The sequence below is a fragment of the Pseudomonas sp. JC1203 genome (genome assembly GCF_056175065.1).
In genome coordinates, this window is the sequence record NZ_JBWCAM010000018.1 from 1 (window position 1) to 55,509 (window position 55,509).

Genomic DNA, 55,509 nt, shown 5'->3' on the forward strand with positions numbered 1-55,509 from the left:
CCTGTGGCCGCTGCTACATTGCTCCCTGCGGGAGCGGCGAAAGGACCACCGCGTAGTATCTGATACGACGCGGAGCCCTTTTTCGCGCGGCCTGTAGCAGCGGCCGCAGGCCGCGTCCGCGATCACAGCCGTGCTTCCAGCTGCGCACGCACTTGCGCCCACTCCTCATCAATCACACTGAACCGCACCGAATTACGCTTGCGCCCGTCGGGCATGATCCGTTCGTTGCGCACAATGCCTTCCTGTTTGGCCCCCAGGCGCAGAATCGCCGTCCGCGACCTGGCGTTGATTTCGTCGGTGGTGAACTGCACCCGCACGCAATTCAGCGTCTCGAAGGCAAAGCGCAGCATCAGGTATTTGGCCTCGGTGTTGACGAAGCTGCGCTGCCAGCGCGCGGCGATCCAGGTGCTGCCGATCTCCAGCTTGCGGTTCAGCCGGTCGACCTTCCAGAAGCGCGTGCTGCCGATCACCTCGCCGGTGTCCTTGAGCACCGTCACGTAGGGCAGCACGGTGCCGGCGTCGCGGCCCTTTAGCGCGTTGTCGATATAGCCCTGCACCGTGGCGGCCGAGGGCACCACGGTGAAGGGCAGGTTCCACAGTTCGCCATCGCTGGCGGCGGCCACCAGGGCGGTGGCGTCTTCGGGTTGCAGCGGCCGCAACAGAATGCGGGGGCCTTCGAGTGCTTGCATGCAGGTCCTGCCCATGCGCGTATGGATGACCTGTGAAGTCTACGGCTTTTTGTCCTGCACAATTGCGAAGCCCTGCTTGTTTTCGCTGACGATGCGCACGTTTTCCGCCTGCCCGGCGCCGGCCTGCACCAGGATCTCGCGGTTCAGGCTGCCCTTGCCGCACAGGGTGTCGTCGGCGGTGTCGGTGGCAATGCCGACGATGCGGTCGCCGGCCGGCACCGTGAAGGTCGCCACCTCACCAATGCCGATGCGCGCCACCACGGTGCGGTCGACTTTCACCGCCACGTAGCAGCCGCCACCGAGCATGCCGATGTCACGCCGCACCACCAGGGTGCTGGCGTTGTCCAGCGGCGCCTGCAGGCCCAGCAGGCGTTCCTTGGGCACGGGGTCGGGATGGTCGCTGCGGTAGGACGAACAGCCACTGATCAGCAAAACACTCATTGCGGTACAGATCAGGCGCATGGTCACTCCTCACTTGTCCCAGGGCATGGGCAGGCCGGCGCGCACCTTGGCGCTCAGCGCCTTCAGGTACTCCAGCGGCTCACCTTCGGAATGGGCGTGGCTCTGCTCGTCCACCCAGGTCATCACCTTCTGCCGGTCGAGGCTGGGGCGGGCATGCAACATCTCCTTGATCACCCGTTCGCAGTGCTGCGAGTAGGCAATGACACTGGAAAACATCTGATGGGCCATGATCGCTCCTTGAGGCGGTTTTGCGAGGATCACCTCAAGGTAGCACTCAATGGTGACAGGGGCGGGACAATCGTCGCGTAAGGTGATGGGTAGCGCGTGCAGCAGCTGCCGCAGGCTGCGTCCGGGGCGCGCGGTGGCTGGGGACGCAGCCTGCGGCAGCTGCTACGGGGGCGGGGGTTACTTTTTGTAGGTTTTGGACAGGCGCTGGGCCATCTTGCCGTGGCGTTGCACGTCTTTTAGCTGCGCCAGGGCGAAGGCTTTCAGCTCGGGCGCGTCGTTGCTGTTGACCTCGGCCTCGTACAGGCTGGCCAGGTCCTGGGTGACCTTGACCTGGTACAGCGCGAAGCTGGCTTCGGCGGTCTTGCCGGCCACGGCAGGGGCGGGGGCTACCTTGGTGGGGGCGGGCGGCAGGTCAATGTCGAGCTTTTTCGCAACGTCGGCGAGCTGTTCGTTGATGATGGTGTTGTCTTTCACCATTACCCCAGTGTAGGTCTGCATGTCGGGCTGCTGGAACTTGCCGGCGCCCTGCTGGGCCAGCTGGATCTGCGTGGCGGCGCCGGTCATGGCCTTGGTGACGAAGGCGTTGGGTGCAGCGAAGGCGGTGCCGGTGCTGGCAACCAGCAGGGCCAGGGCCAGTTGCAGGGTTGTGCGATGGTTCATGGGTAGGGTCTCGGGCGGAGCAAATGGGCTATGAGAATCGCTTTGCCGACTTTCGACAAATGAAGCTTTGCTCAGTTGCACTGTAGCCGCTGCCTGCGCCAGCGGCTACGCGGGGCCCGCGGGAAATTTATTGCAGGTTCACGTACAGCCCGCCATCCACCAGCAATGACGCCCCCGTGACGTACCGCGCCATGTCCGAGGCCAGGAACACCACCGGGCCGGCGATATCGTCCGGTTCACCCAGGCGCCCCAAAGGCGTGCGGCCGGTCATGTAGGCCAGTTTTTCCGGGTCGGCCAGGTCATCCTTGTTGATGTCGGTGGCAATGGTGCCCGGCAATACCGAGTTGCAGCGTATGCCGTACGGCCCCAGGGCGATGGCGCACGATTGCATCAGCGAGTGCAGGCCGGCCTTGGTGGGCGTGTAGTGGGTCTGCATGCCACCGCCCACCAGTGCGCTGATGGAACTGATGGCGATGATTGCGCCGCCCCGGCCCTGGTCCTTCATGCGGTTCGCGGCGGCCTGTACGGCAAAGTAGGCGCCGTTGAGGTTGGTGTTGACGGTTTTCAGGTAGGTCTCGCGGGGCATGTCCAGGAACGAGTGGAAGGGGCAGATGCCCGCGTTGTTGACGAACACGTCGACGCTGCCGAAGGCTTCCACGGCGCCCGCGACCAGCTTGTCGCCGGTGTCGGGGTCGGCTACATCGCCGGGCACATCGATGGCCTGGCCGCCGAAGGCGCGAATTTCCTCGATGAGCGAGGCGGCCGCCTGGTTGCCCTGGGCGCTGCCGCTGTGGCCGATGACCACGCGGCCACCCTGGCGGGCGCATTCGCGGGCCACGGCGCGGCCGATGCCGCGCGAGGCGCCGGTGATGATCACGGTCTTGTCTTTGAGCAGCATGTGCATCTCCTTAACTGAGGTAATTACCGTAGCCAACCAGGGTGATGGCCGCCAGGATCACCAGGATCCCGGCCAGCAGCACACCCTTGGTGGCCGCGCTGGTGCCTTGCCACTCCTTGAAGTACAGGCCCCAGACGTTGGACACGATGATGATGAAGGACATGTGCAGCACCCAGCTGCTGGCATCGTTGTGCAGGCGGCTTTCGCCCATGCCGTAGAAAAAGAACTGCAGGAACCACAGGGTGCCGGCGCAGGCCACCAGCAGGTAGTTGGCCAGCAGCGGGGCAGTGCGGTCGCGGTAATTGTGGAAGGTCTTGTTGCGCCAGTTCAGCCACAGGCACCACAGGCCGTTGGTGGTCAGGCCGCCCCACATGATCACCATGAAGGTCACGTTGTTCTGGAACAGGCTGTTGGCCCCGTGCTCCACCGCAGCTGCAGCCAATGGCCGGCCGGCGGTGATGCCGTAGCTGAAGCTGGCGCTGAGCACGCCGCTGATCACTGCCACCAGCAAGCCCTTGCCCAACGCGAATTCGGTGACGCTCTGGAACTTGGTGCTGTCGGGCACTTCGCGTTCCTTGATGAAACCGGCGCGGCCGCACAGGGCAATGCCGATCAGCGACACTGCCACGCCGATCAGCACGCACTGGCCGCCGAGGTTGGTGCACATGGCGCTCAGGGTGCCAGTGCTGTCGTTGGTGAACAGGTCGCGATACAGCGGCGGCATCAGGGCGCCCAGGGCCGAAGTCAGCCCCATGATCAGCGACATGCCCAGGGACAGCCCCAGGTAGCGCATGGTTAGCCCGAAGGTCAGGCCGCCGATGCCCCACAGTACGCCGAACAGGTAGGTCCAGGTCAGGGTCGATGAATCGGCCTGGCGCAGGATATCGACCCAGCCGGGCACCGTCAGCTGCGCGGCAATCAGCGGCACGATCAGCCAGGAGACCAGCCCACCGGTGATCCAGTAGCTTTCCCAGGCCCAGCCGCGAACTTTCTTGTAGGGTATGTAGAAACTGCCGGAGGCAAAGCCGCCGATGAAGTGCAGCAACACCCCGAGGATGATGATTTCCAAATGCGCAATTCCTTTGTTGTTATTGTGCGAAACCCTGTAGCAGCGGCCGCAGGCCGCGTCCTCCCGGGTACACCGCGTTAGCCGGGACGCCGCCTTCGGCAGCGGCTACGTGGTCAGTTCGAACATTGGTATCAGGTCCAGGCTTACCGGCGAGCCGTCGGGGTGGGTGGGCATGATGTCCTTCATGTGCTGCCACCAGCGTTGCATCACCGGCAGGGCGGGCAGCTGGTCGAGCAGGTGCTGTTCCTCATGCTGCATCACCGCGAACAGCGCATGGCTGTGGGGGTCGAGGAAAATCCGGTAGTCGACGATGCCGGCCTGCTTCAGCGCCTGCACCAGCTCCGGCCATATCTGCTCGTGGCGCAGGCGGTACTCCTCGGCCTGGCCGGGGTTGAGGTTCATGCGAAAGGCGAGCGTCTTCATGGGGTGGCTCCTGCCAGGCCATAGATACGGGGTGCGTTATGCAGGAAGAACTTTTCCTGGGTGTGTGCAGGTTGTGTCGCCAGGCATGCCTTCACCAGCCCCAGCGTGGTGTCGAGGTCAGCGATGTGGTCGCTGTTGGGCCAGTCGCTGCCGAAGAAGCAGCGGTCCTCGCCGAACAGTTCGAACAGCCGGCCCAGCACGTCGCGGTAGAACCCCGGGTCGCGAATCAGGCCCTGGCTGCCCAGCTGCGGAATTTCCGCCAGCTTGGCCATTACCTGCGGGCGGCTGGCCAGCTCCTGCAGCTCGGCAGTAAAGGCCAGCTCGGCTGCGTTGGGCAGGTGATCGACGACTATCTGCAGGGCTGGCAGGCGGTCGCTGAGCGCCAGCAGCCCCTTGACCAGGCGGGCGTCGGGGTTGGCGCTGTCCAGCACCAGGCCACGCTCGGCTAGCTGGGCCAGGCCGTCGATGAAACCGGGTTGCTGCTGGTCGGCCAGCAGGTCGCGGCCCCACAGGTTGCCGTAGCGGATACCGCGCAAACGCGGGTCGGCCGCCAGCCGGCAGAGGTCTTCCTGGAAGGTGGCGGCCAGCGGGTCGAGGTTGCCGATGTAGCCCACCAGCCGCTGGTCCTGGTCGAGGGTGCGCAGTACCCAGTCGTTGTCCTCGCGACGGGGGCTGGCTTCCACCACCATGGCGCCGATGACCCCGGCAGGCGCCGCCAGGGCCCAATAGTCGGCAGGCAGGCGCGGGCCATAGATCGCGTCCCCGGGCTGCGGCCAGGGGATGCCTGCGGTGCGGCCGGGGTCGTAGAGGTGCAGGTGGCTGTCGAACAGCGGGCCGGTGTAGATCAAGATCAGCGTCCTTTCATGTCGTTAATCAGGCCTGCAAGTAGACCACATGGGTATGGGTGTACTCATACAGGCCATGCTTGCCATCGGCACCGCCCACCCCGGACTTGCGCACGCCAGCATGAAAGCCCTGCATGGCCTCGAAATTCTCGCGGTTGATGTAGGTCTCGCCAAAATCGATTTCGCGCATGGCCTGCATGGCCTTGTTCAAGTCGCGGGTGTACAGCGACGAGGTCAGCCCGTACTCGCAGTCGTTGGCCAGGGCGATGGCTTCGTCCAGATCGTCGACGATCTGGATCGGCAGCACCGGCCCGAAGATCTCCTTGCGCATGATCTCCATGTCGGCCCGGCACCCGGCCAGCACGGTGGGCTGGTAGTGGAAGCCTTGCGGCCTATCGGCCACGGCGCCGCCGGTGATCAACTGGGCACCGTCGGCCAGCGCGCGACGCACCTTGGCGTCGACGCTGTCCAGGCCCTGGCGGTTGATCAGCGGGCCCATTTCCACCGTGTGGTCGGCCAGTGGGTCGCCATAGCGGGTGGCCGCCATGGCCGCGCCGATGCGTTCGATGAATTGGTCGGCCACCTTGCGTTCCACGTACACCCGCTCGGCGCAGTTGCACACCTGGCCGGTGTTGATGATGCGTGAGTCGCGAATGGCCTTTACCGCCAGCTCCAGGTCGGCGTCGGCCAGCACGATGGCCGGGGCCTTGCCGCCCAGTTCAAGGTTGAGCTTGGTGAGGTTCGGCGCGGCGGCGGCCATGATCCGCGCGCCGGTGTCGACGCTACCGGTGAAGCTGATCATGTCGACCTTGGCGTGGGCACTCAGGGCTGCGCCCACGCGGCCGTCGCCGCACACCACGTTGAACACGCCGGCCGGCAGGTCGGTCTCGGCCACCAGGCGGGCGAATTCGAAGCAGTTGTTCGGGGTTTCCTCGCTGGGCTTGATGACGATGGTGTTGCCGGTCAGCAGCGCCGGGGCCATCTTGCGGGCAATGAGGAAGAACGGAAAATTCCACGGCAGGATCCCGGCCACCACGCCGAGGGGCTTGCGGAACAGGAAAATATTCTCGCCAGGGCGGTCACTGCTGATGATCTCGCCTTCGATGCGCCGGGCCCACTCGGCCATGTAGTCGAGGTAGTCGGCGGTAAAGTTCACCTCCACCTCGGCCAGGGCGCTGACCTTGCCCTGTTCCAGGGTAATAGTGCGGGCCAGGGCAGGCGCGTGTTCGCGCAGTTTGGCGGCGATGCGGCGCAGGTAGCCGGCGCGCTCGATGGCCGGCTTGCGCGCCCAGTCTTTCTGCGCGGTGCGGGCGGCGGCCAGGGCGCGGTCGACTTCCTCGCCGCTGGCGGCGGGCACGCGTGACAGCAGGGCGCCGGTGGCCGGGTTGAACACCTCCAGGTGCTCGGCGCTGTCGGTGAACTGGCCGTTGATGTAGTTCTGGTAGACCGGTACGGATGGCATGGCAGGCTCCGGGAATCAGTAAGTGCGCGACGGCGCGGGGGCAGGGGAGGTGTCGCGGTAGCGCGCCAGGTTGTCCAGGGCGGCCTGGCGCAACAGGCTGATGTCGATGCCCACGGCGACGAATTGGCAGCCCCACGCTAGGTAGCGGCGCGCGTCTTCCTCGTTGGGGGCCAGGATGCCGCAGACCTTGCCGGCGGCCAGGGTGGCGTCAATGGCGCGGCGGATCTTCTGCTGCACCTCGGGGTGCGTCGGGTTGCCGGCATGGCCCAGCCCGGTGGACAGGTCGGCCGGGCCAATGAACACCGCGTCCACGCCTTCCACCGCGGCGATGGCTTCGACGTTGTCGACGCCCAGGCGCGACTCCACTTGCACGATCAGGCACAGCTGTTCATGGGCGGTGTGCAGGTAGTCGGGCACGCCGTCCCAGCGCGTGGCGCGGGTCAAGCCGCCACCCACGCCGCGTATGCCCAGGGGCGGGTAGCGCATGGCGCGCACCAGCCCCTGGGCCTGTTCGGCGGTGTCGACCATGGGCACCATCAGGGTCTGGGCGCCGATGTCCAGCAACTGCTTGATCAGGTTCGCGTCGCCGGTCACCGGGCGTACCACCGGCGCGCAGCCGTACGGCGCCACGGCCTGCAACTGCGCCTGAATGCTGGGCACGGTATTGGGCGCATGCTCGCCGTCGATCAGCATCCAGTCGTAGCCGAACGTGGCCACCAGTTCGGCAGCGTTGCCGGTGGCAAAGCCGGCCCAGATGCCGTACTGCGGTTCACGCTTGGCCAGTTGCGCCTTGAACGGGTTGATGGGCAGTTTCATCAGCGGCCCCCTTCACGGTTGTACGGACGGTGCAGCTGGCATTCCGGGTTCAGGGTCACGCCAAAGCCCGGCTGGTCCAGGCGCGAAATGCGCATGCGGCCGTTCTCCGGCACCGGCTCGCCCAGCAGTTGCGGGTGGAACATGGGCACCACTTCATCGGCCTTGGGCGCCATCATCAAGAACTCGGCAAACGGGCTGTTGTGGCGCGTGGCGACGAAGTGGTAGCTGTACACCGACGAGCCGTGGGGCACGACCAGGGCGTTGTGGGCGTCGGCCAGTGCCGAGATTTTCACCAGCTCGGTCATGCCGCCGCACCAGCCCACGTCTGGCTGGATAATGTCGCAGCAGCCCATTTCCAGCAGCATGCGGAAGCCCCAGCGGGTGGCTTCGTGCTCGCCGGTGGTCACCAGCATGCCGTTGGGCACGGCCTTGCGCAGGGCGGCGTAGCCCCAGTAGTCGTCGGGCGGCAGCGCTTCCTCGATCCACTTCAGGCCGAATTCGGCGGCGCCCTTGGCCAGGCGGCTGGCGTAGTTCAGGTCAAGGCTCATCCAGCAGTCCAGCATCAGCCAGAAATCCTTGCCTACCCGCTCGCGCATGGTGGCCAGTTCTTCGAGGTTTTTGCGCAGGCCTTCCTCGCCCTCGGCGGGGCCGTGGTGCAGGGCCATCTTGCCGCCGATGAAGCCCATTTTCTGTGCCAGGTCCGGCCGCGCACCCGTGGCGTAGAACTGCAGCTCGTCACGCACCGCACCGCCAAGCAATTGATGCACCGGCTCCTGGCGGACCTTGCCCAGCAGGTCCCACAGCGCCAGGTCGACGCCGGAGATGGTGTTGATCACCAGGCCCTTGCGGCCGTAGTACAGGGTGGATTGGTACATCTGGTCCCACATCAATTCAAGGTCGGTGACCTTGGCGCCTTCGAGGAAGCGCGCCAGGTGTTTTTCAACAATGTAGGCGGCCGGTTCGCCGCCGGTGGTCACGGCAAAACCGACGGTGCCGTCGCTGGCCTCGATCTCCACCACCAGCGTGCCCAGCACGTTGATGCCGAAGCTGCGGCGGCTCTGGCGGTACTGCGGGTACTTGGCCATGGGCGTGGAAATATGGTCGTCGATCCAGTGGCCGTCGCCCTGGTCGTGGTAGTCGGCACCGCCGCCACGCAGGGTAAAGGCGCGGACGTGCTTGATGGTTGGGACGCTCATGGACAGCTCCTTGCAGTGGGTCGATTCAGTGTTGGTAGCCGGGGCGCGGTTGCGGCCTGGTTCGGGGTTTGATGGCGATGCCCAGCACCAGCGCTGCAGCAATCACGGTGGTGGCGGCCAGCCCGTAGAGACCGGCCGCAGGCGAAGCGAAATGAATTTCGGCCCAATTCTTCAACACCGGGGCGATGAAGCCGCCCAGCGCGCCGAACGCATTGACCAAGGCAATGGCGCCGGCTGCGGCGCTGCCGGTGAGCGTGCGCGAGGGGAAGGTCCAGAACACCGGCTGCACGGCGATGAACCCGGCCGCAGCGAAGCACAGGGCGATCACGCCCCACAGCGGGCTGGCCACGCTGACCGAGGTGGCGATGCCCACGGCGGCCACCAACAGCGTCAGGCAGGCCACGCGACGATGGTCGCCGCGCTTGTCGGCCTGGGCCGGTACCCACCAGGCCGCCAGCAACGCGCACAGCCAGGGCAGGGCGGACACCAGCCCCACCAGCAGGCCGACCTTGCTGCCCAGCAGCCCCGCCACCTGGCTGGGCAGGTAGAACACCACGCCGTAGACGCTGGCCTGAATCAGCAGGTAGATCAGGCACAGGTACAGCACTGCGGGCTGGCACAGGGTCTTTAACAGGCTGCCGTGGCCTTGCTTGTGGGCGTCTTCGCGGTCGATCACGTCTTGCAGCAGTTGGCGTTCGGCAAGGCTCAGCCAGGCGGCGTCGGCAGGGCGGTTGTCCAGGTAGAAGTACGCCCACACGCCCACCGCGGTGGCCATCAGCCCTTCCACCACGAACAGCCACTGCCAGCCGTGGGCGCCGGCCACGCCGTCCAGCTCCAGCAGCAGGCCCGACAACGGGCTGCCGACGATGAATGCCAGGGGCGCGCCGAAGTAGAAGAAGCCCATGGCCTTGCCGCGCGCCGCGCCGGGAAACCAGTAGGTGAGGTAGAGGATCACGCCGGGGAAAAAGCCGGCCTCGGCCACGCCCAGCAGAAAGCGCAGCAGGTAAAAGCTGGTTTCGTTGTGGGCGAACACCATGGCGGCGCTGATCAGGCCCCAGCTGACCATGATGCGGCACATCCACAGGCGCGCGCCGACCTTGTGCAGCATCAGGTTGCTGGGCACTTCCAGCAGCGCGTAGCCGGCAAAGAATACCCCGGCGCCGAACGCGAACGCCGTGTCGCCGATACCGGTGTCGGCCTGAAAGGCCTGGCGGGCAAAGCCGACGTTGGCGCGGTCGAGGAAAGCCATGACGTACATCAGCAGCAGAAAGGGCAGCAGGCGCCAGGACACCTTCGCCAGCAGGGACGCGGGTAGAGTCTTCACGGCAGTATCCTTTTGGAATTATTTGACTGCGTGGTGTATGGCGGGACTGTACGGCGGTGGTGCTATGCGCTACAAATCGAATTTTGCTCACAATCGATACCTTGAGGGTATCAGTCGCCTGGAGCCGTCCCATGCAGCCTGCCACCGCCTCCCGTAGCCTGTTCAACCGCCTGCGCTACAAGCACCTGCACATGCTGGTGGCCCTGGGCAGTAGCGAAAACCTGCACCGTGCCTCCCAGAACCTGGCCATGTCGCAGCCCGCCGCCACGCGCATGCTGCATGAGATCGAGGACATGTTCGGCTGCGAGTTGTTCGAGCGCCTGCCCCGCGGGATGCGCCCCACGGCCCTGGGCCTGGAACTGATCCGTTTTGCCGAAAACGCCTTGAGCGGTCTCGACCGCTGCGCTGAAGACCTGGCAGCGCGCCAGCAAGGGGGCTTTGGCTACCTGGCCATCGGCACCCTGATGGGCGCCGCGCCCGGGTTGGTGATGGATTCCATCGCCGAGATCAAGCGTCGCCACCCGCAGCTGCGCATCCGCATCATGGGCGACACCAGCGATCAGGTGATCCAGCTGCTGGCCCAGGGGCGCATTGACCTGGCCATCGCCCGCCGCAACGCCAGCATCGACAGCCAGCACTACGATTTCGAGCCCTTGGGTAACGAGCGCCTGCTGCTGGTGGTGCACAGCCAGCACCCGCTCTTGCTGCGCGGCGAGCTGAAGCTGGCGGAGCTGGTCAATGATTGGCCGTGGATTCTGCAACCCGACAGCAGCCCGGCGCGCATCGCCCTGGAGCAGGCGCTGCAGCGCGAGGGGCTGGTGGCACCGGCGGATATCATCGAGTGCAGTTCGGTGTATTCGATGCAGCAATTGATCCAGCTCACTGACGCGATCATGGTGCTGTCGGAAACCGCGTTGCGCGATTACCTGCGCATGGGGCTGGTCACGGCCTTGCCCATCGAGCTGGAGGAGCGCATGGCGCCCTTCGGCATCCTGCTGCGCAAGGGCGATCCGGTGAGCCGCGAGTTGGCCACCTTCATCGACCTGCTGCGCGCCCACGCCGCTGAGTAACGTTCACCCCACCTGTAGCAGCGGCCGCAGGCCGCGTCCGCAAACACCCCGGTGCAGCGGACGCGGCCTGTGGCCGCTGCTACGGAACTCACGCTGCAGGGTGGACAAAAAGCAAGGCAAGGGGCAGGCTTTCCGTGACCCCACGCCATTACAGGAGCCACTCATTGACCATCAAAGGCGTTATTTTCGACAGCGACGGCACCCTGGTCGACAGTGAACGCATGGCGGCCGGGCTGTTGCGCGACCTGCTGGCCGAGCGCGACATTCACCTGCCCCATGACGAAGTGCTGCGGCGCTTCCGCGGCGTGCAGTTCGCCATCTTCGTTGGCGAGCTGTGCGAGGAACACGCCCACCTGGACGCCGAACCCTTCATGCGCGACTTCCGTAGCCGCAGCCTGGACCTGTTCGCCGCCGGCCTTGAAGCCATGCCCGGCGCCCTGGATTTCATCCGCGAGCTGAAACTGCCCAAGTGCGTGGCCTCCAATGGCCCGCGCGCCAAGATCGAGACCTGCCTGAAAACCGCGGGCCTGTGGGATGCCTTCGACGGCAACATCGTCAGCGCCTATGACGTCAACGCCTGGAAACCGTCGCCGCAGCTGATCGTGGCGGCCGCCGAGGTCATGCAGCTGGCCCCCGAACAGTGCCTGCTGGTGGATGACAGCATCCCTGGCGTGCAGGCAGGCCTGGCTGCCGGCACCCTGGTGGCCGGCTACGGCGACACCGACTTCGCCCAGTTCGAAGGCCAACCCGGCTTTCACCATGTGCCGGACTACGCCGCGCTGAAAACCCTGCTGGCCAGCCTTTAACCCGCCTTGCGGTGGCGGCGCTCATAGTGTGCCAGCAGCGGCTGGGTGCTGACGCCGTGCAGCAGAATGCTCAGCGCCACCACCGACAGCGTCAGGCTGATGGCGCTGTGCTGGATGGACGCCGGCAGGCCGTGGGCAATGGCGAAGCACAGGTAGTACAGCGAGCCGATGCCACGAATGCCGAACCAGCCCAGCAGCGCGCGCTGGTGGCCGTCCAGGTATTTGCCGCGCACCAGCAGCCACACGCTCAGTGGCCGGATCACGCAGAACAGCCCCAGGCCGAGCCCGACAGCGCGCCAGTCCCAGTACAGTGACAGGGCGGCGCCCAACAGGGTGATCAGCAGCACCTCCATGGAACGCTCCACCAGGTCGCCGAAGGTGAGGATGTCGGCCATCATCGTGCCCGCAGCCAGTTGGCTGTCGTCCTGCTCTTCCTGGGGGGTGGGGCGGGTGTGCGGGTCCAGCGGCTTGGCCAGGTGCTCGGCGGGGATCTCGGTGTGTGAAGCGCGGGCCTCGGCCTGGCGCAGGCCGACACCGGCGGCGAACACGGCGAGGAAACCGAACGCGTCCACGCCATAGGCCACCACGTAGCTGATGGCTATCAGCGCCAGGGCGACAAAGTCGTTGGGCGACTCGTCGCTGTCGGCGTGGCGCACCCGCAGGGCAATCATCAGCTGCCCCAGCAGGCGGCCCAGGGCGTAGCCGATGGCAAGCCCCGCCGGCACGCCCCACAGCAAATTCTTCAGCGCCCAGGCGCCAATGTCGGGCAGGCCCAGGTCGACGTGGTCGATCATCATCAGGCTGAAAATCACGAACGGGAAGGCCACGCCGTCATTGAGCCCGGCCTCGCCGGACAGGCCGTAGCGCACCTTGTCGAAGTCGTGGGCGCTGCTGACCTGGACCATGGCCGCCAGCACCGGGTCGGTGGGCGCAAGCATGGCCCCCAGCAGCGCCGACAGGCCCCAGGACAGTTGCAGACCGTAATGCGCCAGCAGCGCCACGCCGGCAATCGACAGCAGCATCACCGGCCCCGCCAGCAGGTAGGCGGCGCGCCACGCGGTGCGGCGCAGGCCCAGGCGCAGCTTGATGCCGGTGCCGAACAGCGAGAACAGCACGGCCATCTCGGTGAGCCGCTGCAGCCAGCTGGCGGCGCGGGCGAAGTCCATGTTCACCAGGCCCAGCCCCACCGGCCCCAACGCCATGCCAAAGGCCAGGCACACCGCCGAGGTGGTCATCGGCAGCCAGCGCAGGTAGGACGACGTCAGTGCCAGCAACAGCAGCAGGGCGCCCAGCACCGACATCCACAGAATAAAACTCATCGAACCCTCTAGGCATTAACGCATGGCAGTCAATAACTGTGACTTTGCCGCGACCGGTTAGTTGAATTGGCGCTACTATCGAGCGGTCAATTCATTCCCCAGGAGAGCGTGATGATCAAAGTCAGCGTGATGTACCCCTACCAGAAAGACGCGCGGTTCGACTTCGACTACTACCGCGACAAGCACATGCCGCTGCTCAAGGAGCTGATGGGCGCCGCCTGCCTGAAGTATTCGGTGGAGAAGGGCCTGGGCGGCGCCACGCCCGGCACGCCGCCGACCTACCTGGGCCTGTGCCATTTCTACTGCGAGTCGCTGGACACCTTCCAGCAGGCCTTCGGGCCCCACGCCGCGGTGCTCAATGGCGACATCCCCAACTACACCGACCTGGTGCCGGTCATCCAGATCAGCGAAGTGCTGGTGGAGGTCTGAGGGGAACAATCGCCGATGCCAGGGTTTCCAACGCACATGCACAGCCACCGGGAGACCCTCATGACCCCAGCAGAACAGCTGTATTTTCGTGACGACGGCCGCGTGCCCAACAACCCGTTGCCGGCCCTGGTGTACCACCAGGTGGCCGGCGACGCGGCGGCCTTCGAGCAGCTGTTTGCCCGGCACCAGTGGGTGCCGCTGTGGCGTGACGGTATCTTCGACTACCACCATTACCACTCCAACGCCCACGAGGTGCTGGGCGTGGCTGGCGGGCGGGCGCGGGTGATGCTGGGCGGCGAGCAGGGGCAGATCATCGACCTGGTGTTTGGTGACGTGCTGGTGCTGCCGGCCGGCACTGGCCATTGCGCGCTGTCCCACAGCGACGATTTCCTGGTGGTGGGGGCCTACCCCCAGGGCCAGGAAGACTATGACATTCAGCGGCCCAAGGCCGCCACCCACCATGCCTCGCGCACGCGCATCGCCAAGGTGGCGCTGCCGGCCCAGGACCCGGTGGTGGGTGGGGCAATCTGGGCTTGACCATTCAAGGGGGGACAACCATGGGCATGACACTCGACTACCGCGAAAACGCGCCCGACCACAGCGTCGTGGCGCAATGGCGCGGCCCCACGCTGCTTGAATTCGGGACCGGCTGGTGCGGCCACTGTGCGGTGTTGCAGCCACTGCTGGCGGAGGTCATCGCCGACTACCCGGAAGTGCGTCACCTGAAAATCGAAGACGGTACCGGGCGGCCGCTGGGCCGTGCGTTCCGGGTGAAACTGTGGCCGACCCTGGTGTTCCTGCGCGATGGCGAGGAAGTGGCCCGGTTGGTGCGCCCGAGTGAAGCGAGTGCCATCGCCGAAGCGTTCGCCAAGGCCCTGTAGAATGGTCGACATACCGCGGCGTTCCCGGACGCAGCCTGCGGCAGCTGCTACGCACTCTGTAGCAGCGGCCGAAGGCCGCGTCCCAGGCGCTGCGGAATGGCAGGCACACTGCGGCGTTCCCGGACGCAGCCTTGTGCGTCAGGCGGCAGGGTCGTCCTTGAGGGTGGTGGTGGACTCGGTCACTTCGATGGTCTCGTTGGTGCCCATCGATTTGTACTGCTTGCGGATGGTGGTCAGCTCCTTGGCGTCCAGGTCATCCAGGTCGAGCGCGGCGTTCTGCGCGTCCTTGGTGGCGCGCAGCAGCTCGTCGATCTTGATGTGCAGAATGTCGTTGTCGCGGTTCTGGGTGTTCTGAATCACGAATACCATCAGGAAAGTGATGATGGTGGTCGAGGTGTTGATGATCAGTTGCCAGGTGTCGTTGTAGTGAAAGAACGGCCCGGTCACCGCCCAGATCACAATCAGTGCCACGGCAATGACGAAGGTGCGCGGGCTGCCGGCTTGTTTGGACAAGGCGTTGGAAAATAATGCGAATTTCATGGCAGTCAGGTCCTGAAGGGGGTTAAGGGATAGACCCCGACGGCGCGTCGAAATTCTTTGTTACATCTGCGATTTCATCTAGCCCAGTTGAATCGCCAGGGCGAACACGCCCAGGCCAATCCAGAAGCCCGCGAACAGCCACGGCGCGCGAATCGAGAACATCAGCGATTTGCGGTAGCCCTTGTGGCTGGACTCCATTTCGCTGAACAGCGGCTCGTCGTCGTACGCCAGGCCCATGGCCGGGGTGTCGCGCAGCAGGCCGCTCTGCTTGAAGTGCCAGTGGTCGATGATGTCGTAGGCGGCGCGTATGCCCGGCCAGGCGTTCAGCGAGCACAGCACCCCCAGCAGTGCCAGCACCGGCGGCACCACCAGGGTGAACAGCTTGCCCCACTCGGGGTTGAGGTTGGCCATGGATGAGGCGTAGGCGATCACCAGGAACGACTGCGCCGACAAGTAGGCGTTGGTGCGGTTGGATAGGATCGCCGTCTCGTACTGGATCTCGCGGCGGTAGAAGTCCAGGCGGTCCTTGGGGGTGCCGAACATTTGCGCTTCGCGGGCTTCGTCGGTGTCTTGCGGCAAGCGTGAAGTGATGATTCGGCTCAAGCGTTCGGCCCCCTGGCTCAGTCGTTTGGTTCGGCGGTGTTGATGTATGGCGGCACTTTTGCCAACGGCAGTTGGCGGGCCTGTTCGGGCTGGATGCCGCGGCGCGCCGGCAGCGGATCCAGCTGTTGCGGCTGGCCGGTGGCCAGGGCCTGCTCGATGGCCGCCAGCACGCGCACGTCGCGCCAGGCTTCGTCGCCATCCGGCTCCGGTTGTTGCCCCTTGAGAATGCAGTCGGAGAAGTACTGGGTCTCGCCGCCGAACTGGTCCACCACCGGGTGCTGGTGCTCGTGTGGCTCACCGTCCTTGATCAGCCGGTAGCCGATGGCCACGCCTTCGCCGAAGCCGAAGCACGGCGAGGCCTCGATCTCGCCTTCGCTGCCAATCAGCTGGAAGCGCTGGCTGCCGGGCAGGCTGTAGCTGACGATGAACTGCGCCAGGCGTTCCTGGCTGAAGCGCAGGGTGACGGTGACCGTGTCGTGGCTGTCGAAGTGCCGGCCAGGGGTGTGGATGCCCACCGCCGAGACTTCCAGCGGCTCCTCGCCGAACAGGTTGCGCACCGCGTTGAGCGGGTAGGGGCCCATGTCGGCGACGGGGCCGGCCCAGTAACCGCTGTGCGCGCGGTGGTTGGACTCCTTGGTGTGCTGGGTGAACGTGGAGGTGAACAGACGTGGCTCGCCGATGGCGCCGGCGCGCACCTTGCCGATCATTTCCACCGTGGCCGGCTCGCAGTGCAGGCGGTAGGCAACCATCAACAGCGCGCTGCTGCGCTCGGCCGCGGCGTTTATGGCCAGGCAGTCGGCCTCGCTGGTGGCCATGGGTTTTTCCAGCAGCACGTGAATGCCGGCTTCCAGGGCCGGCACGGCGAATTCGCGGTGGCGGAAATTGGGCGTCGCGATATACACCGCGTCGATCTCGCCGCTGGCCAGCAGCGTGGCGAACTCGTCGTAGTGGTAGCTCTTGAGCTGGTACTCGGCCGCCAGGTCGCGGGCCTTGATGGGGTCGCCGGTGACCAGCGCGGTCATCACCGAGTTGTCGGTCTGGCCGACGCCGGGCATGAACGCCCCCTGGGAAATCCAGCCGCCGGCGACGACTGCGTAGCGTACCTTGCCGTGTGCATCGGGCATGTCATGACTCCTGCAAGACCGGCCGGTGAAATACCGGCGCCATGCAGGAGTGGGCAAGCCTGGGCCCTACAAGTTCCGCCCGATTGCCTTACAGCCGGTCGAGCGGGATCTTGATATACCGCACGCCATTGTCTTCGGCGGGCGGCAATTGCCCGGCGCGGATGTTCACCTGCACCGCCGGCATCAGCAGCACAGGCATGGGCAGGGTGGCGTCGCGCGCGGTGCGCATGGCCACGAACTGCGCCTCGTCGATGCCGTCGCGCACGTGGATGTTGCCCTGGCGCTGGGCCGCCACGGTGGTCTGCGATTGCGCCTCGCGCCCCTCGGGCGGGTAGTCGTGGCACAGGTGCAGGCTGGTATCGGCGGGGAAGGCCAGCAGCGTCTGGATGGATTGGTACAGCTGCTCGGCGTCGCCCCCGGGAAAGTCGCAGCGGGCGGTGCCGACGTCGGGCATGAACAGCGTGTCGCCGACGAACAGGTCGTGCGCGCCAATCAGGAACGCCATGTCCGCCGGGGTGTGCCCGGGTACGTGCAGGGCGCGCACCGGCAGGTTGCCGATGCTGAAGGTCTCGTCGGGCTGAAGCAGGTGGTCGAACTGCGAGCCGTCCAGGCGGAAGCCGGGCTCCAGGTTGAACACCGTCTTGAACACCTTCTGCACCTGGCGGATGCCCTCGCCGATGACGATGCGCCCGCCCAGTTGCGCGCGCAGGTACGGCGCCGCGGACAGGTGGTCGGCATGGGCGTGGGTTTCCAGCAGCCACTGCACCTGCAGGCCCTGGGTGCGGACGAAGGCGATGATGGCGTCGGCCTGCGCGGTGCCGGTGCGGCCGGCCTTGTGGTCGTAGTCCAGCACCGAGTCGATGACCGCGCAGGCGCTGCCCGGCGCCTCATACACCACATAGCTGAAGGTCGACGAGCCGTTGTCGAAGAAGGGCTGGATTCGTGGGGTCATGAATTGCTCCACACTCTATTGTTCCATAATCTATATTTAAACATAATGTAATCACAGAAAGTGATCGAGAGCGACCCCGCCATGGAAACCTGCCTGACCACCGACGACGTCGTGCGCCTGCGCGCCAGTGCCTCCAAGGCCTGTGCGCTGTTGAAAGCGCTGGCCAACGAAGACCGCTTGCTGATTCTGTGCCAACTCACCCAGGGCGAGCGCAACGTCGGCGAGCTGGAAGCCGGCACCGGCGTACGCCAGCCCACCCTGTCCCAGCAGTTGGGTGTGCTGCGCGACGAAGGCCTGGTGGCCACCCGCCGCGAAGGCAAATACATCTACTACGGGCTCGCCAGCCACGAGGTCATCCAGGTCATGAAAACCCTGTCGGGCCTGTACTGCGGCACAGTGCTGGCCAGCCTCGGTTCGTCCCTTCTTCCTCAATAAGTGTGGACCCCATGCACAATAATGCGCAGCAACAGGGTGCGACCGCCAGCAACGCGGACATCCTGATCATCGGCGGCGGCGCTGCCGGCATCGGCCTTGCCGCCAGCCTGCTGAAGCGCCAGCCGGGCCTTGCCATCACCCTGGTCGAGCCCAGCGCCACGCACTATTACCAGCCGGCCTGGACCTTGGTGGGCGGCGGCGCCTACGACGTCGGCAACACCGCGCGGCCCATGGCACAGGTGGTGCCCAAGGGCGTGCAGTGGCTGCAGGCGGCGGTGCAGGGCATCGACGCCGACGGCCAGCGGGTAACCCTGACGGATGGCCGCCAGCTTGCCTACACGCAGCTGATCGTCTGCCCCGGCCTGCGCCTGGCGTGGGAGCAGATCGAGGGCCTGGAACAGGCCCTGGGCCAGCACGGCGTTACCTCCAATTATCGCTACGACCTGGCGCCCTATACCTGGCAGCTGGTGCAGGGCCTGCACCAGGGCAAGGCGCTGTTCACCCAGCCGGGCATGCCGATCAAGTGCGCCGGGGCGCCGCAGAAGGCGCTGTACCTGGCGTGCGACCACTGGCGGCGCAACGGCGTGCTCAAGCACATCGACGTCGAATTCAACCTCGCAGGCGCAGCGCTGTTCGGCGTGGCCACCTACGTGCCGGCGCTGATGAAGTACATCGAGAAGTACCGGGCGCAGCTGGCGTTCGGCTCGCAGTTGGTCAAGGTCGATGGCCCGGGCAAGACCGCCTGGTTCGAAAGCCTGGACGCCAATGGCAACCGCGTCCGCCAGGCCAAGCCCTTCGACCTGTTGCATGTGGTGCCGCCGCAGGTAGCGCCCGACTGCGTGCGCACGAGCCAGTTGGCCAACGCGGGCGGCTGGTGCGAGGTAGACCCCGGCACCCTGCAGCACGTGCGTTACGCCAATGTGTTCGGGCTGGGCGACGTGTGTTCCACCAGCAACGCCAAGACCGCCGCCGCGGCGCGCAAGCAGATCGTGGTGGTGGCCGAGAACCTGTTGGCCCTGCGCGCCGGCCGGGCCTTGCCGTTGCGCTATGACGGCTACGGTTCCTGCCCGCTGACGGTGGAGAAGGGCCGGGTGGTGCTGGCCGAATTCGGCTACGGCGGCAAGCTGCTGCCCAGCTTCCCCTGGGACTCCACCGTGGCGCGGCGCTCGGCCTGGTGGTTGAAGGCCAGCTTCCTGCCGTGGTTCTACTGGAACGGGATGCTCAAGGGCCGTGAGTGGCTGGCCCGCTGTAAAGCCGCTGAATAGGAGGGCGGGGCATGCTCGCACTGTTATTGGGTGGTTTTATCGGCATGGTGCTGGGGCTCACGGGCGCGGGCGGCGGCATCCTTGCGGTGCCGGCGCTGGTACTCGGCCTGGGCTGGCCCATGACCCAGGCGGCGCCGGTGGCGCTGCTGGCCGTGGGCGCCGCGGCGGCGGTAGGTGCCATTGACGGCCTGCGCAAGGGCATCGTGCGCTGGCGCGCGGCATTGCTGATGGCGGCGCTGGGCACGCTGTTCACGCCGTTGGGGCTGCTGGTGGCGCACCACGTGCCGGATCATTGGCTGGTGGCGCTGTTTTGCGGCGTGCTGCTGATTGTGGCGTGGCGCATGTTCAGCCAGTCGCGGGAAGCCAAGTGTGCAGGTTCGGGCATCGACCATGGCTGGGAGCAGAAGAACTGCATGCTCAACGACCAGACCGGACGCCTGAAGTGGACCTTGCGGTGCAGCGTCACGCTGTCGCTGGTGGGGTCGTGCTGCGGCTTCCTCACCGGGCTGCTGGGCGTGGGCGGCGGTTTCCTGCTGGTGCCGGCGTTCCGGCAACTGACCGACATCCGCGTGCACGGCATCATCGCCACTTCGCTGATGGTGATTGCCCTGGTGTCGGGCATGGCGGTGGTCGGCGCGGTGCACGCCGGCGTGCGCATTCCACTGGAAGGCGGGCTGTTCATTGCCGCCAGCGTGGCCGGGATGGTGGCGGGCCGGCTACTGTCGCCGCGCATTCCCGCGCGGGTGTTGCAGGTGGGGTTTGCGGGCCTGTGCGTGGCTGTCGCCATCTACCTGGGCTATTCCCTGGCCTGACGCTTTGTGGGAGCTGGCTTGCCCACGACACCCCCCTCCAAGTCAGCGTCGCGGGGGCCCGCGCCCCCAACAGGCGAGGGTAGGATTGGGATGTTGGGTGGTATCCTGTCGGCAAATTGCAACAAAATGTTGCAGCTGTATTTGCCAACAATAAGGAGTACCCGGTGGACCCTACCAACCTCGCCTGGCTTGCCCACGACACCCGCCTCATCGTCTGCTGCGCGGTGGCCATCGCCACCATCATCGTGCTGATCAGCGCCACCAAGTTGCCGCCATTCCTGTCCATTCTCGTCGGTACCTTCATTGCCGGCGTGGGCGCAGGGCTGGGGCCTGAAGAAGTGGCCAAAGCCTTCAGCAAGGGCGCCGGCGGCATTCTCGGCGAAGCGGGCATCATCATCGCCCTGGGCTCGATGCTCGGCGCGCTGATGGCCGAGTCCGGCGCCGCCGACCGTATCGCCAGCACCCTGCTGGGGCTGGGCAAGGGCCGCAGCCTGCCGTGGGTGATGGCCCTGGTGGCGCTGGTGATCGGCCTGCCGCTGTTCTTCGAAGTGGGGCTGGTGATGATGGTGCCGATCATCTTCGTCATGGCCCGCCAATCCAACCAACCGCTGCTGAAAATCGCCATTCCGGCGCTGGCCGGCATGACCACCCTGCATGCGCTGATGCCCCCGCACCCGGGGCCGTTGATCGCGGTAGGCGCGTTGCATGCCGACCTCGGCCTGACCATGCTGCTGGGCTTCAGCATTGCCTTGCCGGCAGTGATCCTCGCCGGCCCGCTCTACGGCAACTGGCTGTCGCGGCGCATGGACGTGCAGGAGCCGGCCGAGTTGGGCGCGCTGTTCAGCGCCAAGCCGCAAAGCCAGCGCCAGCCCAGCTTCGGCATTTCGCTGTTGATCATTCTGCTGCCGGTGCTGTTGATGCTCGGCAGCACCCTGGCCAAGGTGGCCCTGGCCCCCGAGACCACCCTGGCGCTGACCCTGAAGTTCCTCGGCGAGCCGTTGATTGCCCTGGGCATCGCCGTGCTGGCCGCCGTGGTGTGCCTGGGCTGGGCCAACGGCCTGCCGCGCGAGCAGGTCGGCAACACCCTGCGCAAGGCGCTGGCGCCGATTGCCGTGCTGCTGTTGACCATCGGCGCTGGCGGCGGCCTGAAGCAGACCTTGCTGGACGCCGGCGTCAGCCAGACCATCAGCAAGGCCGCCGAGGGCGCGCACATGCCGTACCTGCTGCTGGCGTGGTTGATCGCCGTGGCGCTGCGCCAGGCCACCGGTTCGGCCACCGTCGCCACCACGACTACCGCAGGCATTCTGGCGCCGATGATGGCCGGGCTGGCCGCCACGCAAAGCTCGCTGGTGGCCCTGGCCATTGGTGCCGGCTCGGTGTTTTTCTGCCATGTGAACGATGCGGGCTTCTGGATGGTGCGCGAGTACTTTGGGCTGCAGCTGAAGCAGACCATCTGGGTGTGGTCGGTGTTGCAGACCATCGTCTCGGTGGTGGGGTTGGTGGGGACGTTGCTGTTGTGGCACTTCCTGGGTTGAGGGGGTAGGACGCAGCCTGCGGCAGCTGCTACGTGGCTGTCTGCGGGACTGTAACGTTTCAGTTTTCGTCCCATATATAGGGATGGTAATTCATATATTGAATCTGCATCTGTGCTGGTTTATGGTCTGCCTCATAGCACCTCCATAACGACAACAATAGAGAGACCCGTCATGACCCAGCCCACGCTGAACGACGGCTTGCACGCCAGCACCCTGGCCAAGCTCAATCTCAAGCTGATCCCGTTCCTGATGCTGCTGTACATGGTGGCGTACATCGACAAGTCGAACATCTCGGTGGCGGCGCTGCAGATGAACGCCGACCTGGGCCTGTCGGCGGCGATGTACGGGTTGGGCGTGGGGCTGTTTTTCCTCACCTATATCCTGCTGGAAGTGCCCAGCAGCCTGATCCTCACCAAGGTCGGCGCGCGGCGCTGGATCGCCCGCATCATGATCACCTGGGGCATCGTTGCTGCCGGCATGAGCCTGGTGCAGACCGCCAACCAGCTGTACGTGATGCGCCTGCTGCTGGGCGCCGCCGAGGCTGGCTTCACGCCGGGCATCATCTATTACCTGTCGCAGTGGTACCCGCGCAGCGACCGGGCCAAGGCCATGTCGTTCTTCTACATCGGCGCGGCGCTGGCCTCGGTGATCGGCCTGCCGCTGTCCGGTGCGTTCCTGCACCTGGACGGCATGGCGTCGGTGAGCGGCTGGCGCTGGCTGTTCCTGCTCGAAGGCATTCCCGCCGCCGTGCTGGGCGTGGTGGTGCTGCGCTACCTGCCAGACTCGCCGCAGACCACCCACTGGCTGGATGCGCGGCAGAAGGCCTGGCTGGCCAGCACCATCGCCGCCGAGCAGAGCAACACGCTGATCTCCCATAACGACGCCTGGCACAAGGCGTTCCGCAGCCCGGTGGTGTGGCTGCTGAGCCTGTTCTGGCTGCTGCAGGCGTTCGGCACCATTGGCATCACCCTGTTCCTGCCGCTGATCGTGCAGTCGGTGTCGGGGCAGGGCTCGTTCGTGGTCAGCCTGATGTCGGCGCTGCCGTTCCTGCTGGCCTGCGTGTTCATGTACGCCAACGGTCGCCACTCCGACAAGAACGGCGAGCGCGCCCTGCACCTGGGCGGCCCGCTGCTGGCGGCTGGCATTGTGCTGGGCGTGGCGGTGTTCTGCGGCAACCATGGCCTGGCCTACTGCCTGCTGGTGGTGGCCGTGGCGCTGAACTGGGCGGCTACGCCGGTGTTCTGGGCCACCACCACCGAATACCTGTCGGGCCCGGCCGCGGCCGTGTCCATCGCCCTGATCAACTCCATCGCCAACCTGGCCGGCCTGGGCCTGCCGCCGGTGATGGGCTGGATCAAGGACGTCACCCACACCTATGACTACGCCCTGTTGCTGGTCGCCTGCGCCTTGCTGGCCGGCGGCGTGCTGGGGCTTTACCTGGGCGCCGAGCGCGCCCGTGGCCAGGCTCACCTGCAAGGAACCGTCAATGAACGCAAACGTGCTTAAGATCGCCCGCCTGCCGGAAAAGCTCACCGAACGCCTGCTGGCCGATTTCGCCGTGCTCGAGGGCGACGAGCAGGGCAGCCAGTTGGGGCAGGGCGCCGCGCATATTCGCGCGCTGGTGGCCAACGGCGAGTCGCGGGTCAGCCGCGCGCTCATTGAGCGCCTGCCGGCGCTGGAGGTCATCGTGGTGTTTGGCGTGGGCTACGACGGCGTCGACGTGGCGGCGGCACGCGAGCGCGGTATCGCCGTGACCCACACGCCCGACGTGCTCACCGACGACGTCGCCGACTTCGCCATGGCGCTGCTGCTGGGCATCGCCCGTGGCACCGGCCCGGCCGACCGTTTCGTGCGCCAGGGCCGCTGGGCCGACGGCCCCATCGCCTGGACCCGCAAGGTCAGCGGCGCGCGCCTGGGCATCATCGGCCTGGGCCGCATTGGCCAGGCCATTGCCCGTCGTGCCGAGGGCTTTGGCATGCACATCGCCTACTGCGGGCGTAATCGCCAGCCGGTGGATTACCGCTTCTATCCCGATGCGCAGAGCCTGGCCGCGGCGGTGGACTTCCTGGTGGTGGCGGTGGGCGGTGGCGCCCAGACCTTCCACCTGGTCGACGCCCAGGTGTTGCAGGCGCTGGGGCCCGAGGGTTACCTGATCAACGTCGGCCGCGGCAGCGTGGTGGACGAGGCGGCGCTGTTCCAGGCCCTGGCCACCCAACAACTGGCGGGCGCGGCGCTGGACGTGTTCGAGGACGAACCGCGCCCGCACCCAGGCTTGCTGGGGCTGGACAACGTGCTGTTGACCCCGCACATGGCCAGCGCCACCTGGGCCACGCGCCAGGCCATGGCTGACCTGACCCTGGCCAACCTGGCGGCGCATTTCGCCGGCCGGCCGCTGCCCACGCCAATCCCGGCCTGACGCCTGCGGGCGGCAACTTGGTACACTGCGTGCTTTTGCCGGAGCCATCGCCATGACCGCCCACCACCGCCTGCCCGTGCCGCTGGACAAGGCCTACCGCCTGCTCAACCACGGCCCCACCGTGCTGGTCAGCGCCGCCCACCAGGGCCAGCGCAACATCATGGCCGCCGCCTGGGCCATGCCGCTGGACTTCGAGCCGCCGAAGGTGGCGGTGGTGCTGGACAAGTCCACCTGGACCCGCCAGTTGCTGGAAGCCAGCGGCACCTTCGTGCTGCAGGTGCCCTGCGTGGCCCAGGCCGACATTGTCCAGACCGTAGGCAACACCGCCGGGCAGACCCTGGACAAGTTTGCCACCTACGGCCTGCAGACCTTCGCCGGCGAACAGCTGGACGCGCCGCTGCTGGAAGGCTGCGTGGCCTGGCTGGAATGCCGCCTGCTGCCCGAACCGCACAACCAGGGCGCCTATGACCTGTTCCTGGGCGAAGTGATCAGCGCCCAGGCGGACGCGCGGGTGTTCAGCGAAGGGCATTGGCATTTCGAAGGGCATGATGCATTTCGCACGCTGCACCACGTGGCGGGCGGGCATTTCATGGCAATCGGCGGCCCAGTAAAAGGCAACATGCTCTAAACCGTAGCAGCGTTTTCCTGTTTCAGGGTGGCCATGTCGATCACGAAACGGTATTTCACGTCGCCCTTGAGCATGCGCTCGTAGGCCTGGTTGATGTCTTTCATGGCGATCATCTCGATGTCCGAGACAATGTTGTGCTTGGCGCAGAAGTCGAGCATTTCCTGGGTTTCCTGAATGCCGCCAATCAACGAACCGGCCAGGCTGCGGCGCTTGAAGATCAGGTTGAACACCGTGGGCGAGGGGTGCGGCGAGTCCGGCGCGCCCACCAGGGTCATGGTGCCGTCGCGCTTGAGCAGCGCCAGGAACGGATCAAGGTTGTGCGGCGCGGCCACGGTGTTGAGGATGAAGTCCAGCTGGTTGGCCTGGGTGGCCATCTCGGCTTCGTTCTTCGACACGATGACTTCGTCCGCGCCCAGGCGCAGGCCGTCTTCGCGCTTGCTCGGCGAAGTGGTGAACAGCACCACGTGGGCGCCCATGGCATGGGCGATTTTCACCGCCATGTGGCCCAGGCCACCCAGGCCCACCACGCCCACCTTCTTGCCCGGGCCGACCTTCCAGTGGTTCAGCGGCGAGTAGGTGGTGATGCCTGCGCACAGCAGCGGCGCCACGGCCGCCAGGTTGTCCTTGTGGGGAATGCGCAGCACGAATTTCTCCTTCACCACGATGGTGTCGGAGTAGCCGCCGAAGGTGTTCTCGCCACCGAACACCGGGCCGTTATAAGTGCCGGTAAAGCCGTTCTCGCAGTACTGCTCCTCGCCTTCGGCGCAGGACGCGCAGTGCTGGCAACTGTCGACCATGCAGCCAACGCCGGCCAGGTCGCCGACCTTGAAGTTTTTCACGTTGGCGCCCACGGCCGTGACCTTGCCGACGATCTCGTGGCCGGGCACCGACGGGTACAGGGTGTTGTGCCATTCGTTGCGCGCGGTGTGCAGGTCGGAGTGGCAGACGCCACAGTACAGAATGTCGATCTGCACATCGTCGGCGCCCGGGGCGCGGCGTTCGAAACGGTAGGGCTTGAGGGCGTCGCTGGCGCTCTGCGCGGCGTAGCTGTATGTCTTGATCATGACACTCACCTCGGTCGGGGAAAAAGCTTGGAACAGCATAGTCGCGCTAAAGTGCCATGAAACGTTTCACCGATGAATGAAGATTCCATGTCGGCGCGATCTGCCGTGAACACCTCTTGAAATGACGAAACCAAAGCCCAAGGTAATGATCAGATTGAGTTGCTGGAAAGCGACCTGTTAGGCTGGGGGATCAGCGCGTCGTCGAGACATTCGGCCGCTGCATGAATCTTCCGCTCCAAGACCGAAGGAGAACTACCGCAATGGCTACCCCAACCAAGAAGCCCGCCGCCGCGAAGAAACCTGCAGTGGCGAAAAAGCCCGCCGCCACCAAGACTGCTGCTGCCAAGCCGGCTGCAGCAAAAGCGCCTGCCGCCGCGAAGGCTGCATTCGACAAGCCGGCCGCGCTGAAGACCCGCGCCCGCGCCCTGGCCACCCCGACCGACCTGGGCAGCGACGCCACCCGCGATCTCAGCGGCGCGTTGAACCGCCTGCTGGCCGACGTGTTCGCGCTGTACCTGAAGACCAAGAACTTCCACTGGCACGTCAGCGGCCCGCACTTCCGCGACTACCACCTGCTGCTGGACGACCATGCCACCGAGATCTTCGCCATGGTCGATGCCATCGCCGAGCGCACCCGTAAAATCGGTGGCAACTCGCTGCGCTCCATCGGCCACATCGCACGCCTGAAGACCGTGCTCGACAACGACGCCGAGTTCGTCCAGCCGCTGGACATGCTGGCCGAGCTGCAGGGCGACAACAAGAGCCTGGCCGCCTACATGCGCGAAGTCCACGAGCTGTGCGACAAGTACAGCGACATCGCCACTGCCAGCCTGATCGAGAACTGGATCGACGAAACCGAGCAGCGCACCTGGTTCCTGTTCGAGACCAGCCGCAACGGCGACGTCACCGGCCACTGATACCAGCCACGCGACGCAGCCTGTAGCCGCAGCCTTGTGCTGCGGCTGCGGGATCGTGGCCCCGCCTATGTGCTTTCCTTCTCCCCAGCGTTAGACTCAACCGGCGCAACCACGCTCACGGAGCCCGAGTCCAGCGATGCAATTCCTTTCCCAAGACCACGGCTGTGATGGCTGGCGTGGTGAGATGGCCACGCGCATTCGCGCGTTCGACTGGTCGTTGACCGAGCTTGGGCCGTTCGACCTGTGGCCGCCCAGCCTGCGCATGGCCACCCAGTTCCTGCTGGCCTCGCCGGTACCGCTGGTAATGCTGTGGGGCCGCCCCGGCTACATGATCTACAACGACGCCTATTCGCTGTTTGCCGGCGGCCGCCACCCTTACCTGCTGGGCTCGCCCGTGGAACTGGGCTGGCCGGAAGTCGCCGATTTCAACCGCAACGTGGTCGATACCTGCCTGGCCGGCGGCACCCTGAGCTACAGCAACCTGGAGCTGGTGCTGTTACGCAATGGCGTGCCCGAAGACGTATGGATGGACCTTTACTACAGCCCGGTGCCCGGCGACGACGGCAGCCCCGCAGGCGTCATGGCCATCGTGGTGGAAACCACCGGCCACGTGCTGTCCGAGCGTGCCCGCGAGGGGGCGGAAAGCGCTTTGCGGCAGCTGACCCGCAACCTTGAGCAACGGGTAGAGCAGGAGGTGCGGGCGCGCTCCGAGGCCGAGGAAAAACTGCGGCAGTCGCAGAAGCTCGAAGCCATTGGCGGCCTGACTGGCGGGGTGGCGCATGACTTCAATAACGTGCTGCAGGTGATTGCCGGCAACCTGCACCTGCTCGGCCGCCAGCAGCAGGGCAACGCGCCTATCCAGCGGCGCGTGGCGGCGGCCCTGGCAGCGGTGGAACGCGGCGCCAAGCTGTCGTCGCAGCTGCTGGCCTTCGCCCGCCGCCAGCCGCTGTCGCCTGGCGTGTATAACCTGCGCCGCCTGTACGACGGCCTGGGCGAACTGATGCTGCGCGCCATGGGTGAAACCGTGAACGTGCGCATGCAGGTGCCCGAGCAGCCGTGGAGCATCCATGTCGACCGCAACCAGTTGGAAAACGCTGTGCTGAACCTGGCTATCAACGCCCGCGACGCCATGAACGGCGAAGGCGAGCTGCTGATCAGTGCCGACAACGTGGTGCTGGGCCGCGAGTTTTGCGCCGGCAAGGACCTGAGCCCGGGTGACTACGTGCGCCTGGCGGTCCGCGACAGCGGTGCCGGCATGTCGCCGGCTACCTTGGCCCAGGCCTTCGAGCCGTTCTTTACCACCAAGCCTGATGGCCACGGCACTGGCCTGGGGTTGAGCATGGTGTTTGGCTTCGTCCGCCAGAGTGCCGGCCACGTGGAAATCAGCAGCGTGCAAGGGCAGGGCACCACCGTGCAAATGTATTTCCCCCGCAGCGAAGGCGCGGAAAGCGTGGAGGAAGCACCGCTGGCGGTAGCGGTGGCCAACGGCGAGGAAACCATTCTCGTGGTCGAGGACGATGACCAGGTGCGCGCCACTGCCGCCGAGCTGCTGGAGCAGTCGGGCTACCGGGTCATTACCGCAGAGAACGGCGACGTGGCCATGCGTTTCCTGCTGGACGGGCTGCGGGTGGACCTGATTTTCACCGACGTGGTCATGCCCGGCCAGGTCAAGAGCGCCGACCTGGCCACCTGGGCCCAGGCACGCACGCCGCCGTTGCCGGTGCTGTTCGCCTCGGGGCACACCCGCGACATCATCTCGCGCAACTATGAACTGGCGCCGCACCAGCACCTGCTGCGCAAACCTTATGGCCCCGACGCGCTGATGGATATGGTGCGCCGGGTGCTGCAGGCCGAACACGGCTGATCAGCGCGCCTCGCGCGCCAGCAGCTGGCGCTTGCGCTCCACACCCCAGCGGTAGCCCGACAGCGCGCCGTCGCTGCGCACCACCCGGTGGCAGGGAATGGCCACCGCCAGGCGGTTGGCGCCGCAGGCCTGGGCCACCGCGCGGGTGGCCGTGGGCGCGCCGATCAGCCGCGCCACTTCGGCGTAGCTGGCGGTGCTACCCACCGGTATTGCCCGCAGTGCCTGCCACACGCGCTCCTGAAACGCAGTGCCGCGCACGTCCAGCGGCAGGTCCAGGCCAATGCCGGGCGCTTCGACGAAGCCCACCACCTGGGCCACCCATTGCTCGAACTCGGCGTCGGCGCCGATCAGCTCGGCGTTGCTGAAGCTGTCCTGCAGCTCTTGCAGCAATTGCTCGGGGTCATCGCCCAGCAGAATCGCGCACACGCCACGTTCGCTGGCGGCCACCAGGATATCGCCCAGCGAACAGCTGCCCAGCGCAAAGCGCAGGGTGGTGCGCGCGCCGCCGTTGCGAAACTGTACCGGCTTCATGCCCAGGCGCTGGTTGCTGGATTCGTAGAAGCGGCTGTTGGAATTGAAACCCGCCTCGTACACCGCCTCGGTCACCGTGCCGCCGGGCTTGAGCTGCTCGCGCACCCGCTGGGCGCGCCGCGCATCGGCATAGGCCTTGGGCGTCAGGCCGGTGATGCGCTTGAACAGGCGATGGAAGTGGTAGGGGCTAAGCCCCACTTCGGCCGCCAGCTGCGCCAGTGGCGGCGGGCTGGTGGCGGCGTCCAGCACCGCGCAGGCGCGGGTGACCAGGGCGGCGTGGGCATCGCGGGTGGTGGGTCTCATGGGCGTGGCCTGGCAGTTGTACGTGGCCCCAGCTTAGCCCTGCCGGGGCCGGTGAAACACTCCGAGTCTTGCGCGTTTAGAAGTTTGCAGGCGTGTTGGCGCTGATCACTTCTGCCTCGTCCTGGCCGATGTTGCGGAAGCGGTGCGGCAGGGTGGTGGGGATGTAGTAGCCGTCGCCGGCATTGAGGATGCTGGTCTGGCCGTCGATGGTCAGCTCGATGGTGCCGCGGGTTACCACGCCGCATTCCTCGCCTTCGTTGTGCACGATGAACTCGTCGCCCGAGTGCGCGCCAGGGGCGTACAGCTCGCGCAGCATGCGCATGTCACGGCCGGGCAGGGTGGCGCCCACCAGCAGCAGGCGCAGGCCTTCGCGGCCCAGGTCAGGCTGTTCGTCGGAACGGAACACATAGCGTTCCTGCTTGGGCGGTTCGTCGAAGGTGAAGAAGTCGGCCAGGCTCATGGGAATGCTTTGCAGCAGTTTCTTCAACGAGCTGACCGAAGGGCTGACGCGGTTCTGCTCGATGTTGGAAATGGTCGAGTTGGTCACGCCACTGCGGCGCGCCAGTTCGCGTTGGGACAGTTGAAACCGTTCGCGCACCAACTTCAGTCGTGTTCCGGTATCCATAGGTGCCTTATTGTTCAGAGGGCTTCATGTCGAAAATGACCTGACCTTTATAGCCATCGCCGCCGGCAGGTCAAGGCGTTTTAATGGGTACTGCGTCAATCGTCGCGAGTCAGCACTTCCAGCAGCTCGATCTCGAAGTACAGGTCGCTGCCCGGCTTGATGTGCGCGCCCATGCTGCGCTCGCCGTAGGCCAGGTGCGCAGGCACGAACAGCTTGCGCTTGCCGCCTACCTGCATGCCCATCAGGCCCTGGTCCCAGCCCTTGATCACACGGCCGGTGCCGATCACGCACTGGAAGGGCTTGCCGCGCGACCAGGACGAGTCGAACTCGGTGCCGTCCGCCAGCGTGCCGCGGTAATGGGTGGTGATCAGCGCGCCCTTGACCACGGCCTTGCCGGTGCCAGGTTGCAGGTCTTCGACCAGTAGTTCGTTGCTCATCGAGGGTGCCAGTGAAATCGGGGCACTTAGTTTACGCAAATCGAGGGCGCCAGGCACGCAACAACCTGTAGCAGCGGCCGCCAGGCCGCGTCAGGGGCTGCACGGTTGGGCGGGTGGGCCTCGGACGCAGCCTTCGGCAGCTGCTACGGGGTGCGGTGCAGGGCCTTGCGTGAAAAGTCAATGCGGCAATTGTTCGCTTTTTTGTAACGATCATTTGCGCAAACGAGGGTTTTTTGTGAACTAACCAGTTGGTTAAGATTGGTTACTGCTCATAGGAATGGCAACTTCATGAAAACCCTGTCTTTTTTCTTCGGTGCCAGCATTCTGGCTTTGGCATCCTCCAGCGCCTTCGCCGCTACCCACCAGCAACTGGACAACGCCCAGGCCCTGCAGGTCATCAGTAGCGTCAAGGCCAGCCTCGCCGCGCAGAAAAGCTTTGGTTGCGTAGCGGTGGTGGACGTCTCCGGCACCCTGCTGGCCTTTGAACGCCTGGACGGCGCGCCGCTGGGCTGCGTCGATGCGTCCATCGGCAAGGCCCGCACCTCGGCGCTGTACCGCGCGCCGTCGGTGAAGTTCATGGAGCGCCTGCAGAAAGGCGAATCCACCGTGCTGGAAATCCCTCACGCCGTTGCCCTGGGTGGCGGCTACCCGTTGACCCTCAACGGTGAAGTGGTTGGCGCCGTCGGCGTCAGCACCCCGGTGCAGGCCCTGGACAACCAGGCCAGCGAGACCGCGGCGCAAGCCCTCAAGTAACACCCCCTGCTGTAACCGTTTCAACCGGCCCCGCGACAGGCTCACGCCAGTCGCGGCGCCGCACTGTGCACACCATTAAAAGCCCCGGAGCCTGGCTATCGGGGATGTGATCACATCGGACGATCAACCATGATAAATCTAAGCCGACGCCATCTGGTCTTCGGCGCCACCAGCCTCCTGGCTGCGGGTGCCCTGGGCAAGACCTTGCTGGTTTCCAACGCGTTCGCCAGCGCCCCGCTGGTCAACAACCTGACCTTGCCCGCGGACTTCCTGGCCTTGTCCATGCGCCTGACCGGCATCGACAAACCCGACCTGCAATTGGGCCAGCGCCTGTACGACTGGCTCAACCACGCCGACCCGCAGTTGGCGGCCAACATGGCCAGCCTCAACGGCCTGCTGGACGCGCACCAAGGCCTGGCCCCGGATGCCTTCCAGACGCAGTTGGCGACGCAGCCGGCAGCCGTGGCGGCGTTGTACCAGGCCCTGCTGGGTGGTTGGTACCTGGGCGTGGTGGGCAGCAAGATGAACCCCGTGTGCGTCGGCTTTGAAACCATCGTCAGCTACCAACTGCTGAGCACCTCCTTCACCCCGCCGAGCTACTGCGCCGGCGAACCGAATTTCTGGATTCAACCCCCCCAGTCCGAGAGCGTGGCCCATGTCTGATTCCCTCAGTGCAGATGTAGTCGTCATTGGTGCCGGCATCGCCGGTTCCCTGTCGGCGCTGAAAATGGCCAAGGCCGGTGCTTCGGTGCTGATGCTGGAGTCGGGTCCCGAAATCAAGCGTGACGAGGCCGTGGAGCTGTTCCGCAACAGCCCGCTCAAAGGCGACTTCACCGAACCCTACCCGCCGAAGCCGTGGGCGCCGCAGCCCAAGTTCCAGCCGGTGGACAATGGCTACCTGATCCAGAAAGGCCCGGACCCGTACCTGGCGTCCTACCTGCGCGGCGTCGGTGGCACCACTTGGCACTGGGCGGGGCAGGCGTTCCGCATTCTGCCCAACGACATGAAGCTGCAATCGCTGTATGGCGTGGGCGTGGACTGGCCGCTGAGCTACGCAGAGCTGGAACCCTACTACTGCGACGCCGAGTTCCAGATGGGCGTGTCCGGTGACAGCGACCTGGGCTCGCCGCGCTCGCAACCCTACCCGCTGCCGGGCATTCCGCTGCCGTACGGCTTCGAGCGCATGAAGCAGCGCCTCAAGGGCCTGGGCTACGAGGTGGGTATCGGCCCGCAGGCGCGCAACAGCGTGCCATTCGATGGCCGCCCGGCCTGCTGTGGCAACAACAACTGCATGCCGGTGTGCCCGATCGACGCCCAGTACCACGGCGGCATCGCCGCGCGCAAAGCGCTGGACGCAGGCGTGCGTATCGTCGCCAACGCGGTTGTCTACCGCATCGAGGCCGACGACAAGGGCCGCATTGTCGCCGTCCATTACCTGGACGCCAACAAGGTCAGCCACAAGGTCACCGGCAAGCAATTCGTGCTGACCGCCAACGCCATCGAAAGCAGCAAGCTGCTGCTGATGTCCACCAGCGACCGCCTGCCCAACGGTGTGGCCAACAGCAATGACATGGTCGGCCGCCACCTGATGGACCACCCCGGTTCCTCGGTGGAGTTCCTGGCCGACGAGCCGATCTACTTCGGCCGTGGCCCGATGCGCCCCAGCAGCATCAACAACATCCGCGACGGCGCCTTCCGGGCCGACCGTTCGGGCCTGCGTATTGACCTTGCCAACACCAACCCGACGCGCATGCTCACCGAACGCCTGATCAAGCAGGGCTACTACGGCAAGGCGCTGAACGAGAAGCTCAAGTACCAGGCCGACCACTACGTGCTGCTGAAAGGCATGATGGAAATCCTGCCCGACCGCGACAACCGCGTCATGCTCAGCAAGACCGAGAAAGACGCCTGGGGCCTGCCGCGCATCGAGGTGCACTACAAGTTCCCGGAATACGTGCACAAGGGCTACGACCACTCCATCGACGTCTACAAGGAAATCGCCAGCGCCATGGGCGGTACCGAAGTGGTGTTCAGCAAGCGTGGCGTGTACGACAACAACCAGCACATCACCGGCACCCTGAGCATGGGCGCAGACCCGGCTACTTCGGTGGTGGACCGCGACCTGCGCAGCCACGAGCACGAGAACCTGTTCATGGCCGGCACCGGCGTGATGCCGACCGCCGCCATCGTCAACTCGACCCTGACCGGCACCGCGCTGGCGCTGCGCATGGCCGACACCGTGCTGAAGAGCTTGGCATGAACCGGGAGCTATCGATGAAAAAATTCCTCATGGCGGTACTGCCGCTGGTGGCCAGCCTGGGTGCCCAGGCCGCCGAACAAACCCCCGACGCGGCGCTGATCAGCCGTGGCGAATACCTGGCCCATGCCGCCGACTGCACCGCCTGCCACACCGCGCCCAAGGGCAAGGCGTTTGGCGGCGGCTACCCGGTGGGGACGCCGTTCGGGGTGATCTACGGCACCAACATCTCTTCCGACAAAGAGCACGGCATCGGCAACTGGACCGACGACCAGTTCGTCGCCGCGGTGCGTGACGGCGTGGGCAAGGACGGCGAACAGCTGTACCCGGCCATGCCCTACGACTCGTTCACCAAAATGTCGCGCGACGACGTGCTGGCCATCAAGGCCTACCTGATGTCGCAGCCGCCGGTGGCCGAGGCCTCGCCCAAGACCGACCTGCCGTTCCCGTTCAACCAGCGCTGGGGCATGACGTTCTGGAAGTTCTTCAACTTCAAGGCCGGCGAACTCAAGCCTGACCCAAGCCAGACCGCCCAGTGGAACCAGGGCCGTTACCTGGTGGACGCCCTGGCACACTGCGGCACCTGCCACACGCCGCGCAACCTGACCATGGGCATGGACACCAAGAAGCCGTTCGCCGGTGGCGACCTGGGCAGCTTCGTGGCCTACAACATCACCCCGGACAAGGTTGCCGGTATCGGCAACTGGACCCAGGCCGAGCTGGTCACCTACCTCAAGACCGGCCACGTCGACGGTCGCGCCACGGCTTCCGGGCCCATGGCCGAAGCCATCGAGCACAGCCTGCAGTACCTGCCCGACACCGACCTGACGGCCATCGCCACCTACCTGCAGTCGGTGCCGGCCATCGGCGACGACAAGCAGCCAGGTTCGCGGTCGAGCTTCGGCAAGCCGAGCGAGGGCTACGTCGACCTGCGCGGCCAGAGCCCGGCGATCCTCGCCCAGGACCCGGCCCGTGCGTTGTTCATGGGCAACTGCGCCACCTGCCACGGCGCCAAGGGCCAGGGCGCGGGCAGCGGCTTCGGTGCCTACCCGGCGCTGTTCAACCACACCACCACCGGTGCGGCGGACGCCAAGAACGTGGTCTCGGTGATTCTGGGTTCGGTGAACCGCAAGATGGAGAAGGGCGACATCCTGATGCCATCCTTCGCCGAAGACCTGACGGACGAGCAAGTGGCCCAGGTCACCAACTACGTCTTCACCCAGTTCGGCAACCCGGCGGCGGCCACGGTCGACGCCAAGCAGGTGGCCAAACTGCGCAAGGACCAGGGGCTGCCTAACCCGCCGCTGGTGCTGCAGGGCGACAAGCTGTAGGTCGTCAAGCCTGCAAAAACCGAAGGCCGCCCCCGAAAAGGGGCGGCCTTTTTCATTCCCGCGCCTAACCCCCGTAGCAGCTGCCGCCAGGCTGCGTCTGCTTCATGCGGTGAATCAGGCACACCGCAGCGTCCATGACGCGGCCTGCGGCCGCTGCTACGCGATTTGCGGTGTGCGTTTGTTAAGGCCGGAGGCCTTGAGCAGCTCCTGGGTGTAGGCGTGCCGTGGGTCGGCGAATACGCGCCGGGCCGGGCCTTGCTCTACCACGCGGCCGTGGCGTATCACCATCAGGTCATGGGCCAGGGCCTGCACCACCGCCAGGTCGTGGCTGATGAACAGGTAGGTCAGGCCATGGCGCAATTGCAGGCTGCGCAGCAGTTCGATGATCTGTTTCTGCACGGTGCGGTCGAGCGCCGAGGTGGGTTCGTCCAGCAGAATCAGCGCCGGTTCCAGCACCAGCGCGCGGGCGATGGCGATGCGCTGGCGCTGGCCACCGGAGAATTCGTGCGGGTAGCGGTGGCGGGTGGCGGGGTCCAGGCCCACTTCCTGCAGCACGCGAATCACCGCCGCCTCCTGCTCGGCCGGCGTGCCGATGCCATGGGTCTCCAGGCCCTCGGCGATGATCTGCTGCACTGACATGCGCGGGCTGAGGCTGGCGAACGGGTCCTGGAAGACGATCTGCATCTGCCGCCGCAAGGGCCGCATCAAGCGCTGGCTGTGCAAGGTCAGCTCCTTGTTGCCCAGGCGGATGCTGCCCTGGCATTCCACCAGCCGCAATATTGCCTGGCCCAGGGTGGACTTGCCCGAGCCCGACTCGCCGACTATGCCCAGGGTCTTGCCCTTGAGCAGCTTGAAACTTACCCCGTCCACCGCCTTGATGTAGTCGCGCTGCTGGCTGAACAGCGGCTTGGGCAGCGGGAACCACACGCGCACGTCGTCCACTTCCAGCAGGTACTGGTCGAACATTACCGGTACCGGCCGGCCGTCAGGCTCGGCGTCGATCAGCTGGCGGCTGTAGGGGTGGGCAGGGCGCTCGAACAGTGTCTCGCAGTCAGCCTCCTCGACAATCTCGCCGCCACGCATCACGCACACCCGTTGGGCCACGCGCCGCACCAGGTTGAGGTCGTGGCTGATCAACAGCAGCGACATGCCCAGGCGCGCCTGCAACGAGCGCAAAAGCTCCATGATTTTCTGCTGCACGGTCACGTCCAAAGCCGTGGTCGGCTCGTCGGCAATCAGCAGGTCCGGCTCGTTGGCCAGGGCCATGGCAATCATGATGCGCTGGCGTTGGCCGCCGGACAGCTGGTGGGGGTAGGCCTTGAGGCGCTTGGCAGGTTCGGTGATGCCCACCAGTTCCAGAAGCTCCAGCACCCGCGCCCGCGCTGCGCGACCGGTCAGGCCCTTGTGCACCGCCAGCACCTCGCCGATCTGCTTCTCCACGGTGTGCAGCGGGTTCAGCGAGGTCATGGGTTCCTGGAAGATCATGGCGATGCGGTTGCCGCGCAGGTTGCGCAGTTGCTTGTCGCTGGCGCCCACCAGTTCCTGGCCGTTGAAGCGAATACTGCCGCCGGTGTTGACGCTTTTGCCCGGCAGCAGGCGCAGTATCGAGTGGGCCGTCACCGACTTGCCCGAGCCGGACTCGCCCACCAGGGCCAGGCACTCGCCACGGCGGATGTCCAGGTCGATGCCGTGTACCACTTCGCGCTCGCCGAAGGCCACGGTCAGCTGGCGTATTTCAATCAGGTTGTCGGTCATGCTCAGGTCCTTGGGTCGAACGCGTCACGGCAGGCTTCGCCGATGAACACCAGCAGCGAAAGAATCAGCGCCAGGGCGAAGAAGGCGGTCATGCCCAGCCACGGTGCCTCCAGGTTCTGCTTGGCCTCGCCCACCAGCTCGCCCAGCGAAGCGCTGCCGGCGGGCATGCCGAAGCCCAGGAAGTCCAGGGCGGTGAGGGTGGAGATGGCGCCGGTGACGATGAAAGGCAGGTAGGTGAGGGTGCTGGTCATGGCGTTGGGCAGGATGTGCCGGCGCATCAGCGCGCCGTCGGTCACGCCCAGCGCGCGGGCGGCCTTGACGTATTCCAGGCTGCGGCCGCGCAGGAACTCGGCGCGCACCACGTCCACCAGCGCCAGCCACGAGAACAGCGCCATGATCCCCAGCAGCCACCAGAAGCCGGGGGCCACGAAGCCCGACAGAATGATCAGCAGGTACAGCACGGGCAGCCCCGACCAGATCTCCTGCAGGCGCTGGCCGATCAGGTCCACCCAGCCGCCATAGAAGCCTTGCACGGCGCCGGCGAACACGCCGATCAGGGTGCTGACCACGGTCAGAATCAGGGCGAACAGAATCGACACCCGTGCCCCGTACAGCGCGCGCGCCAGCACGTCGCGGGCCTGCTGGTCGGTGCCCAGCCAGTTCTCGCGCGTGGGCGGGCTGGGTGAGGGTTGGCTGAGGTCGTAGTTCACCGACTGGTCGCTGAAGGGAATCGGCGGGAACAGCATCCAGCCGCCCTTGGCGCTGATCAGGTCGCGCACGTACTGGCTGCGGTAGTCGGGTTCGAACGGCAGCTGGCCGCCGAAATCGGTCTCCTGGTATTCATGCAGGATGGGGTAGTACATCTTGTCCTGATAGTGAATCAGCAGCGGCTTGTCATTGGCCAGAAACTCGCTGCACAGGCAGGTCAGCAACAACGCGATGAACAGCCACAGTGACCACCAGCCACGGCGGTTGGCCTTGAACGCGGCCAGGCGGCGCTGGCCCAAAGGGGAGATCCGGAACATCAGGCAGTCCTCGCGGAGAAGTCGATGCGCGGGTCGACCAGGGTGTAGCACAGGTCGCCCAGCAGCTTGATCAACAGGCCGAACAGGGTGAACAGGAACAGCGTGCCGAACACCACCGGGTAGTCGCGCGACACGGCGGCGTCGTAGCTCATGCGGCCGATGCCGTCGAGGTTGAAAATGGTCTCGATCAGCAGCGAGCCGGCGAAGAACACGTCGATCAGCGCCTGGGGAATACCCGCCAGCACCAGCAGCATGGCGTTGCGGAACACATGGCCGTAGAGCATGCGCTGCTCGGTGAGGCCCTTGGCCCGTGCGGTGGTCACGTACTGGCGGCTGATCTCGTTGAGGAAGCTGTTCTTGGTGAGGATGGTGAGCGTGGCGAAGCCGCCGATCACCAGGGCGCTGACCGGCAGCACCAGGTGCCACAGGTAGTCGCCGACCTTGCCCAGGGCAGACAGCTGGTCGAAGTCACTGGACACCAGGCCCTGCACCGGGAACCAGTCGACATAACTACCGCCGGCGAATACCACGATCAGCAGGATGGCGAAGAGGAACGCCGGCATGGCATAGCCAATGATGATCGCCGTGCTGGTCCACACGTCGAAGCGGGTGCCGTGCTGCACCGCCTTGCGGATGCCCAGGGGGATGGAGATCAGGTAGGTGATCAGCGTCGCCCACAGGCCCAGGGACAGGGTGGTGGGCAGCTTCTGGACGATCAGTTCGGTCACCGGCGCACCGCGGAAGAAACTGCTGCCGAAGTCCAGGTGGGCGTAGTTCTTCAGCATCAGCCAGAGGCGCTCGTGCATGGGTTTGTCGAAACCGTAGTGGTGCTTGATCTCCTCGATCAGCGCCGGGTCCAGGCCGCGGCTGGAACGGCTGCCGCCGCCCCCGGCGCTTTCCCCGCCGCCACCGCCCACGCCGTGGCCGCCGGCGCCTTGCAGGCGCGCGATGGCCTGTTCCACCGGGCCGCCGGGCGCGGCCTGGACGATGACGAAATTGACCACCAGGATGCACAGCAGGGTGGGGATGATCAGCAGTAGCCGCCGGCAGATATAGCGCAGCATGTCAGTGCTCCTCGGTGTTGTGCGCCAGCGCGCTCATTTGCAGGGTGGTGAGGGGCTTGGGGCTGACCTGCCACCAGGTGTCCAGGCCCACGTCGTAGGTGGGGGCCACCTTGGGCATGCCGAAGCGGTTGAGGAACACCGTGGGGGTGCCTTCGCTGTAGTAGTTCTGGATGGAGTAGTAACCCCACTGCAGCACCCGGTCCAACGCGCGGGCGTAGTGCACCATGTCGTTGCGGGTGGTGGCCTTGACCAGGCCGTCGATCAGGCTGTCCACCGCCGGGTCGCGCAGCACCATGAAGTTGGAGCTGCCCGGCTGGGTGGCGCTGGCGCTGCCGTACAGGCTGTACAGCTCGCGGCCGGGCGAGACGATGGGGTCGCCGCTGCGCGGGAACTGCACCACGGTGAAGTCATAGTCGCGGGCGTTCATCAGGTTGTTGTACTGGCCGGAGTCGATGCGCCGCAGTTCCAGGTCGATGCCGATCTGCGCCAGGCTGCGCTTCATCGGCAGCAACAGGCGGTCGAAGCCGCCCTGGCCGTCGAGGAAGGTGAATTTCAGCTGCTCGCCCTGGGCGTTGACCAGGCGGTTGTGCTCGGGGTGCCAGCCGGCCTCGCCCAGCAGTTTCAGCGCCTGCAACTGCTGCGGGCGGATGTTGCCGCTGCCGTCGGTGCGCGGCGAGTGGTACACCTGGGTAAACACCTCGTCCGGCACCTTGCCGCGCAGCGGTTCCAGAATTGCCAGCTCCTGGGCGTCGGGCAACTGCGTGGCGGCCAGGTCGCTTTTCGGAAAGTAGCTGTCCTGGCGGGTGTAGAAGCTGCGCATGATCTGCCGGTTGGCCCAGTCGAAATCCCACAGCATGGTCAGGGCCTGGCGCACCCGGCGGTCCTTGAACACCGGCCGCTCCAGGTTGAAGACGAAGCCCTGGGCGCCCTTGGGCTGCTCGGGGGCGAGGATCTGCCGTTGCAGGCGGCCGTCGTCGAGCACCGGGCTCTGGTAGCCCACCACGTAGCCGCCCGAGGAAAACTCGCGGTTGTAGTCGTAGGCCTGGGCCTGCAGCAGTTGCCGGGCGATCTCGGTGTCGCCGTAGAAATTCACCGTCAGGCTGTCGAAGTTGTACATGCCGCGGCTCACCGGCAGGTCACGGGCCCACCAGTCCTTGTTGCGCTCGAAGGTGATGCTGCGGCCCGGGTCGACCTTGGTCACCTTGTAGGGGCCGCTGCCCAGCGGTGGCTCGAAACCGCCGCCGCTGGCGAAATCGTGGTCTTTCCAGTAGTGCTCGGGCAGCACGCGCATGGACGCCAGGTCCAGGGGCAGGGTGCGGTTGAGGTTGTTCTTGAAGTTGAAGCGCACTTGGCGCGGGCCTTCCACCACCACGTCCTGCACGTCGCCGTAGAGCAGGCGGAAACTCAGGCTGGCCTTGGTCATCAGCAGGTTGAAGGTGAAGGCCACGTCCTGGGCGGTGATGGCGCTGCCGTCGGCGAAGGTGGCCTTGGGGTTGAGGTAGAAGCGCATCCACAGGCCATCGGGGTCGTGCTCCATCTTCTCGGCCACCAGGCCGTAGACGGTGTAGGGCTCGTCCAGCGAGCGGTAGGCCAGCGGCGAGTACAGCCAGGTGTCGGCCTGGACCACGCCGGTGCCCTGGTCCACGTAGGGCAGGATGTAGTTGAACTGGCCGATTTCCATGGACGAGCGGCTCAGGGAACCGCCCTTCGGCGCGTTCGGGTTCACGTAGTCGAAATGCTGGAAGTTGGCCGGGTACCTGGGCGCGTCGCCGTACACGGTCATGGCGGTGACGGGCGCGGCGTGGGCCGGCAGGCAGGCCAGGCAGATGAGCCCGGCCAGCAGAATTCTCAGGGGTGGGTGCATGGTGAAACTCCTCGAACCACAGGCGTACACATTCAGGTGCGCGGGGCCTGGAAAAAGCCCCCGGCGTGGAGGGACGCCGGGGGTGCGATATCGCAGGCGGATCGTGCCGGGGGCCGGAGCTCAGCCCCCGTCGATCCCGATCAGAAGTGGTAGGTCATGCGCGCGAACAGGGTGCGGCCCAATGGGTCGGTGTAGCGCGGGTCATAGCCGCTCTGGAAGGTGTAGGCCTGGTTGGAGAAGGGCGGGTCGCGGTCGAACACGTTCTTCACGCCCAGGTCCACGTCCAGCACCTTGCTGAAGGTGTAGCCGGCCGACAGGTCCCACAGCGAGTACGAGCTGACGCGGCTGTTGGTGGTGGGGTCGTAGTCGTTGTAGCCGCTGGTGAAGCGGTTGGTGACCGAGGCGCGGTAGGCGCCGAAGTTCCAGCTGCCGGTGATGTTGTGTTTCCAGCGTTGCGCCACCTGGTCGCCCTGGAAGTCGCCGACGCGGTCGGTGTAGGCACCGCCGATGGTCTGCTGGTAGTCGTAGCGGGTCACGTAGGTGCCGGTCAGGTCCAGGCCGAACTGGCCGAAGCTGGTCTGCGGGAAGCGGTAGTTGAGGTTGACGTCGATACCGCTAGTTTTCACGTTACCCAGGTTGGCAAGGCCGGTGATGATGTGGTCGATGGAACCGTCGGCGGCGCGCACGATGCGGTCGGCGTACTCGTCGGGGTGGGCGAACACTTCGGACTCGGGGAATTCCTCGATCTGCCCGGCGATCTTGATCCACCAGAAGTCCAGCCCCATGGACAGGTTGCGCACTGGCTGGTAGACGAAGCCCAGGGTGACGTTGCGCGCGGTCTCGGGCTTGAGGTCCTGGTTGCCGCCGGTGCTGTTGAGGAATTGCTGGTTGCAGTCGCGGCCGCCGTTGCCGCCCGGGCGCACCACGCCGCCAGCGCACAGGGTTGGGTCGTTGTAGTTGCCCTGGGTGAAGGTGGTGTAGGTGGGGTTGTTCAGCTCATACAGCGATGGGGCACGGAAGCCTTCGCTGTAGGCGCCGCGCATCACCAGTTCCTTGAACGGCTGGAAGCGGAAGGTGTACTTGGGGTTGGTGGTGCTGCCGAAGTCGCTGTACTTGTCGTGGCGCACCGCCGCGCCCAGTTCCAGGCTGTCGATCACCGGCACGTTGATCTCGGCGTATTCGGCGCTGATGCTGCGCTCGCCCGACACCGAACTGTCCGGGTCCACGCCCAGGCTTGACAGGTCACCGGCCCAGTCGGCCACCGACTCGTGGTATTTCTCCTTGCGGTACTCGCCGCCCAGGGCCAAGCCCACGGGGCCGGCACCGAACCAGTCGCCGATCTCGCGGGTGACCTTGCCGTCCAGCGAGGCCACGCGGCCGGTGGAGACGGCGTAGGCGCCGTGGTAGGTGTTGGCGTCGATGAACGCCTGGCCGGCATCGGTCTGCGCGCCGAACGGGTTGAGCAGGCCGCTGGCCAGGCCCGAGGTCAGTGCCGCGTCGCTGGCGTAGCCGCCGGTGACGCTGTTCACCACCTGGTTCTGGTTATAGCCGGCGCCGACGTTGTAGTCCCAGCCGCCGACGGTGCCGTCGAAGCTCAGCAGCAGGCGCTGGCTGGTGTTCTGGTCTTTCGATTCGCGGTCGCCGGCGGCGGTTTCACGCCAGTTCACGTCCACCGGTTGCGTGGGGTCGAGGGCGAAGCTGGTGGGCAGCGGGGTGATGCCGTTGCCGGGGTAGTAGGGCGAGCTGGGCGCCAGGCTCAGGCCGGTGAGCGGCGCCGGGGCCACGGTGGTGCTGTTGTTGTTGCGGCTCCAGAAGTATTCCAGGTTGACGTTGTGGTCGTCGGCCAGCTTGCCGGTGGCCTTGCCGAAGAACGAGGTGGATTCGGTCTGCGGCAGCAGGTCGATGGAGTTGCGTGTGCTGTAGCGACACACGCCGTTGCTGGCGATCAGGTTGGCGCCGCTGCAGGCGCCGCCCAGCGGGTTCGCGGCGTTGCCGTTCTGGCTGTAGTTGGCCGGGAAGGCGGTACCCGAGGTGTTGTCCAGGCCGCGGCCGGGCACGTAGTCCTGGTCGAAGCTGCGGTCGTTGGCGTCGAGGTTCTGCTGGGTGCGGTAGTTGAACACGCCCATCACGTTGAAGCGGTCCTTGTCGAGGTCGCCGTAGCCCCAGCTGCCGCTCATGTCCTTGCTGCCGCCGCCACCGCTGTTGGTGGGGTTCTCGCCACCCAGGGTGAGGGTGCCGTCGGTGAGCGATTTCTTGGTGATGAAGTTGATCACGCCGCCGATGGCGTCGGTGCCGTACAGCGCCGAGGCGCCGTCGCGCAGCACTTCCACGCGGTCGATGGCGGCAAACGGAATCATGTTCAGGTCAACCGCGCCGCCCTGGCTATTGGTGCCGGACATGGCGTTGTTGGCCAGGCGCCGGCCGTTGAGCAGCACCAGGGTCTTGTTGGCGCCGATGCCACGCATGTCGGCGAAGCTGGCACCGCCGGTGGCGGCGCCCACGGAGCCGGCGGAGTTGCCGATGGAGTTGTTGCCTGTCACCCGCTGCATCAGCTCGGCGGTGGTGGTCACGCCCTGCTTCTCAAGGTCGGCGGCGCGCAGAATGGTCACTGGCACGGCCGTCTCGGCGTCGACCCGGCGGATCGCCGAGCCGGTCACTTCGACCTTCTGCAACTGGGTGGTGGCCGGCGCGACCACGGCTGCGGCGGCGGTGCCGGAGTCATCGGTGGTTTCGGCCGCCTGCACGGTGCTCATGCCCATGGCCATCACGCACAGCGGCACCATGCTGCGCCGTTGCAGGGTGGCCGCCAGTGGTTTGAGGGTGAAACGTTGCAAACTCATCAACATGGTAATTTCCGACTTTTTCAGACGTTTAGTGAAATGGCCTTGTGAGCCCTCTTTTTCCGGCTGGGTTATGCCGGCCCCGGACGAAACTCCTGTGCTTCAAGCAAGCCGCTCCCCTGCAGTGCCCAAAGGGGCACCACACAGGTGTGGAACGGCCGTTTACTGCCGCGCGTGGCCGGGTTGTCTCATCCCCTTCCCGGCCGGCGCGTCAACGCGAGGTCATCACCGAGATCCTGGTGATGCCCGAGCGCTCGATGGAGGCCATGGCCTTGGCCACTTGCCCGTAGTTGACGCTGGTGTCGGCCTGCAGCTGCACCCGTACCTCGGGGTCCTTGGCCTTCACGTCCGAGAGGCTTTTTTCCAGCAGCTCGGGGGCGATTTCGCTCTTGGCGAGGAAGAACTTGCCGTCCTGGTCGACGCTGACCACTACCGGGTCTTTCTTCTCGGCGGGGGCCACGGCGTCGGTTTTCGGCAAGTTGACCTTGATGGCGTTGGTCATCAGTGGCGCGGTGACGATGAACACCACCAGCAGCACCAGCATTACGTCCACCAGCGGCGTGACGTTCATTTCGCTCAGCACTTCGTCGCTGTCTTGAGTGGAGAAAGCCATGTCAGCTCGCCTCCTGCACGCGGGTGGCGTGCTTGTGGGCGATGGGCTCGCGGCTGACGGCGAAGGCGCTGCGCTGGGCCAGGCTGTCGAAGTCGTGGGCGAAGTCGTCCATGTCGGCCATGGCCAGCTTCAGGCGGCGCAGGAAGAAGTTGTAGATCAGCACCGCCGGCACGGCGACGGCGATGCCCACGCCGGTGGCGATCAGCGCGTGGCCGATGGGCCCGGCCACGGTTTCCAGGCTGGCCGAGCCGCTGGCGCCAATGCTCTGCAACGCTTCCATGATGCCCCACACGGTGCCGAACAGGCCGATGAAGGGCGCGGTGCTGCCGATGCTGGCCAGGATCGCCTGGCCCGCTTCAAGGGCGCGGCGTTCCTTCTGGATCTGCTGGCGCAGGTTGCGCTCCAGGCGGTCCTGGCGGTTGATGGTGTGCGCCAGTTGCTGGGCGTTGCGCGGGTTGTCATCGCTGGCCATGGCTTCGAAGCCGCTGTTGGCGATGCGCGCCAGGGCGCCGGGGTACTGGGTGGAGTGCTCGGCGGCGGTGAGCAGGTCGGGGGCGGCCCAGAAGGCGCGGGTGAACTGCTTGTTCTGCGATTTCAGGCGCAGGTACTGGGCCGACTTGATCAGCAGCAGGCCCCAGCTGAGCACGGAGAAGAACACCAGGGCCCAGAGCACGCCCGGGACGATCATTGCGGACATTGAAGCATTCATGGTTTTTACCTCGCACAACTTGAATAGGGTTGAGTTCGTTTACTGCGGCAACTTGAAGTCGATGCTCTGGCTGGCGAAGCCGTCGATGGGCGTGTCGCCGCGCTTGGCCGGAATGAACTTCCAGTTGCGCACGGCTTCCACCGCCGCTTCATCGAGCTGCGGCTTGCCGCTGGATTTGGTCACCTCGACGCTGCCGGCGCGGCCGTTGGCCAGCACCTTGATGCGCAGCACCACGGTGCCTTCCCAGTTGCGGCGCAGGGCCAGCGACGGGTATTCGGGCGGCGGGTTGCCCAGGCTGGCCAGGCCGGAAATGGCCGCCGACTCTTTCACCGGGCCGGGCGCTGCCGCAGGCGCCGCCGGTGCCGGGGCAGGGCTGGGCGGTGCGCTTTGCGCAGGCGTCGGCGCCGGGGCTGGCGGGGTCGGTGGCGCAGGCTTTTTCAGCGGCTGCGGCTTGGGCACCGGCTTGGGCTTCTCGACCTTTTTCTCCACCGGCTTGGGCGGCGGTTTCACCGCGTCCGGGTCTTCCTCGGGCGCCGGTGGCGGCGGAGGGGGCGGCGGCGGCGGTGGTTCCGGCGGGGGCGGCTCGGGGGTGGGGGGCGTCGGGCTGGTGAGCTCCACGGTCATTTCCGGCACCTGCGGGGCAACTTCCGGCACCGGCGCCTTGGCCTGTTGCATCAGCCACCAGGCCCCGCCGTGCAACAGCACGGATACCGCCACCAATATCAGCACCTGTTGTTTCTTCAATATACCCGGGCGCGACGTATTGGGCCGGAATGGAATACCGGGCCACGGCGTGGCGGGGGCGATTGAAGTGGGCACCTGGGGTGGCTTCTTTTTTACCGCGTCATTCATCAAGTCTCCCTCGAATAAAAAGAAGGGCAAAGCGGTACCGCTCAAACATTTAATTAATGTTCGACTGTGGGCGGCGCAAGTAAGCGGTCAATACTGAAGTCTGCCGATAGTGTCAGAATTCAGTCTTCTGCAACTAAGTGGAGGTGGCTGTGTACGGTTTCATGACGCCTTCCTTTTTATCGTATGTACAAGGTTGTACGGGGATGTGGCTGAGTCAATACAGAGCAACCGCTGTGCCAGAACCTGCGCTGTAGAGCGCTTGACGCCAATTTAGCCACGGGATGTCGCATTCCTGTACGTTTGTTCCAGGCGCGGGGCGCAGGGCTCCCTGACGGCCAAGCGAGCGGCCATCACGGGGCAGAGTTCGGGCTGCACGAGGCCGTGATCGCGATGTGGGTTAAACATCGAATCGGCACGGTGCAGGGTATTAGTTGGGTGTGCACCAAACCGGAAAGTGCGGTTTTATTTGGTGCGTGACAGTGTGTTTATTTATCCAATAGTTAAGCCCTGAATTGTTCTGTGCTGAGGTTGAAAAAAATAAAGGCCCGCGACCGTTAGTGAAAACAGTCTTTCAAGTTGGCGTCAGGCACACAGGCGAATAACAGTAATAAAAAGCCCCGGGGCCACGTATGGCCCCGGGGGTTTACCGCACGGTCTACAGCGTGAGGGTGAAGCGCTCGATCAACGCGCCCGGCAGCAACAGGGTTTGCGCGTCGCGTTGCGAGTAGGTGCTGGTGCTGATGCGCAGGCTGCGCTCGCGGGTCAGGGCCAGCAGGTTGGTACCGAACAGGTCGTAGACGCTGTCATCGAAACGCATGGTGTCGATGGGCGCGACAATCTGCCCGTCTTCCACCCAGAAGCTGGCGAAGCGGGTCATGCCGGTCATGCGTGCCAGGCCAACGTCGGAGTAGTTCAGGTACCACAGGTTGCCGATGTACAGGCCGGTGCCCAGGGCTTGCAGCACTTCGGCGCTGGGCAGGTCGCCGCCGGCCATCACCAGCGAGGAAGGTTTTTCGTAGGTGTCGGCGCCGTTGGCGACCAGGCTGTACTCCCGGGCCGAACGCGAGCTGACCATCTGGCCCACCAGTTGGCCGTGCTCGATCAGCGGCTGGTCCTGGCGCAGGCTGCCTTCGCTGTTGAACAGTGGCTCAAGGCCGGTGGAGGCCATTTCGCCGATGCTGACCTGGGGCGACAGGCTGGCGGTTTTCAGCTGCAGGGCCTGCAATGGGCTGTGGCGGGTGGCCAGGGCACGGGCGGAAAAGCCGTCCCATTGCAGCATGCCGATGATTTCCTCCACGGCGGCCGGTGCCAGGTAGGCGCGGTATTGGCCGGGTGCCAGGGTCATGCGTGGCTTGCCCAGGTGCGCCAGCTGCTCGCGGCCCTGGGCGAATTGCGCGGCCAGTTCATCGGCGTCCCATTCGCTGGCGGCGTAGGTGATCTTCACCGCCTCGCCGTTTTCGTGGAACAGGCTGAAGTCCAGGCTGGCGCTGATTGCCACGTGCCAGCCGCGGCCACCCCAGGAACTGGCGAAGCCCCGGTACATCGGGCCTCCGGCGTAAATGCCGACCATGTCCAGGCCCTGGCTGAGCGCGCCCACTTGCTCGATCAGCGCGTCGGCGCTGGGCAGGCTGCCGTCGGGCACGCGGTCGCTGGCGAACACCTGGTTGTCCAGTTGCAGGTACGGGTCAGGCGGCAGCACTTGCAGCAGCGCGCGCAGGCCAACCAATGCTTCGCCCAGGCGCTCGCGGTCGGTGGCCACGTCGCCGGTCAGGTTCAGGGTGTCGCTGGCATGGCGCTCGTTGTGGATCAGGCGCAGCGTGGCGTCGATCTGCAGCACCTGGCTGGCCTGGCGCACCTGGCCATGGTTGAAGCGGATGAACTGCGAGTCCTCGGCGCTGAACCACAGCGAGAAGTGCTCGCCGGCGGCCAGTTGGGTGTGCAGCCATTGTTCCAGCATGTCGAAGGAGCGGCGGTAGAGAGTGTGATTCATCACGCTTGCCCCCCGAACACGTCGATCTGCTTGAACACACAGGGCGGCGACGCATGCCCCACGGTGACTGCCTGGTTGGGTTCGCCCTTGCCGCAGTTGGGGGTGCCCATCACCTCGAAGGTGGAGCGGTCGCCAACGGCACTGAGGTTGCGCCAGAACTGCGAGGAAATACCGCGGTAGTTGGGGTTCTTGACCACGCCGGCCAGCTCGCCGTTCTCGATCAGCTGGGCCCATTCACAGCCGAACTGGAACTTGTTGCGGGCCTGGTCGATGGACCAGGAGCGGTTGGTGGCCATGAGGATTCCGTGCTCGATGTTGCCGATCATCTGCGCCAGGCTCTGGTCGCCGGGCTCGACGTTGAGGTTGGCCATGCGGTCGATGGGCGGGCGGTTCCAGTCGCAGGCGCGGCTGTTGGCCACCCCGGCCAGGCCGCTGCGGGCCTGGGACAGGGCGCCGCCCAGTGGGCGCTTGAGCACCCCGGCTTCGATCAGCAGGTGCTTGTGCGCCGGCGTGCCTTCGTCGTCGTGGCTGTAGCTGGCCAGTTCGTCCGGCACCTGCGGGTCGAAGCTGACGTTGAGCAGCGGCGAGCCGTACTGGTAGCTGCCGAACATGTCCTGGGTGACGAAACTGGTGCCGGCGTAGTTGCGCTCGTCGCCCAGGATGCGGTCCAGTTCCAGCGGGTGGCCGATGGACTCGTGGATCTGCAGAATCATCTGGTCGGGCATCAGCAGCAGGTCGCGCGGGCCTTCCGGGGTGTTGGGCGCAGCCAGCAACTGCAGGGCCTGGTCGGCCACCTGCTCGATCTGGCCGATGAAGCCGGATTCATGCACCAGCTCGCTGCCACCCTGGCGGGCAATGGCCCAGGTGCGCCGCTGGCTTTGCTGGCCGTCGAAGGCAGTCACGTCCAGTTCGGGGAAGAACAGCCGCTTGTGGCTGGCGATCTCGCTGCCGGTGCTGTCCACGTACAGCTGCTGGCTGTCGGTGATGCCCAGGCTGGCCGACCAGTTCACCAGGCGCTCGTGCTGCGGCACGCGCGCCGATTCGGCGCGCAGCACCTCCAGCCAGTGCCCGGCATCGGGCAGCGGCTGGTCGGCGGCGGGCGAGCTGTAGCGGGTGTGAACGGCGTTGCCTTGCAATGGTGGCAGGCTCAGCAGGGCGCGTTGGCCCATGGCGTGGGCCAGCAGCAGCGCCTGGTCGTAGGCGTGCTCCAGGCCTTTTTCGGTGAGGTCGCTGGTGGCGGCGAACGCCTCGTTGCCGTTGACCCGCACGCACAGCATCACGCCGCTGCTGCGGTGGCGGCGGGGCGGGTCGACGACGTTACGGGTGACCGACAGGCCCAGGCTGTCCTGGCGGACGTAGCGCAGGGAGTGGAAATGGCCCGCGTGGGCCTGGCTGAAGCGGGACAGCAACAACCTGATTGAGGACGGCACTTCGAACATAGATCCGACTTCCTGTTCTACCGCTTTTGGCGGAGTTTCTGCACTGGTATTGGACAGGGTAGCTGCCCGTTGTTAGCAAATGGTGCATTGTGTGCACCAACGGATCCAATGAAAAGGGGATCCTGACACCGCGGTCGAAAACCATTAGAAAGAAGTGTGCCAATTGTTGCACCTTCGTACCAGAATTGAATAAAAGGTCAGGAATACCTCGATTCCCACGGCCGCGACACCGCTGCGTAGCCGCTGCCGCCAGGCTGCGCTGGCCAGCCGGTACACTGAAGATCTCCAGCGTGGGCAAGGGCCAGCGCAGCCTGCGGCAGCGGCTACGGTGGGTTAGCGGGGTGTAATTATGGCATCAGCAGGGTTTGCGGGCCGTGGGTGAGGGCTTCCTTGAGGAATTCGATACACACGCGAATCTTCTCCGACTCGCCCCCGCGCGCGGTGGTCACCGCCCACACGTCCGCCGGCTGGCGGTAGCCGGGCAGCACCTGCACCAGGTCGCCGGCCTTGAGGCTGGCGGCCACGTCCCACACCGAGGCCATGATGATGCCGTAGCCCTCGTGGGCCCACTGGCGCACCACGTCGCTGTGGTTGGAGGCCATGGGCCCGGTGACCTTCACGCTTTCCTCGCCAGCGCTGCCGTGCAGGCGCCACAAGCCGAAGCGCTGGTCGCGCTCGCGGAACAGCAGGCAGTCGTGCTGGGCCAGTTCGGCCAGGCTGCGCGGGCTACCCATGCGTTCTATATAGGCGGGGGCGGCGCAGAGAATGCGGTAGCTGCTGGTGATGCGGTGGGCGATCAGGTGCTGTTCCAGCACTTCGCCCACGCGAATGTCGATGTCGAAGTTCTCGGCGATCAGGTCGGCGCGCCGGTCCAGCAGTTCCAGCCACACCTCCAGCGCCGGGTAGCGCTGGCGCAGGCGCGCCATCACCGGCGCGATGTACTCGCGGCCCAGGCGCAGGCTGGTGCTGATGCGCAGGGCGCCGCGCGGCTCGTTGCGCACCCCGGACAGCGCCTGCAGCATGTCGTCGACGTTGCCCAGCAGGGTCTGCGCCCAGGTGAAGGCGGTCTCGCCGTCGGCGGTAATGTTGACCCGGCGCGTGGTGCGCTGGAACAGCTTGACCCCCAGCGACGCCTCCAGCAGCGCGATGCGCTTGCTCAGGTGGGCCGGGGAGATGCCGCTTTCCTGGGCCGCCGTGACAAAACTGGCATGGCGGGCCACGCTGCAGAAGAGCTGCAGGTCGCGCAGGAAAGGCTCATTATTCGCTAATTGCGCATTCTGAATCTTCATAATGGCGGATTATGTCCTGATCGCGATTGATTAAGCTATGGCCATTGCTCAGCCAGAATAATCCCCAAGAATAATCAGAGAGCCATATGTCCCTTCTTCGCATTGCCGTAGCCGGCGCCGGTGCCATCGGCCACTTCCATATCGAACAGATCCAGGCCAGCCATGAATGCCAACTGGCGGCCATTGTCGACCCATCGCCCGCCGCGGTGGAATTGGCCGCGCGCCTGCACGTGCCGCTGTTCACCTCGCTGGACGCGTTGTTCGCCGAGTTCCGCCCCGACGGCGTCATACTCGCCACGCCCAACCCCCTGCACGTGCCGCAGGCGCTGGCCTGCCTGGCTGCGCGGGTGCCGGCGCTGGTGGAAAAACCCCTGGCGCATACCCTGGAGGAGGGCGAGCGCCTGTACGCGGCCAGCCGCGCATCGGACACACCGTTGCTGGTTGGCCACCACCGCGCCCACAGCCCGATCCTGGCCCAGGCCCGGCAGGTGATCGCCGATGGCCTGCTGGGCAACCTGGTGGCGGTCATGGGCACGGCGCTGTTCTACAAGCCCGATGAATACTTCGCTGCTGGCCCGTGGCGCACCCAGGTGGGCGGCGGGCCGATTTTGCTCAACCTGATACACGAGATCGGCAACCTGCGTTCGCTGTGCGGTGAGATCGTCGCGGTGCAGGCCATGGCTTCCCATGCCACCCGCGGCTTCGAGGTGGAAGACACGGTGGCCATCAGCCTGCGCTTCGCCAGCGGTGCGCTGGGCAGTTTCCTGCTCTCGGACACCGCCGCCAGCCCGCGCAGTTGGGAGCAGACCAGCGAGGAAAACAAGACCTACAGCCACTACGATGACGAGGACTGCTACGTGATCAGCGGCACCTTCGGCCAGCTGTCGGTGCCCACCATGCGCCTCAAACGCTATGGCCGCGACGAGGATCGTTCGTGGTGGAAGCCGTTCATCAGCGAGCAGCTGCGCCAGGACCGCGCCGACCCGCTGGCGCGCCAGCTGGCGCATTTCTGCCAGGTCATTCGTGGCCAGGCGCAGCCGCTGGTGAGCGTGCGTGACGGGCTGCAGAACCTGCGGGTGGTGGAAGCCATCGCCCAGGCGTGCCACAGTCATGGGCAGGTCGAGGTGCGCCAGGATTGATCACGATGCTCCCGTAGCAGCGGCCGCAGGCCGCGTCCAAAAGGAAACCAGTCGTTGCTAGACGTGCTCGCCATCACCGCACCGATCTTCATCATCATCGCCCTGGGCTACCTGGCCACGGCGCTCAAACTGCTGAGCCGTGAACAGGTGCGCGGCGTCGGCACCTTCGTCATCGTCTTCTGCCTGCCGGCGCTGGTGATCCGCGCGCTGGCCCAGCGGCCCATCAGCGAGGTGTTCAACTACCACTACCTGCTGGCGTACGGCCTGGCCTCGCTGGGCAGCTTCGCCGTGGGGTTCCTGGTGTTTCGCCGTGTGCGCCAGGCCAGCGTGGCCAACGCCGCCATCGCCGGCATGGGCATGTCGGTGTCCAACAGCGGCTTCATCGGCTACCCCATCGCCGCCATGGTCGCCGGGCCCCCAGCGGTGGTGGCGCTGGCGCTGGGCATGGTCATCGAGAACCTGGTGATGATCCCCCTGGCGCTGGCCATGGCCGAGGCGGGTGAGCAGCAGGGCGGCTCGGCGCGCCGGGTGATTCTCGAAACCCTCAAGCGCCTGGGGCGCAACCCGTTGATCGTGTCTATCATCGTCGGTGGCGCGCTGTCGCTGGCGCGGGTGCAGATCCCGGTGGCGCCGCTGAAGGTCATCGACATGCTGGCCCAGGCCTCGGCACCGGCGGCGTTGTTCGTGATCGGCGGTGTGCTCTACGGCACCAAGGTGCGCGGCCAGTTGCAGGAGCTGGGCTTGATCAGCGCTGGCAAGCTGCTGGTGCACCCCCTGCTGCTGGGGCTGCTGTTCTGGCTGCTGGCGGACGTGCCGGCGCCAATGATGCTGGCCGGCGTGGTGATCGCCAGCGCGCCGATGATGAGCGTCTACCCCATCATGGGGCAGCGCTTCGGGCTTGAGGGGCGCTGTGCGGCGGCGCTGGTGCTGACCACGCTGGCGTCATTCCTGAGCATTAGCGCGGTGTTGTTGCTGGTGCATCCTTGAGTTACATGCTGCGCCTGCGCGAGCGCACCAGGTGCTTGAAGCCTTCAATGATCAGCACCACCACCGCCAGCCAGATCGGGATATACGTCCACCACTGGTCACGGGCGATGCTTTCGCCCAGCAGCAGCGCCACGCCCACCAGCAGCACCGGTTCCACGTAGCTGAGCAGGCCGAACAGGCTGAACGGCAGCAGGCGGCTGGCCATGACGTAGGACACCAGCGCCAGGGCGCTGATCATGCCCAGCACCGGAATCAGGCCGTACAGGGCCGGGTGCTGGAGCATGTCGGTGGCCGAGAGGGGGCCGGTGGTGACGAACCAGGTGGCCGGGATCATCATCAGGCACATGTCGGTCCACAGCCCGCCCAGGTGGTCGGTCCGGCATTTGCGCCGCAGCACGAAGTAGGCCGGGTAGCCGGACGCCACCAGCAGGGTCTCCCAGGCGAAGCTGCCGTGCACCCACAGTTCATGGCCCACGCCGCACAGGGCGAAGCCCACCGCCACTTTCTGCAGGTACGACAGGCGCTCGCCGTAGACCACACGCCCGGTCAGCACCATGGTCAGCGGCAGCAGGAAGTAGCCCAGCGACACCGGCAGGCTGCGGCCATGCAGCGGCGCCCAGAGGAACAGCCACAGCTGCACGCCCAGCAACGACGCGGTACCGATGCTGCCCAGCAGCAGAATCGGCCGCTCGCGCATGCGCTTGAGCAGGCCCACGGCCAGCTTGAAGTCGCGGGTGATCAGCAGGAACAGCGTCACGCAGGGCACGGTCAGGAGGATGCGCCAGCCGAAGATTTCTTCGCCGGTGAGCGGGGTGAGCAGCGAGGTATAGAAGTACATCACGGCGAACAGGCTGGACGCTGTGACGGACGAGATGATGCCTTTGGACAAGAGAGCCTCTGGAGCGCGGGGTGGAACGGGCAGGTAAGGGCGGCAATGATCTCATTGTGGGGCGGGGCGTGTCACCAAAATGGGGCGCTATGCTCCATTTTGTAGCAGCGGCCGCCAGGCCGCGTGATAGGCGCCGCGGGCTGCCAGGCCTATTTCGGTGGGGGGCGGACGCAGCCTGCGGCAGCTGCTACGGGTTATGCAGGCTTTGCAGGAAGGCGTCGATGGGCATTGGTTTGCCGAACAGGTAACCCTGCAGGAATTCCACCCGCCGCTGCACCAGGTACTCGCGCTGCACCTCATCCTCCACGCCCTCGGCGACGATGCCCAGGTCGAGCTTGCCGGACAGTTCAATGATGCTGTCGACGATATGCCCCGACAGCGCGTCCTTGCCGATGGTGGCGACGAAGCTCTGGTCGATCTTCAGGTAGTCCACCTTGAACTCGCGCAGGTAGGCCAGGCTGGAATGGCCGGTGCCGAAATCGTCAATGGCGATCATCACGCCCAGGTTGTGCAAGGCTTCGAACAGCTGGTGGGTCACCGCGCTGGGGCGGATCAGTTCGCGCTCGGTCAGTTCCAGCACCAGGGTGATGCGCCCGGGCGGAAAGCCCTGCAGGAAGTCGCGGCAGTCGTCCAGCAGGGCCAGGTCCTGGCAGTGCTCGGCGCTGATGTTGATGCCCAGGTGGAAGTCGTCTTCCAGCAGGTCGGCGTGGGGGCGCAGGTCATCGGCGACCTGGCGCATCAGGCTGCGGGTCATGGGCACGATCTGCCCCGAGTGCTCGGCGAAGGGGATGAACAGGTCCGGCGGCACCAGGCCTTCGCGCGGGTGCTGCCAGCGCATCAGCACCTCGGCGCCGGACCAGCGCCCGGTGAGGCTGCGCACCACCGGCTGGTAATAGGGCAGGAACTCGTTGGCCTCCAGCGCCCGGGCGAGCTCTGCGCGGTGCGACTGCGGGCGGTTCAGCAGCCAGTGGCACAGCCCGGCTGCCAGGGCCGCGAGCACCACCAGCAGGGCCACCAACAGGGGGTATTGGCCGCTGACCCAGCGCCAGGCTTCACCGCTGGGGTAGCCGCTGCTGACGCTGAGCGGGTAGCGGCTGGAGGTGAGCTGCGTCGGCGCCACGGCGAAGGCTGGCGCCGGGGCGTCGTGCACCTGGCCGTCGGGTGCCAGCCAGCTGTTGCCCACTTGCAGCAGCACGGTCTGCTCGCGGCCGATCATGCGCAGGGCGTTGGCCAGGTGGTAGCCGTCGAGGGTGGCCAGGGCAGTCTGGTCATCATCGAAGGCGCGGTACACCAGCAGCGCGTGGCCAGGGGTGACCGGGTTGCCGTCCATCAGCCACAGGTGGCCGTCCACGTAATCGCCAGGGTTGATGGGCTCGCTGAACTCGCCGAACAGCGAACTGCAATACAGGTGGTCGTTCAGCGCCAGGTTGGTGGAGCGCACGAAGGGCCGGCGGGTGACCTGCTCGCGCAGCGCCAGGGTGGCCTCGGCGCAGGGCTGGCCGGCCAGGGGCAGCAGGGCGTTGGCGGATTCGGCGACGTTGTCGAGCATCAGCTCGAACTGCGCCAGGGCCTGTTCGGTGGTGTGCTGGGCGTTGGCGGCCAGGTCGCGCTCGGCCTGCCAGTACAGAATACCCAGGCCCAGTACCAGCGGCAGCGCCCCGGCAAGCCAGGGGGCCAGCAGGCGCAGGGGGCGTGGCGGGCGTGGCGTTTTGGCGAAGAACGGCATTGGGCGGCTGGAATCCTTTTAGGGCCGGATGCCAAGCATGATAGCCGCTTTCCCTTGTGGGAGCTGGCTTGCCAGCGAGCTTTTATGGCCCCAACAACTCGCTGGCAAGCCAGCTCCCACAGGTTGTAGCAGCTGCCGCCAGGCGGCGTCTTGCATGCGCGGTGCATCAGGCTCACCGCGGCGCCCGGGAGTGAATGCATATACCCCTTAAATTGCGTTGCCTGCATCGCGGCCAAGGCCGGCTCCTACCACGAACGGCGTAGGAGCCGACTTTAGTCGCGATGCAGACAACGCGCTCTCAAGACAGTTGCTGTTACGGGGCGGGGGGAGCGGCGGTTGCCTTGGCCGTCAGCTGCTCG

The 55,509-nt window shown here is 65.9% G+C and carries 54 protein-coding genes and 1 pseudogene (1 of these 55 only partly in view); 20 read left to right on the forward strand and 35 right to left on the reverse strand.

All coding sequences use genetic code 11. From position 1 onward, the window contains the following. Positions 1–122: 122 nt before the first annotated feature. From AC0SZ7_RS23670 to AC0SZ7_RS23725, 12 genes are all read right to left on the reverse strand, one after another. Entirely contained in the window at positions 123–689 is a 567-nt protein-coding gene (locus AC0SZ7_RS23670) for a GNAT family N-acetyltransferase (protein ID WP_475506651.1), read from the reverse strand. 39 nt (positions 690–728) lie between these two features. Next, positions 729–1,151, reverse strand: coding sequence for a 3-isopropylmalate dehydratase (locus tag AC0SZ7_RS23675; RefSeq protein ID WP_475506652.1), 423 nt, complete (start codon positions 1,149–1,151; stop codon positions 729–731). Positions 1,152–1,160: 9 nt separating this feature from the next. Further along, on the reverse strand, positions 1,161–1,379 hold the full coding sequence (locus AC0SZ7_RS23680; protein ID WP_008368335.1) for a hypothetical protein: 219 nt from the start codon (positions 1,377–1,379) through the stop codon (positions 1,161–1,163). A gap of 177 nt (positions 1,380–1,556) precedes the next feature. Continuing rightward, positions 1,557–2,039, reverse strand: a complete 483-nt coding sequence (locus AC0SZ7_RS23685) for a DUF4142 domain-containing protein (RefSeq protein WP_475506653.1) — start codon at positions 2,037–2,039, stop codon at positions 1,557–1,559. Between the two features lie 127 nt (positions 2,040–2,166). After that, the gene (locus AC0SZ7_RS23690; protein WP_475506654.1) at positions 2,167–2,937 is read right to left on the reverse strand and encodes an SDR family NAD(P)-dependent oxidoreductase; all 771 of its coding nucleotides are present in this window, start codon (positions 2,935–2,937) and stop codon (positions 2,167–2,169) included. Positions 2,938–2,947: 10 nt separating this feature from the next. Beyond that, on the reverse strand, positions 2,948–4,006 hold the full coding sequence (gene rhaT / locus AC0SZ7_RS23695; RefSeq protein WP_475506655.1) for an L-rhamnose/proton symporter RhaT: 1,059 nt from the start codon (positions 4,004–4,006) through the stop codon (positions 2,948–2,950). A gap of 105 nt (positions 4,007–4,111) precedes the next feature. Beyond that, positions 4,112–4,429, reverse strand: a complete 318-nt coding sequence (gene rhaM / locus AC0SZ7_RS23700; RefSeq protein WP_475506656.1) for an L-rhamnose mutarotase — start codon at positions 4,427–4,429, stop codon at positions 4,112–4,114. After that, entirely contained in the window at positions 4,426–5,277 is an 852-nt protein-coding gene (locus AC0SZ7_RS23705) for an amidohydrolase family protein (protein ID WP_475506657.1), read from the reverse strand. The genes rhaM and AC0SZ7_RS23705 overlap by 4 nt, the downstream gene beginning before the upstream one ends. A 25-nt stretch (positions 5,278–5,302) precedes the next feature. Continuing rightward, the gene (gene aldA / locus AC0SZ7_RS23710) at positions 5,303–6,736 is read right to left on the reverse strand and encodes an aldehyde dehydrogenase (RefSeq protein ID WP_475506658.1); all 1,434 of its coding nucleotides are present in this window, start codon (positions 6,734–6,736) and stop codon (positions 5,303–5,305) included. Positions 6,737–6,751: 15 nt separating this feature from the next. Continuing rightward, positions 6,752–7,552, reverse strand: coding sequence for an HpcH/HpaI aldolase family protein (locus AC0SZ7_RS23715; RefSeq protein ID WP_475506659.1), 801 nt, complete (start codon positions 7,550–7,552; stop codon positions 6,752–6,754). Then, positions 7,552–8,748, reverse strand: a complete 1,197-nt coding sequence (rhmD, locus tag AC0SZ7_RS23720; protein ID WP_475506660.1) for an L-rhamnonate dehydratase — start codon at positions 8,746–8,748, stop codon at positions 7,552–7,554. The genes AC0SZ7_RS23715 and rhmD overlap by 1 nt, the downstream gene beginning before the upstream one ends. Positions 8,749–8,773: 25 nt before the next feature. Beyond that, entirely contained in the window at positions 8,774–10,072 is a 1,299-nt protein-coding gene (locus AC0SZ7_RS23725) for an MFS transporter (protein WP_475506661.1), read from the reverse strand. Between the two features lie 131 nt (positions 10,073–10,203). Between AC0SZ7_RS23725 and AC0SZ7_RS23730 the strand changes: the two genes are divergently transcribed. Further along, the gene (locus AC0SZ7_RS23730) at positions 10,204–11,142 is read left to right on the forward strand and encodes a LysR family transcriptional regulator (protein ID WP_475506662.1); all 939 of its coding nucleotides are present in this window, start codon (positions 10,204–10,206) and stop codon (positions 11,140–11,142) included. Positions 11,143–11,306: 164 nt separating this feature from the next. After that, positions 11,307–11,948, forward strand: a complete 642-nt coding sequence (locus AC0SZ7_RS23735; protein WP_475506663.1) for an HAD family hydrolase — start codon at positions 11,307–11,309, stop codon at positions 11,946–11,948. Here AC0SZ7_RS23735 and AC0SZ7_RS23740 read toward each other — a convergent pair. Beyond that, positions 11,945–13,267: a cation:proton antiporter gene (locus tag AC0SZ7_RS23740; protein WP_475506664.1), complete on the reverse strand. Its 1,323-nt coding sequence runs from the start codon at positions 13,265–13,267 to the stop codon at positions 11,945–11,947. The two genes, AC0SZ7_RS23735 and AC0SZ7_RS23740, sit on opposite strands and share 4 nt — an antisense overlap. 111 nt (positions 13,268–13,378) lie before the next feature. On the opposite strand from AC0SZ7_RS23740, the gene AC0SZ7_RS23745 reads away from it, so the two are divergent. Genes AC0SZ7_RS23745 through AC0SZ7_RS23755 form a run of 3 tightly spaced genes read left to right on the forward strand, consistent with a single transcriptional unit; the run spans position 13,379 to position 14,577 of the window. Continuing rightward, a complete protein-coding gene (locus AC0SZ7_RS23745) occupies positions 13,379–13,696 on the forward strand; it encodes an EthD family reductase (protein ID WP_475506665.1) in 318 nt (105 codons plus the stop codon). A 60-nt stretch (positions 13,697–13,756) separates the two neighbouring features. Further along, on the forward strand, positions 13,757–14,233 hold the full coding sequence (locus AC0SZ7_RS23750) for a cupin domain-containing protein (protein WP_475506666.1): 477 nt from the start codon (positions 13,757–13,759) through the stop codon (positions 14,231–14,233). A gap of 26 nt (positions 14,234–14,259) precedes the next feature. After that, complete coding sequence (locus AC0SZ7_RS23755) at positions 14,260–14,577, forward strand: thioredoxin family protein (protein ID WP_475506781.1); 318 nt, start codon at positions 14,260–14,262, stop codon at positions 14,575–14,577. Positions 14,578–14,715: 138 nt separating this feature from the next. Here AC0SZ7_RS23755 and AC0SZ7_RS23760 read toward each other — a convergent pair whose 3' ends face one another. The 4 genes from AC0SZ7_RS23760 to AC0SZ7_RS23775 form a co-directional block, all read right to left on the reverse strand. Next, positions 14,716–15,117, reverse strand: coding sequence for a low affinity iron permease family protein (locus AC0SZ7_RS23760; RefSeq protein ID WP_475506667.1), 402 nt, complete (start codon positions 15,115–15,117; stop codon positions 14,716–14,718). Between the two features lie 78 nt (positions 15,118–15,195). Continuing rightward, on the reverse strand, positions 15,196–15,720 hold the full coding sequence (locus tag AC0SZ7_RS23765; protein ID WP_475506668.1) for a hypothetical protein: 525 nt from the start codon (positions 15,718–15,720) through the stop codon (positions 15,196–15,198). 17 nt (positions 15,721–15,737) lie between these two features. Beyond that, positions 15,738–16,844: a Gfo/Idh/MocA family protein gene (locus AC0SZ7_RS23770; protein WP_475506669.1), complete on the reverse strand. Its 1,107-nt coding sequence runs from the start codon at positions 16,842–16,844 to the stop codon at positions 15,738–15,740. Between the two features lie 88 nt (positions 16,845–16,932). Beyond that, a complete protein-coding gene (locus tag AC0SZ7_RS23775; RefSeq protein WP_475506670.1) occupies positions 16,933–17,796 on the reverse strand; it encodes an MBL fold metallo-hydrolase in 864 nt (287 codons plus the stop codon). 81 nt (positions 17,797–17,877) lie between these two features. Between AC0SZ7_RS23775 and AC0SZ7_RS23780 the strand changes: the two genes are divergently transcribed. From AC0SZ7_RS23780 to AC0SZ7_RS23810, 7 genes are all read left to right on the forward strand, one after another. Beyond that, the gene (locus AC0SZ7_RS23780; RefSeq protein WP_473006105.1) at positions 17,878–18,231 is read left to right on the forward strand and encodes a metalloregulator ArsR/SmtB family transcription factor; all 354 of its coding nucleotides are present in this window, start codon (positions 17,878–17,880) and stop codon (positions 18,229–18,231) included. 11 nt (positions 18,232–18,242) lie between these two features. After that, entirely contained in the window at positions 18,243–19,496 is a 1,254-nt protein-coding gene (locus AC0SZ7_RS23785; RefSeq protein ID WP_475506671.1) for an NAD(P)/FAD-dependent oxidoreductase, read from the forward strand. Positions 19,497–19,507: 11 nt separating this feature from the next. Next, on the forward strand, positions 19,508–20,308 hold the full coding sequence (locus AC0SZ7_RS23790; protein ID WP_475506672.1) for a sulfite exporter TauE/SafE family protein: 801 nt from the start codon (positions 19,508–19,510) through the stop codon (positions 20,306–20,308). Between the two features lie 164 nt (positions 20,309–20,472). Beyond that, entirely contained in the window at positions 20,473–21,843 is a 1,371-nt protein-coding gene (locus tag AC0SZ7_RS23795; RefSeq protein ID WP_475506673.1) for a GntT/GntP/DsdX family permease, read from the forward strand. A gap of 171 nt (positions 21,844–22,014) precedes the next feature. After that, a complete protein-coding gene (locus AC0SZ7_RS23800) occupies positions 22,015–23,349 on the forward strand; it encodes an MFS transporter (protein ID WP_475506674.1) in 1,335 nt (444 codons plus the stop codon). Then, the gene (locus AC0SZ7_RS23805) at positions 23,330–24,259 is read left to right on the forward strand and encodes a 2-hydroxyacid dehydrogenase (RefSeq protein ID WP_475506675.1); all 930 of its coding nucleotides are present in this window, start codon (positions 23,330–23,332) and stop codon (positions 24,257–24,259) included. The genes AC0SZ7_RS23800 and AC0SZ7_RS23805 overlap by 20 nt, the downstream gene beginning before the upstream one ends. Positions 24,260–24,311: 52 nt before the next feature. Continuing rightward, positions 24,312–24,887 (forward strand): flavin reductase family protein, encoded by a 576-nt coding sequence (locus AC0SZ7_RS23810; protein WP_475506676.1) that lies wholly within the window; start codon positions 24,312–24,314, stop codon positions 24,885–24,887. Here the strand turns inward: AC0SZ7_RS23810 and AC0SZ7_RS23815 are convergent. Continuing rightward, the gene (locus AC0SZ7_RS23815) at positions 24,884–25,951 is read right to left on the reverse strand and encodes an NAD(P)-dependent alcohol dehydrogenase (protein ID WP_475506677.1); all 1,068 of its coding nucleotides are present in this window, start codon (positions 25,949–25,951) and stop codon (positions 24,884–24,886) included. The genes AC0SZ7_RS23810 and AC0SZ7_RS23815 overlap by 4 nt on opposite strands. Positions 25,952–26,211: 260 nt before the next feature. On the opposite strand from AC0SZ7_RS23815, the gene AC0SZ7_RS23820 reads away from it, so the two are divergent. Together AC0SZ7_RS23820 and AC0SZ7_RS23825 are read left to right on the forward strand one after the other, a co-directional pair. Further along, positions 26,212–26,868, forward strand: coding sequence for a Dps family protein (locus tag AC0SZ7_RS23820; RefSeq protein WP_475506678.1), 657 nt, complete (start codon positions 26,212–26,214; stop codon positions 26,866–26,868). Between the two features lie 136 nt (positions 26,869–27,004). Next, complete coding sequence (locus AC0SZ7_RS23825; RefSeq protein WP_475506679.1) at positions 27,005–28,732, forward strand: ATP-binding protein; 1,728 nt, start codon at positions 27,005–27,007, stop codon at positions 28,730–28,732. On the opposite strand, the pseudogene ada reads toward AC0SZ7_RS23825, so the two are convergent. The 3 genes and pseudogenes from ada to AC0SZ7_RS23840 form a co-directional block, all read right to left on the reverse strand. Continuing rightward, positions 28,733–29,578, reverse strand: a pseudogene (gene ada, locus AC0SZ7_RS23830) (bifunctional DNA-binding transcriptional regulator/O6-methylguanine-DNA methyltransferase Ada); the annotation flags it as partial. 64 nt (positions 29,579–29,642) lie between these two features. Next, positions 29,643–30,191, reverse strand: a complete 549-nt coding sequence (locus AC0SZ7_RS23835) for a cupin domain-containing protein (protein ID WP_277961032.1) — start codon at positions 30,189–30,191, stop codon at positions 29,643–29,645. A 95-nt stretch (positions 30,192–30,286) separates the two neighbouring features. Next, the gene (locus tag AC0SZ7_RS23840; RefSeq protein WP_416423545.1) at positions 30,287–30,628 is read right to left on the reverse strand and encodes an FKBP-type peptidyl-prolyl cis-trans isomerase; all 342 of its coding nucleotides are present in this window, start codon (positions 30,626–30,628) and stop codon (positions 30,287–30,289) included. A 288-nt stretch (positions 30,629–30,916) separates the two neighbouring features. Between AC0SZ7_RS23840 and AC0SZ7_RS23845 the strand changes: the two genes are divergently transcribed. The 4 genes from AC0SZ7_RS23845 (at position 30,917) to AC0SZ7_RS23860 (ending at position 34,969) form a co-directional block, all read left to right on the forward strand. Continuing rightward, positions 30,917–31,381 carry a GlcG/HbpS family heme-binding protein gene (locus tag AC0SZ7_RS23845; RefSeq protein ID WP_416423546.1) on the forward strand — a complete coding sequence of 155 codons (465 nt, stop codon included), beginning with the start codon at positions 30,917–30,919 and terminating at the stop codon, positions 31,379–31,381. A 129-nt stretch (positions 31,382–31,510) separates the two neighbouring features. Further along, positions 31,511–32,044: a sugar dehydrogenase complex small subunit gene (locus tag AC0SZ7_RS23850; RefSeq protein WP_475506680.1), complete on the forward strand. Its 534-nt coding sequence runs from the start codon at positions 31,511–31,513 to the stop codon at positions 32,042–32,044. Next, the gene (locus AC0SZ7_RS23855; RefSeq protein ID WP_475506681.1) at positions 32,037–33,641 is read left to right on the forward strand and encodes a GMC family oxidoreductase; all 1,605 of its coding nucleotides are present in this window, start codon (positions 32,037–32,039) and stop codon (positions 33,639–33,641) included. Before AC0SZ7_RS23850 ends, AC0SZ7_RS23855 begins: the two co-directional genes overlap by 8 nt. 14 nt (positions 33,642–33,655) lie before the next feature. Continuing rightward, positions 33,656–34,969: a c-type cytochrome gene (locus tag AC0SZ7_RS23860; protein WP_475506682.1), complete on the forward strand. Its 1,314-nt coding sequence runs from the start codon at positions 33,656–33,658 to the stop codon at positions 34,967–34,969. A 156-nt stretch (positions 34,970–35,125) separates the two neighbouring features. Here AC0SZ7_RS23860 and AC0SZ7_RS23865 read toward each other — a convergent pair whose 3' ends face one another. The 11 genes from AC0SZ7_RS23865 to AC0SZ7_RS23915 all read right to left on the reverse strand — a co-directional run bounded on the left by AC0SZ7_RS23865 (position 35,126) and on the right by AC0SZ7_RS23915 (position 50,409). Beyond that, positions 35,126–36,724 (reverse strand): ABC transporter ATP-binding protein, encoded by a 1,599-nt coding sequence (locus tag AC0SZ7_RS23865; protein ID WP_475506683.1) that lies wholly within the window; start codon positions 36,722–36,724, stop codon positions 35,126–35,128. A 2-nt stretch (positions 36,725–36,726) separates the two neighbouring features. Then, complete coding sequence (locus tag AC0SZ7_RS23870; protein ID WP_475506684.1) at positions 36,727–37,749, reverse strand: ABC transporter permease; 1,023 nt, start codon at positions 37,747–37,749, stop codon at positions 36,727–36,729. Then, positions 37,749–38,813, reverse strand: coding sequence for a microcin C ABC transporter permease YejB (locus AC0SZ7_RS23875; protein WP_475506685.1), 1,065 nt, complete (start codon positions 38,811–38,813; stop codon positions 37,749–37,751). Before AC0SZ7_RS23875 ends, AC0SZ7_RS23870 begins: the two co-directional genes overlap by 1 nt. 1 nt (position 38,814) lies before the next feature. Then, positions 38,815–40,677: an extracellular solute-binding protein gene (locus AC0SZ7_RS23880; RefSeq protein ID WP_475506686.1), complete on the reverse strand. Its 1,863-nt coding sequence runs from the start codon at positions 40,675–40,677 to the stop codon at positions 38,815–38,817. A gap of 140 nt (positions 40,678–40,817) precedes the next feature. Then, positions 40,818–43,523, reverse strand: coding sequence for a TonB-dependent receptor (locus tag AC0SZ7_RS23885; protein ID WP_475506687.1), 2,706 nt, complete (start codon positions 43,521–43,523; stop codon positions 40,818–40,820). A gap of 205 nt (positions 43,524–43,728) precedes the next feature. Next, positions 43,729–44,130 (reverse strand): ExbD/TolR family protein, encoded by a 402-nt coding sequence (locus AC0SZ7_RS23890; protein WP_475506688.1) that lies wholly within the window; start codon positions 44,128–44,130, stop codon positions 43,729–43,731. A 1-nt stretch (position 44,131) separates the two neighbouring features. Next, positions 44,132–44,818, reverse strand: coding sequence for a MotA/TolQ/ExbB proton channel family protein (locus tag AC0SZ7_RS23895; protein ID WP_475506782.1), 687 nt, complete (start codon positions 44,816–44,818; stop codon positions 44,132–44,134). Between the two features lie 60 nt (positions 44,819–44,878). Continuing rightward, positions 44,879–45,691, reverse strand: a complete 813-nt coding sequence (locus tag AC0SZ7_RS23900) for an energy transducer TonB (RefSeq protein WP_475506689.1) — start codon at positions 45,689–45,691, stop codon at positions 44,879–44,881. A gap of 655 nt (positions 45,692–46,346) precedes the next feature. Next, positions 46,347–47,681: a TldD/PmbA family protein gene (locus tag AC0SZ7_RS23905; RefSeq protein WP_475506690.1), complete on the reverse strand. Its 1,335-nt coding sequence runs from the start codon at positions 47,679–47,681 to the stop codon at positions 46,347–46,349. Next, positions 47,681–49,120 (reverse strand): TldD/PmbA family protein, encoded by a 1,440-nt coding sequence (locus AC0SZ7_RS23910; protein WP_416423558.1) that lies wholly within the window; start codon positions 49,118–49,120, stop codon positions 47,681–47,683. Before AC0SZ7_RS23910 ends, AC0SZ7_RS23905 begins: the two co-directional genes overlap by 1 nt. A 347-nt stretch (positions 49,121–49,467) precedes the next feature. Beyond that, positions 49,468–50,409 (reverse strand): LysR family transcriptional regulator, encoded by a 942-nt coding sequence (locus AC0SZ7_RS23915; RefSeq protein WP_475506691.1) that lies wholly within the window; start codon positions 50,407–50,409, stop codon positions 49,468–49,470. Positions 50,410–50,495: 86 nt separating this feature from the next. Here AC0SZ7_RS23915 and AC0SZ7_RS23920 point away from each other — a divergent pair, with 86 nt between their 5' ends. After that, on the forward strand, positions 50,496–51,548 hold the full coding sequence (locus AC0SZ7_RS23920) for a Gfo/Idh/MocA family protein (protein ID WP_475506692.1): 1,053 nt from the start codon (positions 50,496–50,498) through the stop codon (positions 51,546–51,548). 54 nt (positions 51,549–51,602) lie between these two features. After that, complete coding sequence (locus tag AC0SZ7_RS23925; protein ID WP_475506693.1) at positions 51,603–52,535, forward strand: AEC family transporter; 933 nt, start codon at positions 51,603–51,605, stop codon at positions 52,533–52,535. A 1-nt stretch (position 52,536) separates the two neighbouring features. On the opposite strand, the gene rarD is transcribed toward AC0SZ7_RS23925, so the two are convergent. The 3 genes from rarD to AC0SZ7_RS23940 all read right to left on the reverse strand — a co-directional run. Next, on the reverse strand, positions 52,537–53,424 hold the full coding sequence (gene rarD / locus AC0SZ7_RS23930; protein WP_475506694.1) for an EamA family transporter RarD: 888 nt from the start codon (positions 53,422–53,424) through the stop codon (positions 52,537–52,539). 187 nt (positions 53,425–53,611) lie between these two features. After that, entirely contained in the window at positions 53,612–55,150 is a 1,539-nt protein-coding gene (locus AC0SZ7_RS23935) for an EAL domain-containing protein (protein ID WP_475506695.1), read from the reverse strand. A 313-nt stretch (positions 55,151–55,463) separates the two neighbouring features. Next, positions 55,464–55,509: the end of a LysR family transcriptional regulator gene (locus tag AC0SZ7_RS23940; protein WP_475506696.1), read on the reverse strand. 884 nt of this gene lie beyond the right edge of the window; 46 of the gene's 930 nt are visible here — the last part of the coding sequence; the start codon falls outside the window, past its right edge; it ends in the stop codon at positions 55,464–55,466.

Excerpts from the sequence above, each read along its gene's own strand:
- AC0SZ7_RS23915 (WP_475506691.1), bottom strand. The coding sequence starts at position 50,409 with ATGAAGATTCAGAATGCGCAATTAGCGAATAATGAGCCTTTCCTGCGC.
- AC0SZ7_RS23670 (WP_475506651.1), bottom strand. The coding sequence starts at position 689 with ATGCAAGCACTCGAAGGCCCCCGCATTCTGTTGCGGCCGCTGCAACCC.
- AC0SZ7_RS23875 (WP_475506685.1), bottom strand. The coding sequence starts at position 38,813 with ATGCTGCGCTATATCTGCCGGCGGCTACTGCTGATCATCCCCACCCTG.
- AC0SZ7_RS23790 (WP_475506672.1), top strand. The coding sequence starts at position 19,508 with ATGCTCGCACTGTTATTGGGTGGTTTTATCGGCATGGTGCTGGGGCTC.
- AC0SZ7_RS23775 (WP_475506670.1), bottom strand. The coding sequence starts at position 17,796 with ATGACCCCACGAATCCAGCCCTTCTTCGACAACGGCTCGTCGACCTTC.
- rhmD (WP_475506660.1), bottom strand. The coding sequence starts at position 8,748 with ATGAGCGTCCCAACCATCAAGCACGTCCGCGCCTTTACCCTGCGTGGC.
- AC0SZ7_RS23840 (WP_416423545.1), bottom strand. The coding sequence starts at position 30,628 with ATGAGCAACGAACTACTGGTCGAAGACCTGCAACCTGGCACCGGCAAG.
- AC0SZ7_RS23880 (WP_475506686.1), bottom strand. The coding sequence starts at position 40,677 with ATGCACCCACCCCTGAGAATTCTGCTGGCCGGGCTCATCTGCCTGGCC.
- AC0SZ7_RS23745 (WP_475506665.1), top strand. The coding sequence starts at position 13,379 with ATGATCAAAGTCAGCGTGATGTACCCCTACCAGAAAGACGCGCGGTTC.
- AC0SZ7_RS23800 (WP_475506674.1), top strand. The coding sequence starts at position 22,015 with ATGACCCAGCCCACGCTGAACGACGGCTTGCACGCCAGCACCCTGGCC.
- AC0SZ7_RS23740 (WP_475506664.1), bottom strand. The coding sequence starts at position 13,267 with ATGAGTTTTATTCTGTGGATGTCGGTGCTGGGCGCCCTGCTGCTGTTG.
- AC0SZ7_RS23730 (WP_475506662.1), top strand. The coding sequence starts at position 10,204 with ATGCAGCCTGCCACCGCCTCCCGTAGCCTGTTCAACCGCCTGCGCTAC.
- AC0SZ7_RS23920 (WP_475506692.1), top strand. The coding sequence starts at position 50,496 with ATGTCCCTTCTTCGCATTGCCGTAGCCGGCGCCGGTGCCATCGGCCAC.
- AC0SZ7_RS23895 (WP_475506782.1), bottom strand. The coding sequence starts at position 44,818 with ATGATCGTCCCGGGCGTGCTCTGGGCCCTGGTGTTCTTCTCCGTGCTC.
- AC0SZ7_RS23860 (WP_475506682.1), top strand. The coding sequence starts at position 33,656 with ATGAAAAAATTCCTCATGGCGGTACTGCCGCTGGTGGCCAGCCTGGGT.
- AC0SZ7_RS23935 (WP_475506695.1), bottom strand. The coding sequence starts at position 55,150 with ATGCCGTTCTTCGCCAAAACGCCACGCCCGCCACGCCCCCTGCGCCTG.
- AC0SZ7_RS23685 (WP_475506653.1), bottom strand. The coding sequence starts at position 2,039 with ATGAACCATCGCACAACCCTGCAACTGGCCCTGGCCCTGCTGGTTGCC.
- AC0SZ7_RS23825 (WP_475506679.1), top strand. The coding sequence starts at position 27,005 with ATGCAATTCCTTTCCCAAGACCACGGCTGTGATGGCTGGCGTGGTGAG.
- AC0SZ7_RS23715 (WP_475506659.1), bottom strand. The coding sequence starts at position 7,552 with ATGAAACTGCCCATCAACCCGTTCAAGGCGCAACTGGCCAAGCGTGAA.
- AC0SZ7_RS23760 (WP_475506667.1), bottom strand. The coding sequence starts at position 15,117 with ATGAAATTCGCATTATTTTCCAACGCCTTGTCCAAACAAGCCGGCAGC.
- AC0SZ7_RS23885 (WP_475506687.1), bottom strand. The coding sequence starts at position 43,523 with ATGTTGATGAGTTTGCAACGTTTCACCCTCAAACCACTGGCGGCCACC.
- AC0SZ7_RS23690 (WP_475506654.1), bottom strand. The coding sequence starts at position 2,937 with ATGCTGCTCAAAGACAAGACCGTGATCATCACCGGCGCCTCGCGCGGC.
- AC0SZ7_RS23845 (WP_416423546.1), top strand. The coding sequence starts at position 30,917 with ATGAAAACCCTGTCTTTTTTCTTCGGTGCCAGCATTCTGGCTTTGGCA.
- AC0SZ7_RS23815 (WP_475506677.1), bottom strand. The coding sequence starts at position 25,951 with ATGATCAAGACATACAGCTACGCCGCGCAGAGCGCCAGCGACGCCCTC.
- AC0SZ7_RS23770 (WP_475506669.1), bottom strand. The coding sequence starts at position 16,844 with ATGCCCGATGCACACGGCAAGGTACGCTACGCAGTCGTCGCCGGCGGC.
- AC0SZ7_RS23870 (WP_475506684.1), bottom strand. The coding sequence starts at position 37,749 with ATGTTCCGGATCTCCCCTTTGGGCCAGCGCCGCCTGGCCGCGTTCAAG.
- AC0SZ7_RS23900 (WP_475506689.1), bottom strand. The coding sequence starts at position 45,691 with ATGAATGACGCGGTAAAAAAGAAGCCACCCCAGGTGCCCACTTCAATC.
- AC0SZ7_RS23805 (WP_475506675.1), top strand. The coding sequence starts at position 23,330 with ATGAACGCAAACGTGCTTAAGATCGCCCGCCTGCCGGAAAAGCTCACC.
- AC0SZ7_RS23820 (WP_475506678.1), top strand. The coding sequence starts at position 26,212 with ATGGCTACCCCAACCAAGAAGCCCGCCGCCGCGAAGAAACCTGCAGTG.
- AC0SZ7_RS23680 (WP_008368335.1), bottom strand. The coding sequence starts at position 1,379 with ATGGCCCATCAGATGTTTTCCAGTGTCATTGCCTACTCGCAGCACTGC.
- AC0SZ7_RS23910 (WP_416423558.1), bottom strand. The coding sequence starts at position 49,120 with ATGTTCGAAGTGCCGTCCTCAATCAGGTTGTTGCTGTCCCGCTTCAGC.
- rhaM (WP_475506656.1), bottom strand. The coding sequence starts at position 4,429 with ATGAAGACGCTCGCCTTTCGCATGAACCTCAACCCCGGCCAGGCCGAG.
- AC0SZ7_RS23905 (WP_475506690.1), bottom strand. The coding sequence starts at position 47,681 with ATGAATCACACTCTCTACCGCCGCTCCTTCGACATGCTGGAACAATGG.
- AC0SZ7_RS23855 (WP_475506681.1), top strand. The coding sequence starts at position 32,037 with ATGTCTGATTCCCTCAGTGCAGATGTAGTCGTCATTGGTGCCGGCATC.
- AC0SZ7_RS23780 (WP_473006105.1), top strand. The coding sequence starts at position 17,878 with ATGGAAACCTGCCTGACCACCGACGACGTCGTGCGCCTGCGCGCCAGT.
- AC0SZ7_RS23785 (WP_475506671.1), top strand. The coding sequence starts at position 18,243 with ATGCACAATAATGCGCAGCAACAGGGTGCGACCGCCAGCAACGCGGAC.
- AC0SZ7_RS23865 (WP_475506683.1), bottom strand. The coding sequence starts at position 36,724 with ATGACCGACAACCTGATTGAAATACGCCAGCTGACCGTGGCCTTCGGC.
- AC0SZ7_RS23835 (WP_277961032.1), bottom strand. The coding sequence starts at position 30,191 with ATGGATACCGGAACACGACTGAAGTTGGTGCGCGAACGGTTTCAACTG.
- AC0SZ7_RS23755 (WP_475506781.1), top strand. The coding sequence starts at position 14,260 with ATGACACTCGACTACCGCGAAAACGCGCCCGACCACAGCGTCGTGGCG.
- AC0SZ7_RS23850 (WP_475506680.1), top strand. The coding sequence starts at position 31,511 with ATGATAAATCTAAGCCGACGCCATCTGGTCTTCGGCGCCACCAGCCTC.
- AC0SZ7_RS23810 (WP_475506676.1), top strand. The coding sequence starts at position 24,312 with ATGACCGCCCACCACCGCCTGCCCGTGCCGCTGGACAAGGCCTACCGC.
- aldA (WP_475506658.1), bottom strand. The coding sequence starts at position 6,736 with ATGCCATCCGTACCGGTCTACCAGAACTACATCAACGGCCAGTTCACC.
- AC0SZ7_RS23675 (WP_475506652.1), bottom strand. The coding sequence starts at position 1,151 with ATGCGCCTGATCTGTACCGCAATGAGTGTTTTGCTGATCAGTGGCTGT.
- AC0SZ7_RS23890 (WP_475506688.1), bottom strand. The coding sequence starts at position 44,130 with ATGGCTTTCTCCACTCAAGACAGCGACGAAGTGCTGAGCGAAATGAAC.
- AC0SZ7_RS23750 (WP_475506666.1), top strand. The coding sequence starts at position 13,757 with ATGACCCCAGCAGAACAGCTGTATTTTCGTGACGACGGCCGCGTGCCC.